41 protein-coding genes and 3 pseudogenes are annotated in these 43,607 nt (G+C 69.2%); 21 read left to right on the top strand and 23 right to left on the bottom strand.

Annotated elements, in window-relative coordinates; all coding sequences use genetic code 11:
- Positions 1–164 precede the first annotated feature (164 nt).
- The 16 genes and pseudogenes from ADK36_RS39970 to ADK36_RS39900 all read right to left on the bottom strand — a co-directional run bounded on the left by ADK36_RS39970 (position 165) and on the right by ADK36_RS39900 (position 13,464).
- The gene (locus tag ADK36_RS39970) at positions 165–1,139 is read right to left on the bottom strand and encodes an alpha/beta hydrolase (RefSeq protein ID WP_107086956.1); all 975 of its coding nucleotides are present in this window, start codon (positions 1,137–1,139) and stop codon (positions 165–167) included.
- Positions 1,140–1,213: 74 nt separating this feature from the next.
- Positions 1,214–2,200: a zinc-binding dehydrogenase gene (locus ADK36_RS39965; protein ID WP_053201129.1), complete on the bottom strand. Its 987-nt coding sequence runs from the start codon at positions 2,198–2,200 to the stop codon at positions 1,214–1,216.
- Positions 2,201–2,332: 132 nt separating this feature from the next.
- Positions 2,333–2,935: a TetR family transcriptional regulator gene (locus ADK36_RS39960; RefSeq protein WP_199830352.1), complete on the bottom strand. Its 603-nt coding sequence runs from the start codon at positions 2,933–2,935 to the stop codon at positions 2,333–2,335.
- A gap of 94 nt (positions 2,936–3,029) precedes the next feature.
- Entirely contained in the window at positions 3,030–3,191 is a 162-nt protein-coding gene (locus tag ADK36_RS48485) for a hypothetical protein (RefSeq protein WP_199830351.1), read from the bottom strand.
- A gap of 205 nt (positions 3,192–3,396) precedes the next feature.
- The gene (locus tag ADK36_RS39955; RefSeq protein ID WP_048580978.1) at positions 3,397–4,119 is read right to left on the bottom strand and encodes a FadR/GntR family transcriptional regulator; all 723 of its coding nucleotides are present in this window, start codon (positions 4,117–4,119) and stop codon (positions 3,397–3,399) included.
- A complete protein-coding gene (locus ADK36_RS39950) occupies positions 4,110–5,123 on the bottom strand; it encodes an aldo/keto reductase (protein ID WP_048580979.1) in 1,014 nt (337 codons plus the stop codon). Before ADK36_RS39950 ends, ADK36_RS39955 begins: the two co-directional genes overlap by 10 nt.
- A gap of 35 nt (positions 5,124–5,158) precedes the next feature.
- The gene (locus tag ADK36_RS39945; RefSeq protein ID WP_048580980.1) at positions 5,159–6,208 is read right to left on the bottom strand and encodes a sugar kinase; all 1,050 of its coding nucleotides are present in this window, start codon (positions 6,206–6,208) and stop codon (positions 5,159–5,161) included.
- Positions 6,205–6,858, bottom strand: coding sequence for a bifunctional 4-hydroxy-2-oxoglutarate aldolase/2-dehydro-3-deoxy-phosphogluconate aldolase (locus ADK36_RS39940; protein WP_048580981.1), 654 nt, complete (start codon positions 6,856–6,858; stop codon positions 6,205–6,207). Before ADK36_RS39940 ends, ADK36_RS39945 begins: the two co-directional genes overlap by 4 nt.
- Complete coding sequence (locus ADK36_RS39935) at positions 6,855–7,616, bottom strand: SDR family oxidoreductase (RefSeq protein WP_048580982.1); 762 nt, start codon at positions 7,614–7,616, stop codon at positions 6,855–6,857. The genes ADK36_RS39940 and ADK36_RS39935 overlap by 4 nt, the downstream gene beginning before the upstream one ends.
- Positions 7,613–8,656, bottom strand: a complete 1,044-nt coding sequence (locus ADK36_RS39930; protein WP_053201127.1) for a (R,R)-butanediol dehydrogenase — start codon at positions 8,654–8,656, stop codon at positions 7,613–7,615. The genes ADK36_RS39935 and ADK36_RS39930 overlap by 4 nt, the downstream gene beginning before the upstream one ends.
- An 87-nt stretch (positions 8,657–8,743) precedes the next feature.
- Positions 8,744–9,625 (bottom strand): amidohydrolase family protein, encoded by an 882-nt coding sequence (locus ADK36_RS39925; RefSeq protein WP_053201125.1) that lies wholly within the window; start codon positions 9,623–9,625, stop codon positions 8,744–8,746.
- Positions 9,618–10,943 carry an L-fuconate dehydratase gene (locus tag ADK36_RS39920; RefSeq protein WP_048580985.1) on the bottom strand — a complete coding sequence of 442 codons (1,326 nt, stop codon included), beginning with the start codon at positions 10,941–10,943 and terminating at the stop codon, positions 9,618–9,620. The genes ADK36_RS39925 and ADK36_RS39920 overlap by 8 nt, the downstream gene beginning before the upstream one ends.
- 228 nt (positions 10,944–11,171) lie before the next feature.
- Complete coding sequence (locus ADK36_RS39915) at positions 11,172–11,483, bottom strand: L-rhamnose mutarotase (protein ID WP_048580986.1); 312 nt, start codon at positions 11,481–11,483, stop codon at positions 11,172–11,174.
- Between the two features lie 83 nt (positions 11,484–11,566).
- Positions 11,567–12,325 carry an SDR family NAD(P)-dependent oxidoreductase gene (locus ADK36_RS39910; protein ID WP_048580987.1) on the bottom strand — a complete coding sequence of 253 codons (759 nt, stop codon included), beginning with the start codon at positions 12,323–12,325 and terminating at the stop codon, positions 11,567–11,569.
- Positions 12,322–12,561, bottom strand: a pseudogene (locus ADK36_RS39905) (fuconate dehydratase); the annotation flags it as partial. The gene ADK36_RS39910 and the pseudogene ADK36_RS39905, both read right to left, overlap by 4 nt.
- A gap of 51 nt (positions 12,562–12,612) precedes the next feature.
- On the bottom strand, positions 12,613–13,464 hold the full coding sequence (locus ADK36_RS39900) for a fumarylacetoacetate hydrolase family protein (RefSeq protein ID WP_048580989.1): 852 nt from the start codon (positions 13,462–13,464) through the stop codon (positions 12,613–12,615).
- Between the two features lie 621 nt (positions 13,465–14,085).
- Between ADK36_RS39900 and ADK36_RS39895 the strand changes: the two genes are divergently transcribed.
- The 6 genes from ADK36_RS39895 to ADK36_RS39870 all read left to right on the top strand — a co-directional run bounded on the left by ADK36_RS39895 (position 14,086) and on the right by ADK36_RS39870 (position 22,934).
- Positions 14,086–15,144, top strand: a complete 1,059-nt coding sequence (locus ADK36_RS39895) for a sugar ABC transporter substrate-binding protein (RefSeq protein WP_048580990.1) — start codon at positions 14,086–14,088, stop codon at positions 15,142–15,144.
- 88 nt (positions 15,145–15,232) lie between these two features.
- Positions 15,233–16,819 (top strand): sugar ABC transporter ATP-binding protein, encoded by a 1,587-nt coding sequence (locus tag ADK36_RS39890; protein WP_048580991.1) that lies wholly within the window; start codon positions 15,233–15,235, stop codon positions 16,817–16,819.
- Between the two features lie 2 nt (positions 16,820–16,821).
- Positions 16,822–17,862 (top strand): ABC transporter permease, encoded by a 1,041-nt coding sequence (locus ADK36_RS39885; protein ID WP_053201124.1) that lies wholly within the window; start codon positions 16,822–16,824, stop codon positions 17,860–17,862.
- 21 nt (positions 17,863–17,883) lie between these two features.
- A complete protein-coding gene (locus ADK36_RS39880) occupies positions 17,884–18,588 on the top strand; it encodes a FadR/GntR family transcriptional regulator (protein ID WP_048580993.1) in 705 nt (234 codons plus the stop codon).
- Positions 18,589–18,701: 113 nt separating this feature from the next.
- Positions 18,702–20,936, top strand: coding sequence for an alpha-L-fucosidase (locus tag ADK36_RS39875; protein WP_053201122.1), 2,235 nt, complete (start codon positions 18,702–18,704; stop codon positions 20,934–20,936).
- 138 nt (positions 20,937–21,074) lie between these two features.
- Complete coding sequence (locus tag ADK36_RS39870) at positions 21,075–22,934, top strand: ricin-type beta-trefoil lectin domain protein (protein ID WP_048580995.1); 1,860 nt, start codon at positions 21,075–21,077, stop codon at positions 22,932–22,934.
- Positions 22,935–23,013: 79 nt separating this feature from the next.
- Here the strand turns inward: ADK36_RS39870 and ADK36_RS51105 are convergent, their stop codons facing one another.
- A complete protein-coding gene (locus ADK36_RS51105) occupies positions 23,014–23,283 on the bottom strand; it encodes an aldehyde dehydrogenase family protein (protein WP_107083675.1) in 270 nt (89 codons plus the stop codon).
- Positions 23,226–23,420, bottom strand: a complete 195-nt coding sequence (locus ADK36_RS49740; protein WP_048580996.1) for a hypothetical protein — start codon at positions 23,418–23,420, stop codon at positions 23,226–23,228. The genes ADK36_RS51105 and ADK36_RS49740 overlap by 58 nt, the downstream gene beginning before the upstream one ends.
- Positions 23,421–23,941: 521 nt before the next feature.
- Between ADK36_RS49740 and ADK36_RS39860 the strand changes: the two genes are divergently transcribed.
- The 6 genes and pseudogenes from ADK36_RS39860 (at position 23,942) to ADK36_RS39835 (ending at position 31,881) form a co-directional block, all read left to right on the top strand.
- The gene (locus ADK36_RS39860) at positions 23,942–25,333 is read left to right on the top strand and encodes an MFS transporter (protein ID WP_078916166.1); all 1,392 of its coding nucleotides are present in this window, start codon (positions 23,942–23,944) and stop codon (positions 25,331–25,333) included.
- Positions 25,330–26,862: a carboxylesterase/lipase family protein gene (locus ADK36_RS39855; protein ID WP_063784559.1), complete on the top strand. Its 1,533-nt coding sequence runs from the start codon at positions 25,330–25,332 to the stop codon at positions 26,860–26,862. The genes ADK36_RS39860 and ADK36_RS39855 overlap by 4 nt, the downstream gene beginning before the upstream one ends.
- Positions 26,863–26,879: 17 nt before the next feature.
- Complete coding sequence (locus ADK36_RS39850) at positions 26,880–27,752, top strand: helix-turn-helix transcriptional regulator (RefSeq protein ID WP_048580998.1); 873 nt, start codon at positions 26,880–26,882, stop codon at positions 27,750–27,752.
- 169 nt (positions 27,753–27,921) lie between these two features.
- Positions 27,922–28,535 (top strand): annotated as a pseudogene (locus ADK36_RS39845) (dihydroxy-acid dehydratase); the annotation flags it as partial.
- 724 nt (positions 28,536–29,259) lie between these two features.
- Entirely contained in the window at positions 29,260–30,366 is a 1,107-nt protein-coding gene (locus ADK36_RS39840; protein WP_048581000.1) for an NAD(P)-dependent alcohol dehydrogenase, read from the top strand.
- 54 nt (positions 30,367–30,420) lie between these two features.
- Positions 30,421–31,881: an aldehyde dehydrogenase family protein gene (locus ADK36_RS39835; RefSeq protein WP_053201112.1), complete on the top strand. Its 1,461-nt coding sequence runs from the start codon at positions 30,421–30,423 to the stop codon at positions 31,879–31,881.
- On the opposite strand, the gene ADK36_RS39830 is transcribed toward ADK36_RS39835, so the two are convergent.
- Together ADK36_RS39830 and ADK36_RS39825 are read right to left on the bottom strand one after the other, a co-directional pair.
- Positions 31,869–32,459, bottom strand: coding sequence for a nuclear transport factor 2 family protein (locus ADK36_RS39830; RefSeq protein ID WP_048581002.1), 591 nt, complete (start codon positions 32,457–32,459; stop codon positions 31,869–31,871). The genes ADK36_RS39835 and ADK36_RS39830 overlap by 13 nt on opposite strands.
- On the bottom strand, positions 32,459–33,388 hold the full coding sequence (locus ADK36_RS39825; protein ID WP_199830350.1) for a helix-turn-helix domain-containing protein: 930 nt from the start codon (positions 33,386–33,388) through the stop codon (positions 32,459–32,461). Before ADK36_RS39825 ends, ADK36_RS39830 begins: the two co-directional genes overlap by 1 nt.
- A gap of 102 nt (positions 33,389–33,490) precedes the next feature.
- Here ADK36_RS39825 and ADK36_RS39820 point away from each other — a divergent pair, with 102 nt between their 5' ends.
- The 6 genes and pseudogenes from ADK36_RS39820 to ADK36_RS39800 all read left to right on the top strand — a co-directional run bounded on the left by ADK36_RS39820 (position 33,491) and on the right by ADK36_RS39800 (position 38,491).
- On the top strand, positions 33,491–34,168 hold the full coding sequence (locus ADK36_RS39820; RefSeq protein ID WP_053084665.1) for a DsbA family protein: 678 nt from the start codon (positions 33,491–33,493) through the stop codon (positions 34,166–34,168).
- A complete protein-coding gene (locus tag ADK36_RS39815) occupies positions 34,165–35,028 on the top strand; it encodes an NAD-dependent protein deacetylase of SIR2 family (protein WP_053201109.1) in 864 nt (287 codons plus the stop codon). The genes ADK36_RS39820 and ADK36_RS39815 overlap by 4 nt, the downstream gene beginning before the upstream one ends.
- Positions 35,029–35,074: 46 nt before the next feature.
- On the top strand, positions 35,075–35,941 hold the full coding sequence (locus ADK36_RS39810; RefSeq protein WP_053201107.1) for an SDR family oxidoreductase: 867 nt from the start codon (positions 35,075–35,077) through the stop codon (positions 35,939–35,941).
- A gap of 411 nt (positions 35,942–36,352) precedes the next feature.
- Positions 36,353–37,114, top strand: coding sequence for a nuclear transport factor 2 family protein (locus ADK36_RS39805; protein WP_053201105.1), 762 nt, complete (start codon positions 36,353–36,355; stop codon positions 37,112–37,114).
- Between the two features lie 141 nt (positions 37,115–37,255).
- A pseudogene (locus ADK36_RS51695) lies at positions 37,256–37,402 on the top strand (MoaF-related domain-containing protein); the annotation flags it as partial.
- A gap of 90 nt (positions 37,403–37,492) precedes the next feature.
- The gene (locus tag ADK36_RS39800) at positions 37,493–38,491 is read left to right on the top strand and encodes a protein-ADP-ribose hydrolase (RefSeq protein ID WP_053201102.1); all 999 of its coding nucleotides are present in this window, start codon (positions 37,493–37,495) and stop codon (positions 38,489–38,491) included.
- Between the two features lie 102 nt (positions 38,492–38,593).
- Here the strand turns inward: ADK36_RS39800 and ADK36_RS39795 are convergent, their stop codons facing one another.
- From ADK36_RS39795 to ADK36_RS39785, 3 genes are all read right to left on the bottom strand, one after another.
- Complete coding sequence (locus tag ADK36_RS39795; protein WP_053201100.1) at positions 38,594–38,869, bottom strand: hypothetical protein; 276 nt, start codon at positions 38,867–38,869, stop codon at positions 38,594–38,596.
- Between the two features lie 146 nt (positions 38,870–39,015).
- Positions 39,016–39,996, bottom strand: a complete 981-nt coding sequence (locus tag ADK36_RS39790; protein ID WP_053201097.1) for a zinc-binding dehydrogenase — start codon at positions 39,994–39,996, stop codon at positions 39,016–39,018.
- A gap of 186 nt (positions 39,997–40,182) precedes the next feature.
- Positions 40,183–40,518 carry a hypothetical protein gene (locus ADK36_RS39785; protein ID WP_053201094.1) on the bottom strand — a complete coding sequence of 112 codons (336 nt, stop codon included), beginning with the start codon at positions 40,516–40,518 and terminating at the stop codon, positions 40,183–40,185.
- Positions 40,519–40,867: 349 nt separating this feature from the next.
- Here ADK36_RS39785 and ADK36_RS39780 point away from each other — a divergent pair, with 349 nt between their 5' ends.
- The 3 genes from ADK36_RS39780 to ADK36_RS39770 all read left to right on the top strand — a co-directional run.
- Entirely contained in the window at positions 40,868–41,962 is a 1,095-nt protein-coding gene (locus tag ADK36_RS39780; protein WP_053201092.1) for a mandelate racemase/muconate lactonizing enzyme family protein, read from the top strand.
- Positions 41,955–42,713: an alpha/beta fold hydrolase gene (locus tag ADK36_RS39775; RefSeq protein WP_053201090.1), complete on the top strand. Its 759-nt coding sequence runs from the start codon at positions 41,955–41,957 to the stop codon at positions 42,711–42,713. The genes ADK36_RS39780 and ADK36_RS39775 overlap by 8 nt, the downstream gene beginning before the upstream one ends.
- A 60-nt stretch (positions 42,714–42,773) precedes the next feature.
- Positions 42,774–43,607, top strand: an 834-nt coding sequence (locus ADK36_RS39770) for an HpcH/HpaI aldolase family protein (protein WP_107086957.1), incomplete at its 3' end; no start/stop codon positions are given.

Here is a 43,607-nt window from a genome sequence, read left to right as displayed (position 1 = left end):
AGCCCTTCGACGTCCACCTCGTCGAGGACGGCCGCCTCATCACCGGACAGAACCCCAGCAGCGCCAAGGCCGTCGCCGAGGCAGTGGTCCGACACCTGGCCTGAGAGGCCGTCCCTCATGCGACGGGGACTGCCGGCCGCGTGGCTGCTCGGACGCCCCCTCGCTCACTCGGCAAGGAGCCGCCGCAGCCAGTTCAACCGCGCGGCCAAAGCCGCTCGGGCGAGGGCGGCCTGCGGGGCGAAGCCCTCGAAACCGTGGAAGCCGCCCGGCCACACATGCAGTTCAGCCACTTCGCCGGCCTGCCACAGGCGTGAGGCGTACGCGACGACCTCGTCCCGGAAGGTCTCCGCCGAGCCGACGTCGAGATAGGTAGGGGGCAGCCCGGACAGGTCCTCGGCACGGGCGGGCGCCGCATAGGGGGACACGTCCGGGCCACCACGCCGGCCGCCCAGCAGCGCTGTCCAGCCGGACTCGTTGGCCGTACGGTCCCAGATGCCCAGGCCCTGCATCTGGCGGGCGGACGGTGTGTCGTTGCGGTCGTCCAGCATCGGCCCCATGAGCAACTGCCCGAGGAGCTGCGGGCCCTTGCGATCCCTGAGCAGCAGCGCGAGCCCGGCGGCGAGGCCACCGCCCGCGCTGGCTCCCGCTACGACGATCCGCTCCGGGGCACCGCCGATCTCCTGCGCGTGATCGGCTGCCCACGACAGGCCGGCGTAAACGTCCTCGATGGGCGCGGGGTGCGGGTGTTCCGGTGCGAGCCGGTAGTCGACGGACACCACCACCGCGTCCAACTCCCGTGCCCAGCCCACGATCATGTCCACACCGGACCGGTTGTTACCGATCACCATGCCGCCACCGTGGACGTGATAGATCACGGGCCGGAGGACGCCGGACGCCACGGGGCGGCAGATCAGGAGCGACACGTCGGGGGCACCCTCAGGCCCCGGTACGACCCTGTCCTCGACCTCGAAGAAGCCCTGGTGACTCAGCTGTTCGTCGTCGGAGACCGCGGCGTCCAGCATCTGGCGCGCGGCAGCGATCCCCTCCGCGGTGAGATCCGGCAAGGTGCTGCCCTCTGCTGCCATCGCCTGTAGAACAGCGTCGAGCTCGGTGTCGAAGGGGGGCGGTGTCGGTTTCACGGGGTCTCCTCACATGGTCGTTCACGGTCAGCCGCGGCGGAACGGTGTCGTCGACGAGGTGGTGGACGTACGTCTCATCGGCGTGGGAAGACCTGGACCAGCTTGCCCCGCACCCGGCGGCCCGACAGTTCGGTCAGCGCGGCGGGCACGTCTTCCAGGGCGATGGTCCGGGTCACCATCGGGTCCAGCCGTCCGTCGGCCGCCATGGAGAGCAACTCGGTGAGCATCGTCGACAGCTGCCTGCGCGCCCGTCCGTCTCCGACCGTGTACGCGGCGCCGAGCGCGATCTCGTGGAGGGAGGGTGCCATGGAGAACGGCGGCACAACGCCGAGGTCGGGCCGCCCCGCGATCGCGGCGAGGCGGCCACCGTGAACCAGGAGACCCAGGTTGGTGGTGGCTGAGTCCGGGCCCACGGTGTCGACCACGGCGTCCACACCCCGGCCCTCGGTCAACTCCCGTACACCGGAAGCCACGTCCTCTGTGCGGTAGTCGACGACGGCTTCCGCGCCGAGTCCCTTCACATACGCGGCGTTGCCTGCGGACGCGGTGGCCAGCACCCGTGCTCCGGCCATCGCGGCCAGTTGGACCGCGAAGCCGCCGACTCCCCCGGCACCGCCGGTGACGAGAACGGTGTCTTCCGCGGTGACGTGCAGACGGCGCACGACCGCCTGGTAGGCCGTCATGCCGGCCGAGGGCAGAGCGGCCGCCGCGGCCGGATCGAGGCCCGCCGGAACCGGCGCCAGGGCCTGGGCGTCCGCCAGGGTGTACTCGGCGAAGCCGCCGCGTTCGCGGATGTCCGCGTGGTAGGCCACGCGCTGCCGCGTTCGGACGTTCGTCACGCCCGCGCCGAGCTCGTCCACGATGCCCACGACGTCCAGTCCCAGAACGGCGGGCCAGGTCCACTCGGGGATGCCGTAGGCGGCACGCTGGTAGTCCGACGGGTTCAGTCCGCAGGCCTCGACTCTGATCCGAACCTGCCCCGGCCCGGGCTCGGGGACCGGCAGGTCCGCCAGCCGTAGGGTGTCGCAGGGGCCGGGCTGGTCGAGAACCAGGGCGCGCATGAAGGGATTTACTCCTGAGGTGTCGTCATGGGGGGCCGGGGACGGGCACGAGCATCTCGGGAGAAACGGTGATCCGCTCGGTGTAGGCGCCGTGATGGGTGAGAGACCGGCGGGTGGCGGGCGTCCCACGAGTCAGTCGGAGACCACGTCACGCAGCCAGGCGCAGGTGGTGCGGTAGACCTCGACCAGATCGGCGTCGCCCTCCGAGGCCCACTCGTCGAACGCGACGCGCAGTGTGACGCTCACCGTCTCGAGCATCATCCGGACCCGTTGGTCCACGCTCTCGGTGCCGGTGGCGTCCGCCAGAAGGCCCAGGAACCGTTGGCACTGTCCGGCCTCCCACCCCAGTGCCGCGCTGCGCAGGGCCGTGTCCCGCATGAGCAGGCCGCGGACCCGCCGTATGCGTCCGAGCACGTCGGCCCCATCGGTGCTCAGATCACCCAAGGTCGCGGCGATGACCTCTTCGATGTCGCGAAGGTTCAAGGGTCTGGCCTCGGCGTCGCCCAGGCGCGCGACGAAAGCGGACTCGAAGGCGCGGTGCGATCCCAGCGCCGTGTCCTCCTTCGTCGCGAAGTACCGGAAGAAAGTGCTCTGCGAGACGCCGGCCGCCCGCGCGATCTCGAGGACGGTCGTGTGCCCGCATCCCTGTCTCTCGAACAGGTCGAGGGCGGCGTCCTCGATCTCGGCCTGGGTTGCCAGGCGACGGCGTTCCCGTAGATCCGACTTAGCAGTCACAGCCATGACGGTAGCAGGTGCTCAATTGGAAGAAGCAACAGAGATGGGGGTCACTGTCATGTTGGCGAGGGATGACGCAATTCCGCACGACGGGTCAGATCGGGAAGTCGCGAGGTTCCCCGCGCAGAGTGATCCAGCGGAGCTCGGTAAATTCCTCCGCCGCAAAGCCCGCGCCGAAGCGGCCCCAGCCGCTCTCCTTCACCCCGGCGTAGGGCATGCTCGGCTCGTCGTTGACCGGTTGGTCGTCTACATCCACGAAATCCCCAGGAGGAACTCGCCCAGCGGGCGCACGCCGTCCCCAGCCCTTCGACGTCCACCTCGTCGAGGACGGCCGCCTCATCACCGGACAGAACCCCAGCAGCGCCAAGGCCGTCGCCGAGGCAGTGGTCCGACACCTGGAGTGAGAATCCTCCGTCACGCGACTCCGGCCGTCCCGAACTCCGGACGTGTCCTGTCCGCTCTCAGCCGGAGCTCGCGGGGGTGCCGGAGGGAAGACCGCCGGACTCTATGTGGTCCCGCAACCACTGTTCCGTGCTGCTGACGTGCAGTAGTGCGGCCGCCTGGCTGAGTGAGGCGTCGCGGCCGGCCAGCGCCTCGAAGATCGCCTCGTGTTCCGTCACGGTCCTGGCGGCGACCCGGGCGTCGGCCTGGCCTCGCCAGATCCGGGCGCGAAGCGTGCGGCCGGAGACGCCTTCGAGGATTGCCAGCAGGGACTCGTTCCCCGTGGCCGCGACAACGGCGCGATGGAACGCCGCGTCGTGCGCGTTGAGCACTTCGACGTCGTCGCGGGCCTCCCGCATGGCGTCGAGGTGGTGCTTAACCTCGGCCAGTTGCTCATCGGTGATGCGGGTGGCGGCGAGCCCGGTGGCGACCGGTTCGAGCAGCCTCCGCACCTCCATCAGGTCCAACAGCGCGCCTGCGTCGGCCTGAAGCAGTTCCACGGCACCGCCCAGGCCCTCCAGCAGTACGCTCGCCTGCAGGCTGCTGACATACGTGCCGTCGCCCCGCTTGATCTCCAGCACGCGGGCGACCGCCAGGGCCTTGACCGCCTCGCGCGCCAGGTTGCGGGACAGTCCCAGCTGAGCCGCCAGCTCCGATTCCGGAGGCAGCTTCGAACCGGGAGGCAGGGCGCCGGTCCGGATCAGCTCACGAATCTCCTCGATGGCCTTGTCCGTCAGTGACACCGTGCCCCCTTTCCGTGCGGGTGCGTCTCCGGCACGTCCGGTCTGATGAGATCCCGGGCACGCAGATCGGCCCAGAGGCCATCGGGGACGGGTCGGCTGTGGAGTCCGGCGTTCCGCGTGACCTGGTCCCCGTCGCGCATGCCAAGAGTGACGTTGATGATACTGGGGTGCGTGAAGGGGAACGCGATCGCCGCCGCGGGCAGGGTCGTCCCGTGCTCCTCGCACACGTCCGCGATGGCCCGCGCCCGCGCGACGAGGTCGACGGGGGCGGCCCGGTAGTCGTATTTCATGCCCTCCGCCGGCCGGTCGTGGGAGAGCAGGCCCGAGTTGAACACGCCGACCGCCACGACGCTCTTGCCGTGCTCCGCCGCCGCCGGCAGGACGTCGTCCAGTGACGACTGGTCGAGAAGGCTGTACCTCCCGGCCAGCATGACCACGTCGGCGGCGGTCTCGCGCAGGAACCGGGCCAGCATGGCCGACTGGTTCATGCCGGCCCCGATGGCTCCGATGACGCCCTGGTCACGCAGGTCCGCCAGGGCGGGCATGGCCTCCTCGGCCGCCTGCTTCCAGTGCTCGTCGGGATCGTGCAGGTACACGACGTCCAGCCGGTCAAGACCCGTGCGCTCGAGAGTGGCCTCGATGGACCGGAGTACTCCGTCCCGGCTGAAGTCCCACTCCCGCCGCAGATCGTCCCGTACGGCGAAGCCTTCGCTGTCGACGCCCCGCGGCCTGCCGTTGGGGACGAGCAGACGCCCCACCTTCGAGGAGATGACGTAGTCGTCCCGCGGACGGTTCCGCAGAACCGCCCCCAGCCGGCGCTCCGAGAGGCCGAGCCCGTAGTGGGGGGCGGTGTCGAAGTACCGGATGCCCGCGTCCCAGGCGGTCTCGACGGCGGCCCTCGCGTGGTGGGCCGGGGTGACCCGGTAGAGGTTGCCGATGACGGCGGCCCCGAAGCCGAGCTCGGTGAGCTCGACGGGCGTGTTGTTGATCTTCCTGCGGCGCATGGTGTCCTCCTCGGGACGTTGGTGGAGTTCGCCGGTCAGCGCCGGACGTGGGCCGAGCCGCCGCCCACCAGCGCCTCGACCTCGGTGAGGGACGCCATGGAGACGTCGCCGGGGGTGGTCATGGTGAGCGCGCCATGGGCGGTGCCGTACGCGAGGGCACGCTCCAGGCCGGTCCCGGTGTGCAGGCCGTAGATCAGGCCGGCGGCGAACCCGTCACCCGATCCGATGCGGTCCAGTACGTGCAGGCCGGGCATCTCGGGGCCCGCGACGAACCCTGTCTGCGCCGACCAGGCCGCCGAGGTCCAGTCGTTGACGCCGGCCGAGGGCACGCTCCGCAGAGTCGTCGCCAGCACCCTCGCCTCGGGCACCCGGTCCGCAACCTCAAGCAATGCCTTTGGCACCTCGTCGGCACCGAGGCGTATCGCTCCGGGATGTTCGCCGGCCAAGCCCAGGGCGCCGACCACGACGTCGGCGTGCCGTGCCAGCCGGAGGTCGACCTCGCGTGCCCGCTCCGGCCCGCCCCGGCCGGCCCAGAGGCTCGGGCGGTAGTTGGGGTCGTAGGAGACAGTCACGCCGTGCCGGCGGGCGGCGGTCATCGCCTCCTCGGCGACCTCGGCCGTGGCGTCCGACAACCCCGCGAAGATGCCGCCGGTGTGGAACCAGCGGGCGCCCGTGGAGAAGACGGAGTCCCAGTCGATGTCGCCCGGCCGCAGCTGGGACACCGCGGTGTTGGCGCGGTCGCTGACTCCGAGGGCTCCCCGGATGCCGAAGCCGCGTTCCACGAAGTTGAGGCCGTTGCGAGCGGTGCGCCCGATGCCGTCGGCGGTCACCCAACGGATGAGCGAGGTGTCGACTCCGCCCTGCAGGATGAGGTCCTCGGTGAGGCGGCCCACCTCGTTGTCCACGAGAGCCGTGACGACGGCGGTCCGCAGACCGAAGCAGCGGCGCAGTCCGCGGACGACGTTGTACTCGCCGCCGCCCTCCCAGACCTGGAAGGTACGGGCGGAGCGGATCCGGCCCTCGCCCGGGTCGAAGCGCAGCATCACCTCGCCGAGGGCGACCACCTCCGGTCCCCGCCCGGTCATGCCGCGCTCCTCTCCACGGCCTCGGCCGTCAGTCTCCGGATCTCCGCGTAGTCCCCACGCTCCAGGTGACCGGCGGCGGCCATCCAGCTGCCGCCGACCGCGAGGACAGCCGGATGCGAGAGGTATATGGGCAGGTGCGCGGGCCCGACACCACCCGTCGGCACGAACCGGGCCTGGGGGAACGGCGCCACGAGAGCCTGGATGAACCGGGCGCCTCCCAGGTGTTCGGCCGGAAACAGCTTCACCGTGGTGAGTCCGGCGCGCAGCGCCCGCGTCAGTTCCGTGGCGGTGGCGACGCCCGGCACGACCGGAACACCCAGCTTCCGGCACGTGTGCACGACGTCCGCGTCGAAGCCGGGCGACAGCACGAAGCGCGCACCGGCCGCGACCGCCCGCTCCGCCTGCTCGGGGGTGAGGACCGTGCCCGCGCCGACGGTGAGGCCACCGTGGTCGGCTATCGCCCGCAGCGCCTTTTCGGCGTCCGGGGTGCGGAAGGTGACCTCGGCGCACCGGGCGCCGCCGGCGGCGAGTGCCTCGGCCAGTGGAGCCGCCGTGGCGACGTCCGGCACCGTCAGCACGGGCAGGATCCGGGTCCCGGAGAGAGCGGCGGTCAGGTCGGCGGTCGGGGCGGGGGTCAGATCGGTGCTCATCTGCCGAGCCATCCGCCGTCGACGGGCAGGACGGTGCCGTGGATGTAGGCGGCGGCGTCCGAGGCGAGGAAGACGGTGGCGCCCGCCAGGTCGTCCGCGTCGCCCCAGCGTCCGGCCGGGATGCGGTCCAGGATCGCCTTGCTGCGTACCGGATCCTCCCGCAGGGCCTGGGTGTTGTCGGTGGCGATGTAGCCGGGCGCGATGGCGTTGACGTTGACGCCGTGCGGGGCCCACTCGTTGGCCAGCGCCTTGGTCAGACCGGCGATGCCGTGCTTGGCAGCGGTGTAGCCGGGCACGGTGATCCCGCCCTGGAAGCTGAGCAGCGACGCCGTGAAGACGACCTTGCCCCGGCCGCGGGCAACCATCGCCGCGCCGACCGCCCGGGTCAGCGCGAACTGTGCGCTGAGGTTGACCTGGAGCACCAACTCCCAGTCGGTATCGGGGTGTTCTGCTGCGGGGGCGCGGCGGATGGTACCCGCGTTGTTGACCAGGATGTCCACCGGCCGAGTGCGGCCGGCAAGGTCCGCGCCCAGGGCTCGTACGGCCTCCCGGTCGGCGAAGTCGGTGCGGATCGCCTCGAAGGTGCGGCCCGTGGAGGTGACGTCCTTCTCGACGTCGCTTCCCGACTCCTCCAGCGAGGCGCTGACGCCTATGACGTCCGCGCCGGCCTCGGCGAGCGCGCGGGCCATCGCCCGGCCGATGCCGCGCCGGGCTCCGGTGACGACTGCGAGCCTGCCGGTGAGGTCGAAGGCAGTCATACGGCGGCCTCCTCGGCCTCGTCGGTGCAGTCCACCAGGATCTTCATCACGTCGCCTCCGGACTCCAGGGCCTCGAACGCCGAGGGAGCCTCGGCGAGTGGCACCACCTTGCTGATGAGCTGCTCGGCGGGGATCGTGCCGTCCGCGACCAGCGTCACGGCTCGCTCGAAATCGGACCGGTCGTACAACCGGGCGCCGACCAGCGTGAGTTCACGCCAGAAGAAGCGGTGCAGGTTCACCTCGCGGTGCTGGGGATGAATGGCGACCAGGCACAACCGGCCCCGGACGCCGAGGACTTCCACCGCCGTGTCCATCCCGGCGGCGGCCCCGGACACTTCGAAGGCGACGTCGGCCCCCGCGTCACCGGTCCACTCCCGCACCAGTTCGGGCACGTTCTGCTCGGCGGGGTCCCAGGTCGCCAGGCCCAGCTTCCCGGCCAGCAGGCGGCGATGGGCGCTGAGCTCCACGACCCGGACCTCCGCCCCGACGGTGCGGGCGACCAGCGCGATGAGGAGACCCACCGGTCCGCCGCCGACCACGACGACCCGTTCTCCGCCGCGCACTTCGGCCCGGCCCACGTCGTGCACGGCGACCGCCGTCGGCTCGACCAGTGCGGCCCGGTCCAGGGGTACGGAGTCCGGCAGCCGCAGGAGGGTTGCGGCGGGTACCGTCCAGCGCTGTTGCATCGCGCCGGGCGAGTCGATGCCGATGAAGTCGAGGTGCTGGCAGATGTGCCGGTGGCCGGCCCGGCAGGCGGGACACGTGCCGTCCCAGCGCAGCGGCATCACGGTCACCGCGTCGCCGGGCTGCCAGCCCTCCGTGTCCGGGCCGACGCGTACGACGCGGCCGGACATCTCGTGTCCGAGGACGGCGGGCGCGTGGACCCGCGCATCCATGTCGCCGTGGAAGATGTGCAGGTCGGTGCCGCATATGCCGACGTAGGCGGGGGCCACTTCGACCTCTCCGGGGCCGGGCGGCAAACTCTTCACGGGGGCCGTGTCCAGGGTGCGGGCCGCGATATAGCGGACGGCGCGTGTCATCGTCTTGGGGGTCCTTTCGGCGCGGGTGCCGGTGAGTGAGGGGGCGGCTGTGAGCGGACGCTTCCGGTTCGTTCGCGGACCGTGTGCTCAGCCGGGCCGCAGCCGGTAGAAGGCGGTCGCGGTGCCGGAGAGGATCGCCCGGGTCTCGCTCGCGGAGCAGTCGGCGAGGAGTTCCTCGACGGTGGCGGCCCAGAGGTTCCAGCCGCCGGCGAGCAGGCAGACCGGCCAGTCGGAGCCGAACATGAGCCGGTACGGGCCGAAGGCGGAGAGCAGCACGTCCCACACCGGCCGGATGTCGGCGACGGTCCACTTCCCGTGGTCGGCCTCGGTGACGAGACCTGACACCTTGCAGCGCACCTGCGGGTGTTTGGCCAGCAGGCGGATCTGTCCTTCCCAGTCGGTCAGGTCGCCGCCGGCGAGGGGTGGCTTCCCCGCGTGGTCGAGGACGATGTCCAGATCGGGGATGGCTTCGGCGAGCCGGATCGCCTGGGGCAGCTGGTGGCTGCGGATCAGGACGTCGTAGCCGAGCCCGTGGTCACGTACGGCGCGCAGCCCGGACTCCACGACGGGGCGCTGCAGCCAGTCGGGGTCCGGCTCCCCCTGCACGATGTGCCGGACGGCTCGCAGGTGGGTGCCGCCGGGACTGGCGCGCAGCCCGTCCAGGATGTCCTTGATGTCAAGGCAGGTCAGATCCACCCACCCTACGACCGCGCCGATCAGCGGATCGGCGTCGGCCAGGGCCAGCAGCTCACGGGTTTCGGGCACGGAGGTCACGCACTGGACGACCACGGTTCGCTCCAGACGACGTCCCACGATCGTCCGGGTGGCGGTCCTGCGCAGGTTGCCGGTGTCGAAGGAGCGGCGGATCGGTTCGTGCCCCGGGTCGTCCAGCCAGGGCTGACGGCGTCGGTCGAGGTTCCACACGTGGTGGTGGGCGTCGACGAGACCGGGGCGCGCGGTGTCAGACACGGGCCAGCCAGACGGGTCCGTCGGGGTAGGTGTACTCCTTGAGGGAGTCCGGGTGCATCTGTGCGCTCAGGCCCGGGAGGGTGGGCGCCAGGTAGTGGCCGTCGGCGATGCGCACGGGGTCGACGAAGTGCTCGTGCAGGTGGTCGACGTACTCGATGACCCGGTCCTCGGTGGTGCCGGAGACGGCGACGTAGTCGAACATCGACAGGTGCTGCACCATCTCGCACAGGCCGACCCCGCCGGCGTGCGGGCAGACCGGCACCCCGAACTTCGCGGCGAGCAACAGAATCGCGATGTTCTCGTTGACACCGCCGACCCGGGCGGAGTCGATCTGCACGATGTCCACCGCGCCGGCCTGCAACAGTTGCTTGAAGACGACCCGGTTGGCCACGTGTTCCCCGGTGGCGACCTTGATGGGCGTGACGGCGTCGCGGACGGCGGCGTGGCCGAGGATGTCGTCGGGGGAGGTGGGCTCCTCGATCCAGTACGGGTCGTAGGGAGCCAGGGCACGCATCCAGTCGATCGCGGGCTGGACGTCCCATCTCTGGTTGGCGTCCACGGCCACCCGGATGTCCGGGCCGACCGCCGCACGGGCGGTGCGCATGCGCCGTACGTCGTCCTCCAGCGAGGCGCCGACCTTCAGCTTGATCTGGGTGAAGCCGTCCGCGACGGCCTCCCGGGCGAGGCGGGCCAGCTTCTCGTCCGAGTAGCCGAGCCAGCCCGGAGTGGTGGTGTAGGCGGGGTAACCGCGCTCCAGCAGACGGGCGATGCGCTCCTCGCGGCCCGGCTCGGCGCGTTCGAGGATCTCCAGCGCCTCGTCCGGGGTCAGGGCGTCGCTCAGCCAACGGAAGTCGACCTGGGCCACGAGCTCCTCGGGCGACATCTCGGCCAGGAAGCGCCAGACGGGCTTGCCCGCGCGCTTGGCGGCCAGGTCCCAGGCGGCGTTGACGACGGCGCCGGTCGCCATGTGGATGGCCCCCTTCTCCGGGCCCAGCCAGCGCAGTTGCGGGTCGTGGACGAGCGAGCGGGAGAAGGCTCCGAGATCGCCGCAGACCTCCTCGACGGACAGGCCGACCACGTGCGGGGCGAGCGTCGAGATGGCGGCGGCCTGCGCGTCGTTGCCCCGCCCGGTGGTGAAGGCCAGGGCGTGGCCCTCCAGCCCGTCGCCGGCGTCGGTGCGCAGGACGACGTAGGCCGCCGAGTAGTCGGGCTCGGGGTTCATGGCATCCGAACCGTCCAGGTGCTCGGACGTCGGGAAACGGACGTCCAGGACGTCCAGGGCCGTGATGCGGGGTGATGAGGGTGCGGCGGACGACATGACAGCAACTCCTGTGAACGGGCGGGCGGGAACGAAGGCCGCCTGCGGGACGAGCGGCGGCGTCGGGGACGCTGCGCCAACCAGTCGATGTGACAGTAAATCGATAAACATCCTACGTCTAGAGGCGCAAGGCGGGAGATGTGGCCAATCCATCTCCCGATTTCACCCGCTATAGATGGGATGTATAGGAAGGGCATCTGCCCGCAGCACGTCTGCGCCTCGGGGAACTCACAGCTGCCACACCACGGGGAGCGAGGCGTCGGCGCCGTCCGCCGAGTAGTCGTGCGCGACGGCCAGGAGTTCCCCCATCCGTGCCTGCCAGGCGATATTGACCGGCAGCTCCTCCAACTCGGCGATCATCGCCCCGTAGTCGGGAACCTCCAGCACGTGGAAGAGGTCCGTGCCGCTGCGCCAGATCGTCCACTCGCTCACCCCCGCGGCCCGGATGGCGTCGGTCAGTTCCTCGGGGACCTCGCGGTGGGCGGCCTCGTACTCCTCGACGCGGTCGGCGCGCACCTTGGTGTGCAGGGCGATTCTCATGGCGGTCCTACCTTTCAGGAGTAGGTGCGAACGGGAAGGGTCATGCGTAGGACCGGTGGGCCCAGGGGGTGCGGGCCAGGACGTCAGGTCCCGGCCGCCGGACGCACCCGAAGCCCCTGCATGCCGCCGTCGACGGCGAGTGAGGTGCCGGTCACGGAGGCGGCGGCCGGGCTCGCCAGGTACACGATGGCCGCCGCCACCTCGTCCGGTGTCACCAGCCGGCCCATGGGCTGCCGGGCGTTGAGGGCGGTCCGCTCGGCGTCCGGGTCGTCGGCGGCGGCCAGCAGACGGCCGACCCAGGGTGTGTCGGCCGTGCCCGGGTTGACGCAGTTCACCCGGACGCCTTCCCGGACATGGTCGGCTGCCATGGCCAGCGTCAGGGAGAGCACGGCCCCTTTGCTGGCGCAGTAGGCGGCGCGCCGCGGTAGACCGGCCGTTGCTCCGATCGAGCAGGTGTTCACCACGGCCGCGTGCGACGAGCGACGAAGATGCGGGAGCGCGGCGCGCGTGGTGCGGACGATCCCGAGGACGTTGACGTCCAGGACGCGTTGCCATGCCTCGTCGGAGGTGTCCTCGATGGTGCCGACGGCTCCGACGCCCGCGTTGTTGACGAGGATGTCGATGCCGCCGAGATCCCGGGCGGCCGCCGTGACGGCCGCCCGCACCGAGGTGTCGGCGGTGACGTCGGCGGTGACACCGAGCAGCGGCCGCGGCACAGCGGACGGGTCAAGGTCGAGGACGGCGACGTCCGCGCCCTCCGCGCTCAGCATCCGGGCCGTCGCCAGCCCGATGCCGGACGCGCCGCCCGTGACCACGGCTTTCAGACCTGTCAACGCGCTCATACCGCGTCCTCCACTCCGGCGAGGTCAGCAGCCCGGAACGCGCCGTCGGGACAACGGAGAGAGCCGACGGATCCGGCGTGCACTGTGGCGGAGAAGCCGGGGGTGAGCGGCGCGGCGTAGTGGCCGTCGCGGATCTCGACGGGCGCGGCGAAGTGTTCGTGGAGATGATCGACGTACTCGATGACCCGGTCGTCGGTGGTGCCCGACAGCGCCAGGTGGTCGGACATCGACAGGTGGGTGTCGACCGCGGTGATCCGGTGTGCGTCTGCAGTCACGGGGGCTGCCTTTCAGGCTTGCGCGAAGGTCTGGCGCTGTCCGCCCAGTCCGTCGATGGAGAGTTCGACCGTGTCGCCGGGCCGCAGGAACGGCGTCCTCGGAAGGCCCAGGGCGACGCCCGCGGGGGTTCCGGTGTTGATCACGTCGCCCGGTTCCAGGACCATGTACTGACTCAGGTAGGCGACGATCCGCGCCACCGAGAAGATCATGTCCTTCGTGTGGCCCTGCTGCCGCTTCACACCGTTGACGCTCAGGTGCAGCCCGAGGCCCTGCGGGTCCGCGACCTCGTCGGCGGTGACCAGCCACGGGCCGAGCGGGTTGAAGGTCTCGCAGGACTTGCCGAGGTCCCACTGGGACGAGAAGTCGAGCTGGAACTCGCGTTCGGAGACGTCGTGGCTGATCGCGTAGCCGGCGATGACGTCCGCGGCCTCCTCGGGGCCGGTCAGGTAGCGCGCCCGCCGGCCGATGACGACGGCGAGTTCCACCTCCCAGTCGGTCCTGGTCGAGCCACGGGGGATGAGGACGTCGTCGTACGGGCCGACGACGGTGCCGGGGTCCTTCATGAAGACCACTGGCCGGGACGGAATGGCCGCCCCGGTCTCGGCGGCGTGGTCGAGGTAGTTCAGGCCGATGCAGACGACCTTGCCGGGGCGGGCCACGGGGGCTCCCACCCTGAGGCCGTCGGCGTCGATCTCCGCGAGCGCGCCGACCGCGAGCCCGCCCCGGAGCCGGTCGAGGCCGCCGGAGGCCAGAAAGGCGCCATCGAAGTCCGTGGTGATCGGGGACGCGTCGAGGAACCGGCCGTCATCAGTACGGACGACCGGCGCCTCTCGCCCACGGGCGCCGAGTCGGAGGAGTTTCAACGGGAGCAGCTCCCTCGTGAGGTGGTGCGGATGCGGTACAGGGCATGGCGATCCATATACATCGGATGACTGGCGCCCCAGGTGACTGTAGGCATCCGGCAGGACGACTGGCAATTCAGTGATGGGATGTTTTTTGACTGCGCCCTTCGGCGTGATGTCCCAATAGCGGTGAAAGTACCGGATAGCAAGGCCTATCGAGAGGGAGGAACACCAACTCATTTCACCCTTGCCATAGGAGGACTTCAGCGTCTTTCGTCAGGGGCGTTGCCAAATCGTAAGGCGCTGCCGCCGGGGTCCCGTCGATCCATGATCCACATAAACGCGCAGGTCAGATAGGAGTTGCGGCTCTGTGGACGTCCGCCGTGGGCGTGCGTGCGGCGTTCCGCGACCCGGTGTCCCATGAATCAGTACTTAAGGAGGCTTGTCATCGTCGGCAACGTCGCCGTAACGTCCTCCCCGCTCGGGATACATGGGAGCAATCCGCATCGTCGGGTACCTCGGCTCACCCATGACACCGTTCCGGCACCCGCACGGCGTTCCGCCCGGAAGGCGAGGGCCGTCTCCCATCACCGCCCGCCCCTCCCCCGGCCCGCACTCCGGCCAAGAAGAGAGATCCAGGCCATGAAGCTTCTTCGCGCTCGTCCCACCATCACCGCCGCGTCCGCCGTTCTCGCGGTGCTGGCTCTCGCCACCACCGCCTGCAACCGGGAGAGCGACGCCTCCACGTCGGCGGAGGGCGGCGGCAAGGCCGCCATCGGCATCGACCTGCCCCGGTCGGACACCGACTTCTGGAACTCCTACGCCGAGTACCTGAAGAAGGACATCAAGGCCGAAGGGGCCAACGCGCTGCCGATCAGCAACTCGCAGAACGACGTCACCAAGCTCGTGTCCAACGTGCAGGTGTTCGAGAACACCGGTGCCAAGGCGATCGTCATGGCACCCCAGGACACCGGTGCCATCGCCTCAACCCTCGACAACCTCGCGTCGAAGAAGATCCCCGTGATCAGCGTCGACACCAGACCCGACAAGGGCGACGTCTACATGGTCGTCCGCGCCGACAACCGTGCCTACGGCACGAAGGCCTGTGAGTACCTCGGCAAGCAGCTCGGCGGCAAGGGGAAGGTCGCCGAGTTCCAGGGAGCCCTCGACTCGATCAACGGCCGTGACCGCTCCGAGGCCTTCGCCGAGTGCATGAAGAAGAAGTTCCCGAAGATCAAGGTGTTCGAGCTGCCCACCGACTGGAAGGGCGACGTGGCCTCCGCCAAGCTGCAGAGCCTGCTCGCCCAGCACCCTGACCTGAACGGCATCTACATGCAGGCCGGCGGCGCCTTCCTGCAGCCCACTCTGGCTCTGCTGGAGCAGAAGGGCCTGCTCAAGCCGGCCGGTCAGAAGGGGCACATCACGATCGTCTCCAACGACGGCATCCCGCAGGAGTTCGACGCCATCCGCAAGGGCCACATCGACGCCACCGTCTCCCAGCCGGCCGACCTCTACGCCAAGTACGCCCTCTACTACGCGCAAGCCGCCGCCGAGGGAAAGACCTTCAAGCCCGGTCCCACCGACCACGACTCGACGATCATCAAGCTCCCCAACGGCCTGGAGGACCAGCTGGCGGCGCCACTGGTGACCAAGGACAACGTGGACGACAAGACCCTCTGGGGCAACAACGTCGGAAAGTGACCGACCGATCGCAAGACGCGCGGCGCACGGAGGCGGCCCCGTCTCCCCGCCGCGCGCTCTCTCTCCGCACCGAAGGACGGTACTCACCATGGCGGACACCGCGGCCGCCCCGGCGAACAGCGCCGGAGGCAGGGCCCCTGTGGCCGAGGCGACCGGCGTCTCCAAACGATTCGGCGCGACCGTGGCGCTGCGCGACGCTCACATCACGATCGCCGCGGGCGAGTCGCACGCCCTAGTCGGACGCAACGGCGCCGGCAAGTCCACTCTCGTCTCGATCCTGACCGGGCTGCAGCAGCCCGACACCGGAACGCTCAGGTTCTCCGGGCAAGCGGCTCCCGCGTTCGGTGACACCGACGCCTGGCGTTCCCGGGTCGCCTGTGTCTATCAGCGGTCCACCATCATCGGCGGGCTCACTGTCGCCGAGAACCTCTTTCTGAACCGGCAGAGCCCCGCGGCCCTGACCCCCATTCGCTGGAAAGGTCTGCGCCGCAGGGCGGAGGAACTGCTCGGTGAGTACGGCGTGGACGTCGACGCCGCGGCCGCCGCGAAGGACCTGACCGTCGAGCAGCGACAGTTCGTCGAGATCGCGCGGGCGCTGTCATTCGGCGCGCGCTTCATCATCCTGGACGAGCCGACCGCCAAGCTCGACGCGCGCGGCATCGGCAGACTCTTCGACAAGCTGCGTGACCTCCAGAGCCAGGGCGTCGCCTTCCTCTTTATCTCGCACCACTTGCAGGAGGTCTACGACCTCTGCGGCACCGTCACCGTCTACCGTGACGCCACCCACATCGTCACCGCGCCCGTCGCCCAGCTCGGCCGCCAGGCCCTGGTCGAGGCCATGACCGGCGAGTCCGCGACGGTCACACCCGTCTCCGGCCCAGGCCGGGCCGTCGCGACCGGCACGGGCGAGGAGTTGCTGGCCGTGGACGCGCTCACCCTGCCGGGCGCCATCGAGAACCTCTCCTTGTCGGTCCGCTCGGGCGAGGTCGTCGGACTGGCGGGCGCCACCGCCAGCGGCAACGTGCAGGTCGGCGAGACACTCGCCGGCCTGCACCGCGCGGACAGCGGCACCGTCAAGGTCGCCGGACGCCCTCTGCGCACCGGCGACATTCCCGCCGCGCTCGCCGCGGGCGTCGGCTTCGTGCCGGAGGACCGGCACCTCCAGGGGCTGGTGGCCGACCGCAGCGTCGCCGAGAACGCGACGCTCACGGTCACCGACCAGCTGGGGCCTTACGGGACCGTCCTTCCCGCTCGCACGCGGACCTTCGCCGGACGCATGATCCGCAGGCTCGACATCAAGACACCCGGAGCTGGCATTCCGGTCGCCGCCCTCTCGGGTGGCAACCAGCAGAAGGTCGTCATCGCCCGCGCGCTGGCCACGGACCCTCATGTACTGGTCGCGATCCGTCCCACGAACGGTGTCGACGTCAAGTCCAAGGAGTTCCTGCTCGGCACGATCCGGCAGGTCGCCAACGCAGGCAAGGCCGCCTTGATCGTCTCCGACGAACTCGACGACCTCAAGGTGTGCGACCGCGTCGTCGTCATGTTCCACGGACGAGCAGTAGCGGAGTTCGACCGAGGCTGGAGCGACCGCGACGTGGTCGCCGCCATGGAAGGTGTCGCTCAGTCGTCGCCGTCATCCCGCACCGAACAGACAGAACAGCACGGAAGGTAGTCATGTCCGCCACCACAGACGTCGCAGAACCCCACGTGACCACGGCGGAGGCACCGGCCGGCACAGCCCGTCGCGGCCTCGACCTGGGCCGCTTCCGTGACCTGTCGCTGATCCCGGCCATCTTCGTCCTCGGCGTGATCGGCTTCATCGTCTCGCCGGCCTTCCTCGCCGCCGACAACCTCATAGGGGTGGCACAGCAGTCCACCGAGCTGAGCCTGCTGGTCCTGGCCACCGCGCTGATCCTGATCTGCGGCCGGATGGACCTCTCCCTGGAGTCCACGATCGGCGTGGCCCCCGTCATCGCCGTATGGCTCGTCCTGCCCACCAGCGGCGCCCGATTCACCGGCCTCGGTATCTTCCCCGAGTGGATGGCGGTCCCGCTCTGCCTCCTGGTCGGCGTGGTGATCGGCGCCGTCAACGGCTTCCTGATTCTGAAGCTGCGTCTCAACGGCTTCATTGTCACCCTCGGCATGCTGACCATGCTGCGTGGCCTCCAAGTCGCGCTCTCCGAAGGCCAGTCCATCATCGAGCTGCCCTCCTCCTTCACTTACCTGGGCAAGGCGTCCTGGCTAGGCGTGCCCGCCGCCATCTGGGTCTGCACGGTGCTCTTCGCGATCGGCTGCAGTGCGCTGGCCTGGCTGCGGCACGGCCGGGCGCTGTACGCGATCGGCGGCAACGCGGAGGCGGCCCGAACCGCCGGCGTCCGCGTAGACCGGATCGTGTGGATCGTCCTCATCCTCGGCAGCCTGCTCGCCGCGTTCGCAGGCATCCTCTACAGCGGCCACTACGGCTCCATCTCCGCCACCCAGGGCAGCGGCTGGATCTTCCAGGTCTTCGCCGCGACCGTCATCGGCGGGGTCAGCCTCAACGGCGGGAAGGGCTCCATCTTCGGCGCCCTGACCGGTGTGCTCACCCTGCAGCTCGTCGTCAACGTCATGACGCTGGCGGGCGTACCGCCCCTGTGGAACCAGTTCCTCAACGGCGCCATCATCATCGTCGCCCTGATCATCTCCCGCTTCGCCTCCGGCGAGAAGCAGGAGTAGCCGGGCAGAGAGGCGACTTCCGTGTCCCTGACGGACGAGGCCATCGAAAAGATCAAGACGATGATCCTCAACGGCGAACTCGCCCCGGGCTCCCGCCTGCCGACCGAGGAGGACCTCGCAGAGCAGTTCGGTCTCTCGCGCGGAACCCTTCGTGAGGCGGTCCGAGCCCTGACCGCCATGCGGATCCTCGTCGTCCGCCGGGGCTCCGGAATGTACGTCTCCAGTCTCGAGCCCCATCTTCTGCTGGAGAACCTGTCCTTCGCCGCGGACGTCTCCCAGGGCCGTACCGCGCTGCAACTGCTCCAGGTTCGCCGGATGCTGGAGCCGGCGGCCACCGGAGCCGCGGCCACGATGCTCGGCGCCAAGGACCTCAGGGCACTGAGGAGAATCCTGGACCGCGGCCGCGCCGCCACCACGGTCGAGGAGTTCGTGGTCCACGACACGGCCTTCCACCTCCGCATCGTCGAAGCGGTCGGCAACCCCGTGCTGTCGACGCTGCTCCAGGCGCTGTCCAGCCGGACCCAGCGGGTTCGGATCCTGCGCGGCAGCCATGTCGAACGCTCCCTGGACAGCGCCCACCAGGACCACGAGGAGATCCTGCGCGCGCTCGAGGCCCGCGACGCCCTCCTCGCCGCATCGGCAGCCGCCGTCCACATCTGCGCGGTCGAACGGTGGCTGACACAGGGCCTCATCGAAGCCGACCGGCGACCGGCGGTCACCGGCTGACAGGCCTCGAATCGATACCTGCCACCCCCGATCCCACACCCGCGCCGGAGTCCCGCTCCCGCGCTGCTCACTGTCAACCATCGGAACACTTCAGTGGCCTTGGAGGTCTCTCAATGTCGAGAGCGATCAACAGACGACAGTTTTTGGCCGGTTCCACGGCCATAGCGGCGGCCGCGGTCGCCGGCGGTCTCTTCGGTGCGGGCCCCGCCCTGGCCGCCGGTCCGGCCACCTACACCCCCACGTGGGACTCGGTCAACCAGCACCCGGCGGCGCCCGAGTGGTTCCGGGACGCCAAGTTCGGCATCTACTTCCACTGGGGTGTCTTCAGCGTCCCCGCCTACGACAGCGAGTGGTATCCGCGGAACATGTACTTCGGCGGCAGCAAGGTGAACCAGCACCACGTCGCCACGTATGGCGACCCCTCGGTGTGGCCCTACCACAACTTCATCAACGGAGCGAACGACAAGGCGGGCAACTTCACCGAGTTCGCGCCCAAGTTGAAGTCGGCCGGCGGCAACTTCGACCCCGACGAGTGGGCGCAGCTGTTCGTGGACGCCGGTGCCAAGTTCGCCGGTCCGGTCGCCGAGCACCACGACGGCTACTCGATGTGGGACAGCCAGGTCAACGAGTGGAACTCGGTCGACAAGGGCCCGCACCTGAACCTGCTGCAGCTCATCAGCAGCGCCATCCGCGCCAAGAACCTCAAGCTGCTGGTGTCGATGCACCACGCGTACAACTACCTCGGCTACTTCCAGGGCGTACCGGCACAGTCGGACCCGAGCCTGAAGAAGCTCTACGGGCAGCTGAGCAAGGCTCAGGAGGACCAGCTCTGGTACGACAAGCTCAAGGAGATCATCGACCTGTCCGAACCGGACATCATCTACCAGGACGTCCACCTGGACAAGGTCGGCGAGACCCAGCTGCTGAACTTCCTGTCCTACTACTACAACCAGGCCAACTCCTGGAACAGGGAGGTCGTCGCCACGTACAAGGACGGCTTCAACAGCCACGGTGAGGTCTTCGACTACGAGCGCGGGGGCCCCGCGGACCTCACCTCGCCCTACTGGCTCACCGACGACAGCGTCTCCAGCACCAGCTGGTGCTACACGGAGGGCATCGGCTACTACACGGCACAGCTGCTGCTGCACGCGATGATCGACCGGGTCAGCAAGAACGGAACCGTCCTGCTCAACATCGCTCCGAAGGCCGACGGCACCATCCCCCAGGGCCAGCGGGACATCCTGCTCGGCATCGGCGACTACCTGAAGCGCTTCGGAGAGTCCGTCTACTCGACCCGGGCCTGGACCGCCTACGGCGAGGGACCGACGAAGATGGGCGGCGGCACGTTCATGAACCCGAACGCCGGCACCGCCCAGGACATCCGCTTCACCCGCAACAAGGCGAACAACACGCTGTATGCCACGGTCCTCGGCTGGCCCGGCAACTCGCTGACCATCAAGACGCTCAGCTCCAGCCGCATCAACCTCGGCTCGCTGACCTCGGTCCAGTTGCTGGACAACACGGCCGGCACCTACGTCAACCTCCCCAACCGCACCCAGGACGGGTCCGGGCTGAAGGTGACCCTGCCCTCCTCGGCACCGTTCTCCGCCCCGATGTACGTACTGAAGCTGACCTTCGCCGGCCAGATCCCGGTCCTGCAGCCCGTCGACGGCGCCCTGGTCTTCACGGACGTGAACTACGCCGGTACCTCCACCGCGCTCGGCCTGGGCGAGTACACCGCCGAGCAGCTCGGCCTGCACGGGGTGCCCGCGCAGAGCATCTCCTCGCTGAAGCTCGCCCCGGGCCAGCAGATCGTCGCCTACTCCGGCGACAACTTCACCGGCACTCAGTGGACCTTCACCGCCGACAACTCCGACCTGAGGTCCACCGGCCAGAACGACCAGATCACCTCGCTGAAGGTGCAGTTCAACCCGTCCGCCTACCTCAGGATCACCAACCTCACCAGCGGCCTGGTCCTGGACAGCGGCGGCAACGTCGCCGGCGGTTCCGACCTCAAGCAGTGGACCTGGTTCAACCACGCCAATCTGCAGTGGCAGGCGGTGGCGGTCGGAGGCGGCTTCTACAAGCTGGTCAACCGGGCCAACGGCATGGTCGCCGACAGCTGGGGCGCCACCGGCAACGGCGCCCCCTGCAGGCAGCTGGAGTGGAACGGCCACACCAACCAGCAGTGGAAGATCACCCACCGCGGCGGCGGCCAGTACAACATCGTCAACCGCACCACCGGCAAGCTCCTGGACAGCGGCGGCAACGTTCCCGAGGGCTCCGTCACCAAGCAGTGGGACTGGGGCAACAGCACCAACCTGCAGTGGACCATCAGCCCCGTCTGATCCGTTCCCCGAAGCCCATGGCCCGGTGCGGTGCTGCCCCCCCGGCCCGCACCGGGCCATGTGAACAGGCAAGGCCCCTCGGTACAGCCATGCACCGAGGGCAGACGACCTGACCTCCAACTGAAAAGGGACGCTTTCATGCAGATGAGACAACCGTTCCGCAAACTGAGCGCGCAGGCCGCCGCTCTGGCGCTCGCCGTCACGTGCGGAGTGGCGGTACTGGCCCCGGCTTCGGCGTCGGCCGCGAGCGACACGATCGGTGTGACGCTGACGACGTCGGACCTGAGCCAGGCCCTGACGCCGCAGCCGGGCATCGCACTCGGTCCGGTGTCCTCGGGGACTGTGAACCTGAAGGTCGACGACACGCAGACCTTCCAGACCATCGACGGGTTCGGTGCCTCGTTCACCGACACCTCGGCCTATCTGCTGCAGAACAAGCTGGACGCCACCACGCGTGACCAGGTGATGCGGGATCTGTTCACGCGTGGGTCCGGTATCGGTCTGTCGCTGATGCGGACGCCGATGGGCTCCTCGGACTACACCGCGACCCCCGCGAACAACCCGGGCACCTACTCCTACGACGACAACAACGGCCAGCCCGACCCCACGCTGGCCAACTTCTCCACCGCGCACGACGACGCCTACATCATCCCGATCATCAAGCAGGCCCAGGCGCTCAACCCGCAGATGAAGCTGTTCGCCAACACCTGGAGCCCGCCGGCGTGGATGAAGACCACGAACACGATGCTGGGGGCGGGCAACGGCACGCTGAAGGCCGACATGTACGGCCCGTTGGCGCAGTACTACGTGAAGTTCCTGCAGGAGTACAAGGCCAAGGGGGTCAAGGTCTGGGGCGTCACGCCGCAGAACGAGCCGACGATCTCCCCGTCGACGTACTCGGCGATGCTGTGGCCCGCCGCCGACGAGGCCCGCTGGATCGCCGATCACCTCGCCCCGGCGCTGCAGCAGGCCGGGCTGGCCGACACCAAGATCCTGGGCGCGGACGCGGACCAGGTGAACGTCTCCTACGCCGACACGTTGATGGCCAACCAGGCCGCCCGTGACGCGATCTACGGCACCGCGTGGCACTGCTATCGCAACAACCTGCGGAACATGACCACGATCCACAACTCCTACCCGGCCAAGAAGCTCTACGAGACCGAGTGCTCCACCGGCCCGGGTATCGCGCCGATGAACGCCGCCCAGCTCGCCCTGGAGTCCACCTTCAACTGGGCCAACGGCGTGCTCCTGTGGAACCTGGCCCTGGACACGAACGGCGGCCCGAAGATGGGCGTCGGCTGCGAGAAGTGCACCGGTCTGGTCACCATCGACCAGGCGACCGGCAAGGCCACCTACACCGACAACTACTACCAGCTGGGCCAGTTCTCGAAGTTCGTCGTCCCCGGCGCGAAGCGCATCGGCTACAGCGACGGCGGCAACGTCTGGGCCCAGGCCTACCAGAACCCCGACGGAGGCGAGGTACTGGTCGCGCACAACAACAACTCCAGCAGTACCGCCTTCACCGTCACCTGGAACAACGCCGGATCCTTCCAGTACACCCTGCCCGCCGGCGCCACGGTGACCTTCACCCGGGGTGCGCAGACCGCCGCCGCCCAGATCGTCGGCCAGGGCTCGAACCGGTGCCTGGACGACACGGGCAACCCCGCCAACGGTGTCCAGCAGTACATCTGGGACTGCACGCCCGGGAACGCCAACCAGGCCTACGCCTACTCGGCCAACCGTGAACTGCAGATCGCGGGCAAGTGCCTCGGCGCGAACGGGAACGGCACCACCAACGGCACGAAGGTCATCACCTGGGACTGCAACGGCGGCTCCAGCCAGAAATGGACGTTCCACGGGGACGGCAGCGTCACCAACGACCTGTCCGGACTCTGCCTCGACGTGACAGGCAAGGCAACGGCGAACGGTTCCAGGGTCCATCTGTGGAGCTGCACCGGCGCATCCAACCAGAAGTGGTCGCTCTCCAGCGGAGGCTGACGGACGAGCGGCGTCTGGCCGGTCTGCGGGTACGCCCGCGGACCGGCCGGACGCCGCGTCATGCTCCGCCGCAGGCCCGTCAGAACGGGAAGTCGCGGGGTTTCCCGCGCAGGGTGATCCAGCGGAGTTCGGTGAATTCCTCGGCCGCGAAGCCCGTGCCGAAGCGGCCCCAGCCGCTCTCCTTCACACCATCGAAGGGCATGCTGGGCTCGTCGGTGACGGGTTGGTCGTTGACGTGCACTATCCCCGCCTCGAGACGGCGGGCGATGTCCAGTCCAAAAACATCACCAATCAACCGACCCGCCCCTTGACGAAAGAGATAGGGGCATCCCCCAGCCCGGGCGTCCACTGCGGCACCAGCCGCACCTCGACCGGCGCTCCTGCCCCCGCCCCGCCCGCGTCCGTTTCCGCCCCGGCATCCGTCACCGTCTCATCACCGGACCGGATCTCGGTCATCGTCTCCCGCGTGATCATCAGCCGGGACAACCCTCATCCCGTCCGGCAAGACGCCCGGTCAACTCCTCAATCTGTGCCCGCAGTTCGGCGATCCCTCCCGTGGTGCAGCCTCCCGCCGACCGAGCGCCTCCAACCACGACACCATCGCCGCCTCCCACCGCGTAGTGAGACTCGACGATCCACCCTCCGACCACGAACGGCAACGGCGCACAGCATCACCAGCTCACTGCAGAAGAGCCGCGCCCGTTTCGATTAACGCCCACTGCGGGTCGGACAAGTCGGTTGCGTACGGCTTCCGTTCCGTGCCCGCGGACTCCATCATGCGCATGACATGAAGCAGGGAGGAACCGCCCCATCACCCACGAATGGGCGACACCACATCATCAGGAGCGGGACTTACGCCCCCTGAGGCTTCCCTGGTAGTCGCGCTACTAGAAGCGAGCGCATCTTTCAGCCAATATGGCGCGGATCATATGCTCCGCCACATCTCCTCGCCGCGCCTTGCACGGCGTTGATCCACAGACCTCCACCCTGATCAATGAGGATCAGCTATGACGACTGAGTCTCTCGCATCCGGCATGGACGCGACAAAGATCGGCGCTCGGTTTGACCGGATATCCGTGGTCACTCGCAAACACTGGGTCATCCTCTGGACGCTCGGAGCACTGGGGATCTTCGATGCCTTCGACCTGGCCGCGTTCGGCTACACGGCTCCGGCCATCCGCCAGGACCTGGGCCTGTCACTGGGGCAGGTGGGCTGGGTCGCCTCCTCGGTCTACATCGGCAGCTTCCTCGGCGCACTCGTCGGGGGCCGGCTGGCCGACAGGCACGGACGGCGGCCCGTGCTGTTCGTATCGGCCGTGATCTATTCGCTCGGGTCTCTCGCCACCGTCTTCGCAACCAGCCTCGAGACGCTCATCGCCTGTCGCGTGGTGACCGGTCTCGGAGCTCAGGCGCTGACGCTCGTGTCGTTCCTCTATCTCAGCGAGATGTTCCCGGCCAGGCTCCGCGGCCGCTTCGCTGCTCTCCTGCTGGGAATCTCGGTCCTGGGCGCACCGCTGGCCGCAGTCCTGACCTGGACCATCGTGCCCCACGGGGAGTCCCACTGGCGTTGGATCTACGGCATCGGCGCCCTCGGACTGCTCATCGCCGTGACTGTGCGCCGGCTACCCGAGTCGGTCCGCTGGCAGATTCGCCGGGGAGAGCTCGGCGTGGCCGCCGCAACCGTGGTCGCCTTTGAGGACGAGGCACTCGCCAAGACCGGCAAGCCGCTACCCGAGCCGGTCGAGCTGCCCCGCGGCGGGCCCGAGCCCGCCACGTCGGTGAGGGAGCTGCTCTCAGGCAAGAACCTCGAGCGCATGGCCGTACTCACCATCTCCATGATCATGTTCGCCTACGTCATCTACGGCTTCAACACCTGGCTGACCACCTTGCTGGTCGAGCGCGGATACTCCCAACAGCAGGCACTGACCGCCGCCGTGATCATCTCACTGGCGGGTTTCCTCGGATCGGTGTCCGCGGTCGCCTTTGCCGACCGGATCGAGCGCAAGAAGCTGGTCCTCGCCGTCATGATCGTCGTCGCCCCGTTGCTCCTGGTGTTCGGGCTCGTCGACAGCCTGGTCGTGACCGTGATCACCGGCTCCCTGCTCTCCGGCAGCCTCCAGATCGCCCTGGCAACGATGTACGCGTACTCCCCTGAGATCTTCCCGACCCACCTACGCGGGCTGGGGGCCGGAGTGGGCGGCGGTGCGTTCCGGCTCTCCGCCGCCTTCACCAGCATCATCGTCGGCTTCGTCCTGTCCGGGTTCGGCTTCACCACCGTGTTCGTGGTGTTCGCCGCCGTCGCGGTCGCCTTCGGAGCGGTGTTCGCCATGTTCGGCGAGCGCACCAAGGGCCGCACTCTCGAGGACATCACCGCCGACGTGCGGGGCGGCAAGCGGTGAGCACTCCGATCGAAAGCGTCGCGACGACCACGTCCGGCCGAGTACGCGGACTGGCCGTCGACGGCATCGCCTGCTACCGAGGGGTGCCCTACGCCGCCCCGCCGAAGGGGCCACGCCGTTTCGCCCTCGCGACACCGGCGCCGACCTGGGACGGCGTCCGTGACGCGACCCGCCCCGGGTCGATGGCACCGCAGCACGTCCGCCGCTTCCCCGGCATCGACATGCGGCCGCTCCTGCCGGAGACCGGCTGGACCGGAGACCATGACTACCTGCATGTGAACATCTGGACCCCGCAGCACCACGACGGGGGCCTGCCGGTCATGGTCTACATCCATGGCGGGGCCTTCATCGCGGGAGCCGCTGACTGCCCCGCCTTCGACGGCACGAGCTTCGCCCGTTCCGGGGTCGTGCTGATGACCGTTTCCTACCGTCTAGGGGCCGAGGGATATTCGGTACTCCCGGACGCGCCGACGAACCTCGGCCTGCGCGACCAGATCGCGGCATTGCAGTGGGTACAGAACAACGCGGGCGCCTTCGGCGGAGATCCCGGAAACGTCACCGTCTTCGGCGAGTCCGCCGGAGCGATGAGCATCGCGACGCTGCTGAACTCGCGGGCGGCGGACGGTCTCTTCCGACGCGCCATCGTGCAGAGCGGCCACGACGAGCTCCCTCGCGATGCCGCGGTCGGTCGCCGGCTGACCGAACGGATCGCCGCCATTTTGAGCGTCCCGGCAACCGCGGCGGCATTCAGGGAGGTGCCGGTGCCGCAGTTGCTCGATGCTCAAGCGACGCTGCTCGCCCAGCCTCTCGACCTGGCTGACAACGGTCGAGATCCCGCCTACGGGGCGGCGGCATACGGGATGACCATCGACAACGACGTCGCGTGCGCATCGCGCGAGCGGCTCACCACGTCGTCCGTGGATCTCCTCGTAGGCACCACGAAGGCGGAGATGAACCTCTACGGATTCTCCAGTGGTGATCTCGACGCTGTGACCGATACCGAAGCCGTCGCCCGACTGGCCGCGTCGCATCCCCACGCTCGACAAGTCCTCGCCGGCTACGGATTGGGCCAGCCCGGGGCCAAACCGGGACGAGCGCTCGTCGACGCCCTCACCGACCTGCTGTTCCGCTCTCCCGCGCGGCGCTTGGCCCTCCGTCACGGCGGGCCGACCTACGTCTACGAATTCGAATGGGAGTCCCCGGCCTTCGACGGCCGCCTCGGCGCGTGTCACGGCCTTGATCTGCCCTTTGTCTTCCACACCCTCAAGACAGCACAGGGACCGCAGGGCCTGGTCGGTGGCGAGCCACCGGTCGCGCTCGCCGACGCCATGCACGAGAGCTGGGTCCGCTTCGCACACACCGGGGACCCGGGCTGGGCCCCCTACGGCCCTGGACGCCGCTTGATGCGCTTCGGCGGAGCCTTCGGAGCAGTACCGAGCCGCCTCGGCGAGGACGAGGCGCCGCTCGCTCACACCGCTGCGGTCGGTGGTCGAGCGAGCGACGCGACGGCCGGGTGCGCGATCGGATGACGAGTAGACTCGCGAGCATGAAAGCTGGCGACGAGCGGCAACATGATCTCGGCGCCTTCCTGCGCAAGCAGCGCGAGAACACCTCCCGTACCGCGCTGGGACTGCCACCGATCAGGAACAGGACGACCGGGCTCCGCCGCGAAGAAGTCGCGGCCATGTCCGGTATCAGCGTCACCTGGTACACATGGCTGGAACAGGGCCGCGATGTCACCCCGTCGCGGCAGGTCCTCGATGCCGTCGCACGTTCCCTCGGTCTGGCCCAGGCCGAGCATGCCTTCGTCCTGTCCCTGGCCGGCTACCCAGCCACCGATTTTGGCTCGGCCCAGCCGATCACGATGACCCCGAGCGTGCAGCGACTGCTCGACGCGCAGGGCGTCTACCCCAGCTACGCGTTGTCGGCGGACTGGACCATCGTCGGCTGGAACTCGACCTACGGCCGCTTTTATCCGCCAGCCCCAGCCACGCCAGTCGAGCGTCGCAATCTTCTGTGGCTCACCTTCACAGACCCGTACATACGGTCGCTGGTCGTGGACTGGGAGTTCACAAGCAGCCGGGTTATCGCCGAGTTTCGAGCAGAGCTCGGCGCACACCTTCATACCCCGGCGATCGAAATCCTGATCGACCGCCTTTGGCGCACCAGCGCCGAGTTCCGCGAGCGGTGGAAAGCCCACGAAGTAACCCGCTTCACCTCGCGACTACGCACGTTCCGGCACCCCGAAGTCGGCGATCTGCAACTGGAACAGCACCGGATGACCATGTCCGGCGATCCCGACCTGCACGTGATCATCTACGTACCGGATCCCGACAGCGGTAGCCTCGACCGATTGCACCAATTGGCCGACCTGGCCGCATCGAACGAGCCTCGCATGAACGAAGACTCGGAGCGATAGGGACAGGCACCAGGCGTCAACCTCCGTCACGCATCGGGCTGTTACTCGCACTACTAGAATCACGGCAGTCTTCTGCTCCGGCAACCCGTGCCGCAGAGTCAGGGGAGGCCGATGAAGGTCGGGCCAAACCACCTGCGGTCGATTCAGTCGCCCGGATGAGGAGCAGGAAGTGCCCGAACTGCGCTCGCGAACCATCACCCACGGCCGGAACATGGCTGGCGCACGAGCGTTGTTGCGGGCCTCGGGGTCGCGGATGGCGACATCGGCAAACCGATCGTGGCGATCGCCAACAGCTTCACCGAGTTCGTGCCAGGTCACACTCACCTCCAACCCGTGGGGCGGATTGCATCCGAGGCAGTGCACCGGGCGGGCGCGATTGCGCGGGAGTTCAACACCATTGCGGTCGACGACGGAATCGCCATGGGCCACGGAGGCATGCTCTATTCGCTGCCGTCGAGGGAACTGATCGCCGGTTCGGTGGAGTACATGGTCAATGCGCACTGCGCCGACGGCCTCGTGTGCATCTCCAACTGTGACAAGATCACGCCGGGAATGTTGATGGCCGCACTGCGCCTCAACATCCCGACGGTGTTCGCATCCGGTGGTCCGATGGAAGGCGGGCGGACCACCCTGGTCGACGGAACCGTCCGAACTGGGCTGAGCCTGGTGACCGCGATGGGCGACTCTGCCAATCCTGACGTATCCGAAGAGGACCTTGCCCGAGTCGAGGTTGCGGCCTGCCCCACTTGTGGCTCCTGCTCCGGCATGTTCACTGCGAACTCGTTTCTGACGCCGAGCTCGAACAGCGTCGCCGGGCCAGAGGAACCGACGGTACACGCCGGCGCCGCGGAAACGCACAACTATGTCGGCGTTGATCAACGCCTGTTCATCGCCAATACGTCCCACAGGAAGCGAGCCACAACGCCGCGTCGGCCGACCCTGCCGCGCGGCCTGCCATGGGCGAAGCTCACGAGGGCCGGACCCGTGCTCAAACGGCGACACATCAGCTCGAGAAGGAGCGCCATGCTACACACCACCACCCGGTCGATCTCCCTGGAGGACAAGTACCTGGAGACCGAGGGGCGTGCCCTCGTCACCGGCATCCGGCGTACCAGGTTCGCGCTCAACGACGAGGAACTCACGCCCGGGCTACGGTCGCTGGCCGCGTAGGTGCGGGACCGGTCCGGCGCCGCGGTGGCCGCGGTCAACGTCACGGTGCACCTCACGGTATGGAACGCGTCGGTGGAATCCGTCATGTCGCGCATCGAAGCCCGCTTGCGGCGCGCCACGACGGAGATCTCCGCCCGGCTCAGTCATCGTCCGCAGACCTGATCCGAAGCCATCCAGGCATGTTGTTTGAATAATTGAAATATGAGTCCCTGCATATGGAACAGCACGGCCTCATTTCATTGACAGCGGGCTCCGGTCGGGCGCAGACTCACGTCACATTCTGTGGACATTACTTCACCAGACGAACAGCACTGTTCCCTGAGTCCGGAAGGCCGCCATGCGTATACAAGCCGCCGTGTTCGAGAAGCAGGACGGTCCGTTCCAGCTTCAGGACGTCGAGCTGGACGACCCGGAAGCGGGCGAGGTCGTCGTGCGGATCGCTGCCACCGGCATCTGCCACACCGACGGCCTGGCACGTCACGGTGACCTTCCCTTCCCCGCCCCCGGGGTGCTCGGCCACGAAGGCGCCGGTGTCGTGACGGCGGTGGGTCCCGGTGTCACGTCGGTGCGGGAGGGCGACCACGTCGTCATCGGCTGGCCCTGGTGCGGCGAGTGCCGCAACTGCCTGGCGGGCGAGCCCCGTTACTGCGCCCGGCTCGGCGAACTCCTCGTCAGCGGAGTCCGGCCGGGGACCGGGGCCTCGGCCCTCCGCCGCCCGGACGGGGGCGTCCTCCACGGACACTTCTTCGGCCAGTCGTCGTTCGCCACGCACTCCCTGACCCGGGCCAACAGCCTGGTGAAGGTCCCACACGACGTCCCGCTCGACCTGCTCGGACCCCTCGCCTGCGGACTGTCCACCGGCGCGGGCGCCGTGCTGAACACGCTGCGCCCGCAGACCGGCTCCAGCCTCGTGATCTACGGCACCGGCTCGGTGGGGCTCGCCGCCGTCATGGCGGCCCGCAACAGCGGCTCGACCACGATCATCGCGGTCGACCGGCATACCTCCCGGCTGGAACTGGCGGCGGAACTCGGCGCCACACACACCGTGAACGCCGCCGACACGGACCCCGTCGCCGCCGTGCACGACATCTGCGGCGGGCCCGCCGACAACGCCCTGGAGTGCACCGGCATCATCTCCGTCGTCCGCCAGGCCGCGGACTCCGTGGGAATGCTCGGCACCTGCGCGCTCATCGGCGGCGCCCCGGCGGGGGCCGAGTTCACCCTCGACCACCTCACCACCTTGTGGGGTAAGCGGATCGTCGGCGTCCTCGGCGGCGGCGGCCGCAGTACCCAACTCATCGGCGCGCTCATCGAGTTGTACCGTCAGGGCCGCTTCCCCATGGAACGCCTCGTCTCCTGGTTCGCCTTCGACCGGATCGAGCAGGCGCTGGCGGCGTCGTACGCCGGCGACGTCATCAAGCCGATCGTCCGCATGCCCGCCTGAGACCGCACGCCCCCTGGTCCGCCACGACTGCTCCGTACCGGAAGAAGCCCCTTCATGTCTCTCACCCGTGAACTTTTCATCGGCGGCAAGGACGTGCCCGCCCTCTCCGGCCGCACCGCCGAGGACATCAGCCCCTACACCGGCGAGGTCTACGCGACCGTCGCCGCAGCCGGGCCGGAGGATGTGACCCGGGCCGTGGACGCCGCCGACGCGGCGTTCGCCGAATGGGCCGCCGTCTCGCCCTTCGCCCGCCGCGCGATCTTCCTCAAGGCGGCGGATCTGCTGGACGCCCGTGCCGAGCAGGTGGCCGAGATCATGTCCCACGAGGCCGGCGGCACCCGCCCCTGGGCATTCTTCAACGTGGCGCTGGCGGCGAACATCCTGCGGGAGGCGGCCGCCGTGATCACCGCTCCGCGCGGTGAGGTGCTCAGCGCACAGGAGGAAGGCGCGCTGGGCCTGGCCGTGCGGGAACCGCTGGGCGTGGTCGCGGCGTTCGCGCCGTGGAACGCTCCTGTCATCCTCGGTGTCCGGGCCGTGGCGGCGCCGCTTGCTGCCGGCAACACGGTCGTCGTCAAGGCCAGCGAGGACGCGCCGATCGCCTGCGCACTGCTCGTCGCGGATGTGCTGCGCGAGGCGGGACTGCCCGAGGGTGTGCTCAACGTGGTCACCAACGCCCGCGAGGACGCGGCGGAGATCGCCGAGGTGCTGATCGCCGATCCCCGGGTGCGTGCCGTGAACTTCACGGGCTCCACCGGGGTCGGCCGAATCATCGGCACCCACGCGGCGAATCACCTCAAGCCGGCCGTGCTCGAACTGGGCGGCAAGAACGCGGTGATCGTCCTGCACGACGCGGACGTGGACTACGCCGTCGACGCCGTCACCTTCAGCGTGTTCATGAACTCCGGGCAGATCTGCATGTCCGGCGACCGCATCCTCGTACACGAGTCGCTGGCCGAGGAGTTCACCCGGAAGTTCACCGCCAAGGTGGCCTCCCTCCAGGCCGGGGACCCGGCCCACCCGCACACCGTGGTGGGCCCGCTGGTCACCGCCTCCGCCGCACAGCGCGTCACCGCTCTGGTAGAGGACGCGGTCGCCAAGGGCGCCACCGTGCTCACGGGCGGCGGGCGGCCGGAAGGCGCGGTGCACGCGGCGACCGTGCTCACCGGCGTTCCCAAGGAGGCGGACCTGTACCACGCGGAGGCCTTCGGGCCGGTCTGCGTCCTCGAGACGTTCGGCGACGACGACACCGCCGTGGCCCTCACCAACGACACCGACCATGGTCTGACCTGCGGAATCATCACCGAGAACGCCACCCACGGGCTGAACGTCGCCCGTCGGGTCCGGACGGGCATCGTGCACATCAACGACCAGTCCGTGGCTGACGAGCCCCACGCGCCCTTCGGCGGCGTGAAGACCTCCGGCTACGGCCGGTTCGGTGGACGGTGGGGCATCGAGGCGTTCTCCAGCACCCGCTGGGTGACGATCGCGACCCAGCAGGCCCACTATCCCTTCTGATCCGTCCGCCCAGGCACCGCGCAGAACGCCCGCACCTTCCCCACGGAGGTGCGGGCGTTGTGGTGGCCCTGGCGGGTCAGACCTGCGGGTTGCCGTTGGCGCTCTTCTCCGCGACCGCCTGGAGGGCGTCCCAGTGCTCCACGATCCTGCCGTGCCGGTCGAAGCGGAAGGTGTCCACCTCCACCCGTGCCGCGGTCCTCGGCCGACGTCTTCGCCAAGCCCTGCACGACCACGAGGTCGACCTGGGTGACAGTCCGCTTGAGAGTCAGCGAGGCGTCCGGGAACTGCTGGAGGTAGCCCGTGACACCGGTGACGAAGGCGTCGCGGCCGTTGCCGAAGTTCGGGTTGTGCTGGATACAGGTGTCGGCGCTGATGTACTTCTCAGCGACCTTACCCGGCCGGTGCTGGTTGAAGGCCTGGTCCAGCAGGGCCACAGCTGCCTTCTGGTTGCGCAGTTCCTGGGCGGACACCGGCTCGTCGAACGCGTCGGGCGTGCCGTGCTCGTGCGCGGCCAACGCGGAGGGAACGATCACCGTGCCCGCCACGAGTGCGACGGCGGCGTCTCTACCCGGTGCCATTACCCCTGGCCGAGGGCCTCCGACGGCCCGGGGCCCTCGGCGCGTCCCCTGACCCCGTTGCGGAAGTCGATCGGGGAACGGCCCGTGCGTTGCATGAAGTACTTGCTGAACTGGGAGGGTGTGACGAAGCCGAGGCGGTCCGAGATCTGGGCAGCGGTCTCGTCTCCGTGTGCCAGCAGCCGCTTCGCCTCCAGCACGACCCGGCGGTCGATGAACTCCTTCGCGCTGAGCCCGGCGCCCGCCAGGGCCGCCCGGGCGAGGGTACGCCCCGAATAGCCGAGCATGCGGGCGTAGTCCTCCACCCGTCGGGTGGAGGTGAAGTGCCGTTCGACCGCGTCACGGAACCGCAAATAGGTCTCGTCCGGCTCCGGAGCGGGGCTGCCGACCGGAACGGTGAGATGGGCCAGTCGCAGCAGGAGGACGGCGAGGAGGTGACGCAGGGCCGCGATGTGCACGTCGAGAGGCAGGTGTCCGAGCGACCGAAACTCGTGGCTCAAGTGTTCCGAGGCCATGGTCACGGCCTCAGCATCGTCGGCGACGGGGGTGATGATGACCGGTACGTGGGGATCGTCGACCCGGGCGACGGTTGCCGTGGCCGGGTCCAGCATGTCCTGCTGGAAGAGGATCAGTGTGCCCTCGGCCTGGGTGAGGTCGCCCCACTGGTGCACCTGCCCAGGGCGTACCCACAGCCAGGAGCCCGGCCGCAGGGCGTAGCCGTTGAAGTCGACCACATGCCAGAGGTTGCCCGCAGTGAGCGCGAGCAGATGATGGAAATCGGGGCGCTGGGGCCGGGCGAGGGTCTGCTCGCAGACGCGCTGCCGTAGCTCCGCCAGCGACATGACCTCCACACCGGCAGGAGTGCCCGCCGGCGCGGCGAACGCGACCTCGGGGATCTCGCGCGCGGAGTCGTGTCGTTTTTTGGCCATCATCAGTCAGAAGTTTATCCGGCTTTCCGTGCACTCTCTTCGTACGTTGGTCATGCCGCCGAGGAAACGGAACGTCTTCCTGGCGGAAATCGGAAAGGACGGCACGTGGCGACGACAGGAGGCAGGGTCGGGCTGACGTACGTCTTCGACGTCTACTGCGCTTGGTGTCACGGCTTCGCCCCGACCCTGCGGGCCTTCGTCGAAGCCGATGCCGACCGCGTCGACCTGCGCGTCCTGCCGGCCGGGCTGTATGCGGGAGCGCGTGCGCTGCCTGTCTCGGCCCATCCCCACCTGGTGCGCGAGAGCGTCCGCGTCGCGGAACTGACCGGCGCCCACTTCGGTGCTGGACACCGGCGGACGGTCGCTGAAGGCAGCACGGTGATGGACTCCACGGACGCAGCCACGGGGCTGGAGGCCCTGCTGGCGCAGCCGGGCGCGGACACCCTGCGGACGCTCGAAGCGATGCAGCACGCCTGGTTCATCGACGGCCTGAGCCTGTCGGACCCGGCGACCTACCGAGTGCTCGCCGTCGAGCTGGGCCTGAGCCCTCTTGCCGTGGCGTGCGCATACGCCGCGCCCGTCACACGCGCGCGAGCGACGGTCGGACTGCGTTCCGTCCGCCGCCTGAGCGTGGAGAGCTACCCGGCCCTGCTGCTCACCACCGCTTGCGGAAACCACCACCGGCTGGGCGGACCGCTGACCCGTGTCAAGGAACTGACCACGGCCTTCGACGAGTACACGCACCGGAGGTCCGTGGCACTGGAAGGAACCTGCGCGCTGTGAGCACCACGAACAACGCTCCCGTCTCGACCGCACCGCCACGCGAGACGATCCGCGCTTGGCTGGAGGAAGCCGACCGGGTCCTGATCGCGGCCGGCGCGGGCCTGAGCGCGGCAGCCGGCTACGACTACGGCGACACCGAACGCTTCAGGGAACTGTTCCCAGCTCTGTACCGGCTCGGCCTGCGTTCGCGCTACCTGCTCGGCGTGCCTCTGCCGACGGACATGATGTGGGGCTACTGGGCCGTCCACATCGACGACATCCGCTACGACCCCGAACCCAACCCGCTCTACCGCAAGCTGAGGGAGCTGGTCGGCCACCGCGACCACTGGGTGATGACGTCCAACGTCGACGCCCTCTTTGCCCGCAACGGCTTCGAGGCGGACCGGATCTTCACCCCCCAGGGCGACTACGGCCGCCTCCAGTGCGCGGTCCCCTGCTCGCGGGACACCTGGCCCAGCAGACCGTTCCTCGACGCGATCCTCGCCTCGTACGACCGCGACACCGGCCGGGTGACCGACCCGGCCCTGCCGTGCTGCCCCCGCTGCGGCGCCGACATCTTTCCCAACGTCCGTGTCGGTCCGGAGTTCGTCGACGACGCCCATCTGCCCGCGGGTCGGCGGCTGGTGCAGTGGCTCGACGACGCGCCCACAGACAGCACCTTGCTCGTGCTGGAAATCGGGGCCGGATTCAATACTCCCGGCGTGATTCGCCACCCCACGGAGAACTTGGTGCGCCAGACCCCTCGGGCCCGCCTCGTCAGGATCAATCCCGCCCATCCCGACGTCCCCTCGGACCTCGGTGAACGAGCACTGTCCGTTCCCCTCGGCGGAGACCGGCTCCTCGACGGGCTCGAACCCTGACATCCGGCGGCAGCGCGCCTCCGCCACCACAAGAAGAGAAGTCATCATGTCCCAGGTATCCGAGACATCCGTCCCCACGATCGCCGTCACCGGCTCCACCGGCCGGCTCGGCGGGCGCGTCGCCCGGCGACTGGCCGAGCGGGACGTCCCGCAAAAACTCCTGGCCCGCAACCCGGCACGCGCTCCCCGGCTTCCCGGCTCGGTAGCGGTGCGAGGCGACTACGCCGACCAGGACGCCGTGCGGGAGGCGCTCGCCGGCACCCACACCGTCTTCATGGTCTCCGCCTCCGAGAGCGCCGACCGGCTCACCCAGCACAAGACGTTCGTGGACGCCGCCGCGGAGGCAGGTGTCGGGCACCTGGTGTACGTCTCCTTCTACGGCGCGGCCCCCGACGCCACCTTCACCCTGGCACGGGACCACTTCCACACGGAGCAGCACATCCGCGCGAGCGGCCTGGCATACACCTTCCTCCGGGACAACTTCTACGCGGAGTTCGTCCCCGACCTCGTCGGCGAGGACGGCGTCATCCGCGGACCGGCCGGGCACGGACGCGCCGCGTTCGTCGGCCAGGACGACATCGCCGACGTCGCCGCGGCGGTGTTGCTCCGGCCGGACGACCACGCAGGCAGGGCCTACGACCTGACCGGGCCCGAGTCCCTGACGCTGGACGAAGCGGCCGTCATCCTGTCCGAACAGCTCGGACACACCGTCACCTACCAGCAGGAAACGGTCGAGGAAGCCTACGCCTCCCGTACCTCCTACGGCGCTCCGATGTGGCAGCTGGACGCCTGGGTGTCCACCTACACAGCCATCGCGTCCGGCGAACTCGACGGGGTCAGCGACGCCGTACCGCGCCTCACCGGCCACCCCGCCACGCCCCTCGCCGAGGTCGTCCGCTCCGCAGGGGGATGACCCGCACGGCAAGGCCCCTGCACGCCGACCGGCAGGCAAGCAGGCAGATAGGGCTGCGCGCGGCCAATCCCGCTAGTGCGACCCCTGCATCCCCGCGACTCCGGTGCCACCCAGACCGACCCCGATTGCTGCTCAACGGGCGCCTGATCCGCGGGGACACCGAAGACGACAGCGACGTGCCCGTCGTCGTCCCCTGTCTGGTCGCCCCGTACCGGCGGGGCGGTTGCAGGACGACGAGCAGCCAGCCGCACCCGTGGTAGTGCCCGACACCCTCAACCCGAAGGCTGTCGCTTTCTGACTATCAGGAGTCGCTCCTTCTGCCGATCAGTTGGCTGCCATACGCATAGTTTGAACACATCGCCGCCGGACCACCGGTCCCCCTGGCCAGGTCCCCAAGCAAGGAAGACAGTCATGCGCAACGCGAAGAACACCGTCCTTCAGGCCGCCACCGAGCTGTTCGGCGACAAGGACCCCTCCGCCGTGGACCGCTGGGTTGCCGCGGACTACAGGCAGCACAGCGCGCTCGCCGCCGACGGCCCCGAGGCCCTCCGCGGGCTCGTCGGAAGCCTGGCCGGGGACTTCCGCTACGAAGGCGCCCGGGTCATCGCCGACGGCGACCTGGTAGCCCTGCACGGCACCTACCACGGCTTCGGGCCGGACCCGCTCGTCGGGTTCGACATCTTCCGAGTCGACGCCGACGGCAAGCTGGCCGAGCACTGGGACGCCCTGACCCCTCAGGTCAAGGACACCGTCTCCGGCCGCTCCCAGACCGACGGCCCCGCCGCGGTCACCGAGACCGACAGGACCGACGCCAACCGTGCCCTGGTGGCCGAGTTCGCCGAGAGGGTTTTCGTCGGCGCCGACTACTCGGTGCTCACCGACTACATCTCCACCGAGACCTACCACCAGCACAACCCCGATGCCGGCGACGGTCTCGACGGCTTCGGGGCGGCCGTGGCCAAGTGGGGCGAGCAGGGCAAGCACCTCGTCTACAAGAAGGTCCACAAGGTCATCGCCGAGGGCGAGTTCGTCCTGACGCAGTCCGAGGGCGAGTTCGGTGTGCCCGTCGCCTACTACGACCTCTTCCGCGTCGCGGACGGCAAGATCGTCGAGCATTGGGACGTCGTCGCGCCCATCCCGGGCGAACTGCTGCACGGCAACGGCCTGTTCTGACCGGCCCGAACAACGCCGGATCACCGAACGCATCGACGGAGCGCACAGACGTGGGCAACCGCGCCTACGCGTGAAAGACATACCCCACGCCGGCGTGAGCGAGGACGTCACGCTGCACGCGGCCGAAGTCGCCCTGGCGTCTTCCTGCTCGATTGGGTGGAGAAGTCAGGCATGACCGTAACCCACGCGGTGAACCTAAACTCCCTTACGGTCCACGCCTTCTGGACCTACGACACCCCCAAGGGCCGGATCGGCGAGCTGCACGTCGGCACACTCGAAGAGATGTGATCCACCCGCCGATGGCCCGACCCCGGGCGCACCGACGTGCGGGGCCGGGCCATCGGCACACCTCGTTCACTCGCCCCACCGGAGCCTTTGATGATCCCGAACCGCGCCGAGTCCGAGGCCGTCGCCGGGACGGAGACACAGCTCTCCGCACTGCCCCTGACCGCCTACCGATCGGCCGTCGCCCTCGACGAGCCCTTCCTCCCAACGGCGCCCCCAGCCACAGCCGCTCGGCTGGACGCCCATGTGCGCTCAGCACTGCACCTGCTCAGCGCCGATCCGGCCGTGTCCCGGCTCGGCCTGCGGTCCGACTCGCTGAGACACCTCGCCGATGCCGACACCCCCGCCGACGCCGACACGGCCCGCCGGGTGCTGCGAGCCCTGCTGACCGGACGTGATCCCGGTCCGCTGCCGAAGGGGGCGGACCTGGAACTGGATGCGCTCCTCGGCGCGGAGCGGAACCTGCGGCCCACCGTCTCGGTACGTGAACTGCCCACGATCGAAGAGGAGTTCCACGGCACGGCCTCCCGGGCCGCGGCCGAGGCCGTGCTGTGGCGGGGAGACATCACCACGCTGGCCGCCGACGCCGTGGTCAACGCCGCCAACAGTCAACTGCTCGGCTGCTTCCGCCCACTGCACCCGTGCATCGACAACGCCCTGCACAACGCCGCCGGACCTCACCTGCGCGACGACTGCCACACGATCATCACGGCGCAAGGAGCCCTCGAACCCACCGGTACGGCCAAGATCACCCGGGGCTACCACCTTCCCGCCCGGTACGTCCTGCACACCGTCGGCCCCGTCGTCCAGGGCCGTCCGCACGCGCATGACGCACAGGCGCTCGCCTCCTCCTACCGGGCATGCCTGGACCTCGCCGCCGAGGTGGAGACCATCCGCACCCTCGCCTTCTGCGCCGTCAGCACCGGCGTGTTCGGCTACCCCAAGGAGGAAGCCGCACCGGTCGCGCTGCACACCGTCGCGGACTGGATCGCAGCACATCCCGGACGGTTCGACCGCGTGGTCTTCACCGTCTTCGAGGACGACGACGAACGGGCCTATCATCAGGCTCTCTGCGCAGGCGCACGCCCCTGACACGACGTCCATCAGAACAACAGGGATCGCTGATGCATGTCCGATGTAGAGCAATGGAGTTCAGCATGATTGTTCCAGTCGGCGCAGGAGCAGAGCGGCAGTTCACCTCGCTGCGTCGCGGGCACGAATGATGTGGTCGGGCGCGAGCAGCGGCCATTGTCGCGCCGTCGGCTCGGAGTCGTTACCCGTGGCCACGAACAGTCCCGCGAGCACGCCCCCTTCGCGGCCGTTGACCTGCTCGGCCAGCATGCTGAAGTACGTCTTCAGGTCGCCACATAGGCTGCCGGTGTCCGGCACCGGACTGACCGAGGGCCAACAGGCTGCGATGGCGGCGGTGACGAGTTCTGATCTGGTGGGCCAGCGCCGGTACTGCGTCACCTTGCTCGTGCGAGCGCGGGCCGCGATCGTGCCGTAGCGCAGGCCTTCGCCGAGCGACTCGTAAACGGTACACAGGATGGTGTATTCGCGGCCCGCGGGCCGTCCCCAGAGCCGACGGAACGGACCGGTGTGGTCATGCCACCCGCTCAGCCACGGACATACACGATCTTGCCGCGGACGCCACGACCCGAAAGTTCGACCAGCGCCGCCGGGACCTCTTCAAGGGAAACGGTACGCGACAGCATCGGGGCGATCCTCTTGTCGGCCAGCAGCGTGAGCAGGTCCGTGAGCATCGTGGACAGCTGCGTGCGGACTCGTCCGTCGCCAACGGTGTACGCCGCCCCGAGCGCGATCTCATGGACGGAGGGCGCCATGCCGAACGGCGGTACGACGCTCAGATCGGGGCGCCCGGCGATGGCGGCGAGGCCGCCACCGTGCACGAGCAGCCCGAGGTTGGCGGTGGCGGATTCCGAACCGATGGTGTCGACTACCGCGTCCACACCACGACCGCCGGTCAATTCCCTTACGCGCGCGGTGATGTCCTCGGTGCGGAAGTCGATGACCGCTCCGGCACCGAGTGCCTTGACGTGGTCGGCGTTGTGCGCGGCCTCGGTTGCGATCACGCGTGCGCCGGCGAGTGCCGCGAGCTGCACAGCGAACCCGCCGACCCCGCCCGCACCGCCGGTGACGAGGACGCAGTCGTCGTTGCCGACGTGCAGACGGCGGACCACCGCCTGGTAGGCGGTCAGACCGGCCGAGGGCACGGCGGCCGCGCTTTCCGGAGTCAGTCCGTCGGGGACGCGAGCGAGGACCATGACGTCGGCCAGAGCGTATTCGGCGAAGCCACCGCGTGCGCGGATGTCGCCGTGGAAGGCGACGCGCTGCCCCGCCTTCACACTCGTCACCCCTTCGCCGACGGCGTCCACGGTGCCGACAACGTCCAAGCCGAGCACGGCCGGCCACTCCCACTCCGGGATGCCGTACGCGGCCCGCTGGTAGTCCGACGGATTCAGGCCGCACGCCTCCACCTCGACCCTGACCTGTCCAGGGCCTGGCTCCGGTGTCGGCAGGTCGGCCAGACGCAGGGTGTCGCAGGTGCCGGGCCGGTCGAGGACCAGGGCTCGCATGGTGTGTTTCCTCTCTACAGGGTGTGCGGGGGGGGCGGGAGTGGCGAACCACCAGTACGGCCGGAGCGGGTTCTCCTGGGCCGGCCGGTTCCGTCGTCGCGCATGCTGCTCTGCGTTCTGTCCAGGGTTCTTCCGCCGTCCCAGCAAGACCGCGGCTTCACAGGGGCGGCGCGTAGCCCTGGCGGATCAGTGGGCGACCACCTCGCGCAAGCGGGCGCAGGTCGCGCGGTAGACATCGGCCAGCGCGGTCTCGCCATCCGGCTTGCGCAGCGCGGCCCATTCGTCGAAGGTCACGCGCAGGGTGGCGCTCACAACCTCGGCCACGACTCGGACCCGCACGTCCACCGGCTGACTCCCGGTGGCAGCCGCCATCAACCGCAGGAATCGCTCGCACTGTTCGGCTTCCCGCCTCAGGGCCGCGCTGCGCAGCGCCTCATCCTGGGCCACCAGCTGGCGTACCCGCAGCATGCGGGAGACCACGTCGGGCCGCTCGGAACCGAGCTCGGTGAGCGCGTCGGCCACCGCCGTCTCGATGTCCCGGAGGGCGCACGTTCCCGCCGCACGTCTTTCGAGGCATGCGGTGAGGAGCGCTTCGAAGACACGGTACGACCTCAGTGCAGCCTCTTCCTTGGTCGGGAAGTACCGAAAGAAGGTGCCTGGGCACGTCCATCAAACGGCCCGATCGGCCCCGCCAAGTGGATCACCACTCGGCGGCTGGCGCTGGCCCGCGCAGCCTTCCCGCCCAGCCGTTCCGGCATGGCGCGGCGCGCGCTCGATTGCAGATCCACCTCCCGGACCCGTTGACGGGGCCCACGGGGCGCACTAGCCTGACCTTCAATTTTCAGCCTGAAATTAATTGGAGGAGCGGCCGATGCAGATCGCCAAGGCCGAGGTCTCGGTCGTCGAGATCCCGTTCCCGTTCGACGCCAGCGGGGTCGGAATCATGCCGACCCCCTGGCGGAGCCTGGAGTTCGCGCTGGTTCGCCTGGAGGACGAGCTGGGCAACGTGGGCTGGGGCGAGGCGTTCGGTTATTTCGTCGTCGATGCCAGCAAAGCGATCATCGAACGGCTCATCCTGCCGAGGCTGATCGGCGCCACCATCACCGACATCCCGGCCTGGAACCGCCGGCTCCAGCTCGACCTGCACTTGTTCGGCCGGTACGGCGCGACGGTCTTCGCGATCTCCGGCGTCGACATCGCGCTGTGGGACCTGGCCGCGAGGCGTGCGGGCGTCCCCCTGCACCGGCTCCTCGCCGGGGACGGCCCCGTGCGGACCTCGGGGCTGCGGTCATACGCGAGTCTGATGCGGTATGGCGACACCGCGCTCGCGGTGGCCGCCTGCGAGCAGGCCCTCGCCCGTGGCTACACCGCGATCAAGCTCCACGAGACCGACATGGCCACCATCTCGGCATGCCGGGACGTCATCGGCCCCGATGTGCCGCTCAGCGTCGATGTCAACTGCCAGTGGGGCGGCGACTTCTTCACCGCGCACCGGCAGGAGCTGGCCGACCTGGAGGTCGCCTGGGTCGAGGAGCCCGTCTTCCCGCCCGAGGACTTCGCTGCGCTGGCAGCATTGCGCTCGCCCGGGATTCCGCTCGCCGCAGGCGAGAACTGGTGCACCGCCACGCAGTTCGCGCAGGCGGGCGACGCGGTGGACATCTGGCAGCCCAGCGTCACGAAGGTCGGCGGGATCTCCGAGTACCTGCGGATCCTGTCCATGGCCTCCGCGCAGGGTCGCCCGGTCGTGCCGCACTGCCCGTACTTCGGCCCCGGCTACTTCGCCACCCTGCACCTCGCAGCCGCGCACCCCGCGATGGACGACATCGAGATCCTCTACACCGATCCCGAGGCGTGGCTGTGCGACGTCGAGGGACTGCGGGACGGCGGCACTTTGTGCGTGCCCACCGGCCCTGGTCTCGGTTTCGAGCCCGACCCCGACGTGATGGAGAAGTACCGCCGTGCCTGAGTCCGCACCCGTCTTCCGCGTGACCGGCCGAGGACCGGTGCGCCTCATCGTCTCCCACGGCTGGATCGCCGGGGCGGCGCTCTTCGACCCGGTGGCGGAACTGCTGGACCCCGACCGCTACAGCGTCGCCTTCGTCGAGCACCGCGGGTACGGCGCTGCGGCGCATCTGCCTGCCGAGGGGCTGGCGAGCAGTGCCGCCGACGTCCTGGCCGCCGCCTACCAGTTGGGCTGGGACCGGTTCGTCCTGCTCGGGCATTCCATGGGCGGCCTGGTGGCCCAGCATCTGACCGTCACCGCCGCCGAGCGCCTGTCCGCCGTCGTGCTGCTGTCCTCCGTGCCCGCCAGCGGCGGGCAGCTCACTGACGAGGTGCGCGCACAGCGCCGCCAGGCCGTGCACTCCGCCGAGCAGCGCCGCCAGTTGATCACCGCAAACAGCGGGTGCGGCCCGGAACTGGCTGACCACATCTGGCGGATGAGCACGGAGACCACCTCCAGGAGTGCGATGGAGCGTTACCTCGACGACTGGAGCCGCGCGGACTTCGGTGCCGAGGTGGCGGGCAGCGACATCGACTGCCTGGTCGTCACCGGTGAACGCGACCCGGCCGTCACCACCGCTCTCATGCGCTCGACGGTCATGCAGACCTACTCCCGCGCGCGGCTCGTCGAACTCGCGGGTGTGGGGCACTACGCGATGCAGCAGGCCCCGCAGGAGCTGCTGAACGTGGTGGCCACCTTCCTCGAAGGCCAGTAGCTCCGGACTACCCGCACCTCCCTCGCTTTGCTTCCACCGACCCCGAAGGCGGCCACCCCCATGATCACCCCCCTCAAGGACAGACTGCGCGCAGGAAACCCCATGCTGGGCACCTTCCTCAATCTCGGCTCACCGCTGGCCGCCGAAGCCTGCGCGCTGGGCGGCTTCGACTGGCTTCTGGTCGACCTCGAACACGGCGCCGGGGGCGAGGAAGCCCTCCTGGGCCAGCTGCATGCCGCGGCGGCCCATGACGTCCCGGTCGTAGTCCGGGTGGAGTCCGCTGCCCGCATCCGCATCGGACGCGTCCTCGATCTCGGGGCCGCGGGGGTGATGTTCCCCCGTCTCGACACCGCCGCCGAGGCGGCGGAAGCCATCCGTCACCTGCGCTACCCGCCCGACGGCGACCGCGGTGTGGCCACCTACAACCGCTCCCGCGACTTCGGGCTGCGCACCGGCCCCATGACCGACGCCAACGACACCATCACCGGCATCGTCCAGATCGAGAGCGCCAGCGCCGTGGACGAGGTCGAGGCCATCGCCGCCACTCCCGGCGTCGACGTCCTGTTCGTCGGCCCCGGCGACCTCACCCACGCCCTCGGCGTCCCCGGCCAGACAGATGCCCCGGTCTATCGCAAGGCGCTCGCCCGCATCGCCGCCGCCACCCGCGACACCGGCACCGCCGCCGGCATTCTCACCAGCACCGCGGAGGCAGCTCAGACCTACCTTGACGAGGGCTTCACCTTCGTCGGCATCGGATCGGACTCGTCCTTCCTCGCCGCCGTCGCCCGCAAGACCGTCACCGCACTGCGCACCCCGGCCGCCTGCCCCAGGCTCGGAACGAACCCCTCCCCGGCTCCCCACCCACCCCCCGCCCGCAAGGAGCAGAGCATGACC

Source organism: Streptomyces viridochromogenes, from assembly GCF_001270495.1.
GTDB classification, from domain to species: Bacteria; Actinomycetota; Actinomycetes; order Streptomycetales; family Streptomycetaceae; genus Streptomyces; species Streptomyces viridochromogenes_A.
Note: the sequence above shows the minus strand (reverse complement) of the source record. Positions and strands in the feature narration are given on the sequence as shown.

Excerpts from the sequence above, each read along its gene's own strand:
- ADK36_RS39830 (WP_048581002.1), bottom strand. The coding sequence starts at position 32,459 with ATGGCACCGGGTAGAGACGCCGCCGTCGCACTCGTGGCGGGCACGGTG.
- ADK36_RS39860 (WP_078916166.1), top strand. The coding sequence starts at position 23,942 with ATGACGACTGAGTCTCTCGCATCCGGCATGGACGCGACAAAGATCGGC.
- ADK36_RS39800 (WP_053201102.1), top strand. The coding sequence starts at position 37,493 with ATGATCCCGAACCGCGCCGAGTCCGAGGCCGTCGCCGGGACGGAGACA.
- ADK36_RS39920 (WP_048580985.1), bottom strand. The coding sequence starts at position 10,943 with ATGTCGTCCGCCGCACCCTCATCACCCCGCATCACGGCCCTGGACGTC.
- ADK36_RS39805 (WP_053201105.1), top strand. The coding sequence starts at position 36,353 with ATGCGCAACGCGAAGAACACCGTCCTTCAGGCCGCCACCGAGCTGTTC.
- ADK36_RS39885 (WP_053201124.1), top strand. The coding sequence starts at position 16,822 with ATGTCCGCCACCACAGACGTCGCAGAACCCCACGTGACCACGGCGGAG.
- ADK36_RS39915 (WP_048580986.1), bottom strand. The coding sequence starts at position 11,483 with ATGAGAATCGCCCTGCACACCAAGGTGCGCGCCGACCGCGTCGAGGAG.
- ADK36_RS39790 (WP_053201097.1), bottom strand. The coding sequence starts at position 39,996 with ATGCGAGCCCTGGTCCTCGACCGGCCCGGCACCTGCGACACCCTGCGT.
- ADK36_RS39940 (WP_048580981.1), bottom strand. The coding sequence starts at position 6,858 with ATGAGCACCGATCTGACCCCCGCCCCGACCGCCGACCTGACCGCCGCT.
- ADK36_RS39965 (WP_053201129.1), bottom strand. The coding sequence starts at position 2,200 with ATGCGCGCCCTGGTTCTCGACCAGCCCGGCCCCTGCGACACCCTACGG.
- ADK36_RS39890 (WP_048580991.1), top strand. The coding sequence starts at position 15,233 with ATGGCGGACACCGCGGCCGCCCCGGCGAACAGCGCCGGAGGCAGGGCC.
- ADK36_RS39910 (WP_048580987.1), bottom strand. The coding sequence starts at position 12,325 with ATGAGCGCGTTGACAGGTCTGAAAGCCGTGGTCACGGGCGGCGCGTCC.
- ADK36_RS39835 (WP_053201112.1), top strand. The coding sequence starts at position 30,421 with ATGTCTCTCACCCGTGAACTTTTCATCGGCGGCAAGGACGTGCCCGCC.
- ADK36_RS39825 (WP_199830350.1), bottom strand. The coding sequence starts at position 33,388 with ATGATGGCCAAAAAACGACACGACTCCGCGCGCGAGATCCCCGAGGTC.
- ADK36_RS39780 (WP_053201092.1), top strand. The coding sequence starts at position 40,868 with ATGCAGATCGCCAAGGCCGAGGTCTCGGTCGTCGAGATCCCGTTCCCG.
- ADK36_RS39895 (WP_048580990.1), top strand. The coding sequence starts at position 14,086 with ATGAAGCTTCTTCGCGCTCGTCCCACCATCACCGCCGCGTCCGCCGTT.
- ADK36_RS39870 (WP_048580995.1), top strand. The coding sequence starts at position 21,075 with ATGCAGATGAGACAACCGTTCCGCAAACTGAGCGCGCAGGCCGCCGCT.
- ADK36_RS39945 (WP_048580980.1), bottom strand. The coding sequence starts at position 6,208 with ATGACCGGGCGGGGACCGGAGGTGGTCGCCCTCGGCGAGGTGATGCTG.
- ADK36_RS39875 (WP_053201122.1), top strand. The coding sequence starts at position 18,702 with ATGTCGAGAGCGATCAACAGACGACAGTTTTTGGCCGGTTCCACGGCC.
- ADK36_RS39810 (WP_053201107.1), top strand. The coding sequence starts at position 35,075 with ATGTCCCAGGTATCCGAGACATCCGTCCCCACGATCGCCGTCACCGGC.
- ADK36_RS39935 (WP_048580982.1), bottom strand. The coding sequence starts at position 7,616 with ATGACTGCCTTCGACCTCACCGGCAGGCTCGCAGTCGTCACCGGAGCC.
- ADK36_RS39850 (WP_048580998.1), top strand. The coding sequence starts at position 26,880 with ATGAAAGCTGGCGACGAGCGGCAACATGATCTCGGCGCCTTCCTGCGC.
- ADK36_RS39840 (WP_048581000.1), top strand. The coding sequence starts at position 29,260 with ATGCGTATACAAGCCGCCGTGTTCGAGAAGCAGGACGGTCCGTTCCAG.
- ADK36_RS39950 (WP_048580979.1), bottom strand. The coding sequence starts at position 5,123 with ATGCGCCGCAGGAAGATCAACAACACGCCCGTCGAGCTCACCGAGCTC.
- ADK36_RS39930 (WP_053201127.1), bottom strand. The coding sequence starts at position 8,656 with ATGACACGCGCCGTCCGCTATATCGCGGCCCGCACCCTGGACACGGCC.